Annotated in this window: 46 protein-coding genes and 1 tRNA gene (1 of these 47 running past the window's edge); 12 read left to right on the forward strand and 35 right to left on the reverse strand. The window is 46.6% G+C overall.

All coding sequences use genetic code 11. From position 1 onward, the window contains the following. Positions 1–27 precede the first annotated feature (27 nt). From QUA57_RS15865 to QUA57_RS15875, 3 genes are all read right to left on the reverse strand, one after another. On the reverse strand, positions 28–906 hold the full coding sequence (locus QUA57_RS15865) for an RNA-binding domain-containing protein (protein WP_333062082.1): 879 nt from the start codon (positions 904–906) through the stop codon (positions 28–30). Between the two features lie 233 nt (positions 907–1,139). Beyond that, positions 1,140–1,511, reverse strand: coding sequence for a DUF4278 domain-containing protein (locus QUA57_RS15870; protein ID WP_333062084.1), 372 nt, complete (start codon positions 1,509–1,511; stop codon positions 1,140–1,142). Between the two features lie 242 nt (positions 1,512–1,753). Beyond that, a complete protein-coding gene (locus QUA57_RS15875; RefSeq protein WP_333041213.1) occupies positions 1,754–2,098 on the reverse strand; it encodes a BON domain-containing protein in 345 nt (114 codons plus the stop codon). A gap of 143 nt (positions 2,099–2,241) precedes the next feature. On the opposite strand from QUA57_RS15875, the gene QUA57_RS15880 reads away from it, so the two are divergent. Further along, entirely contained in the window at positions 2,242–2,442 is a 201-nt protein-coding gene (locus QUA57_RS15880; protein WP_333041214.1) for a chemotaxis protein CheW, read from the forward strand. A gap of 194 nt (positions 2,443–2,636) precedes the next feature. Here the strand turns inward: QUA57_RS15880 and QUA57_RS15885 are convergent, their stop codons facing one another. From QUA57_RS15885 to purC, 8 genes are all read right to left on the reverse strand, one after another. Further along, the gene (locus QUA57_RS15885; RefSeq protein WP_333062086.1) at positions 2,637–3,899 is read right to left on the reverse strand and encodes a DNA cytosine methyltransferase; all 1,263 of its coding nucleotides are present in this window, start codon (positions 3,897–3,899) and stop codon (positions 2,637–2,639) included. 136 nt (positions 3,900–4,035) lie between these two features. Continuing rightward, complete coding sequence (gene lpxB, locus QUA57_RS15890) at positions 4,036–5,208, reverse strand: lipid-A-disaccharide synthase (protein WP_333062089.1); 1,173 nt, start codon at positions 5,206–5,208, stop codon at positions 4,036–4,038. A 9-nt stretch (positions 5,209–5,217) separates the two neighbouring features. Further along, on the reverse strand, positions 5,218–5,820 hold the full coding sequence (locus tag QUA57_RS15895) for a Uma2 family endonuclease (RefSeq protein ID WP_333062090.1): 603 nt from the start codon (positions 5,818–5,820) through the stop codon (positions 5,218–5,220). Positions 5,821–5,861: 41 nt separating this feature from the next. After that, a complete protein-coding gene (gene lpxA / locus QUA57_RS15900; RefSeq protein ID WP_333062091.1) occupies positions 5,862–6,656 on the reverse strand; it encodes an acyl-ACP--UDP-N-acetylglucosamine O-acyltransferase in 795 nt (264 codons plus the stop codon). A gap of 214 nt (positions 6,657–6,870) precedes the next feature. Then, entirely contained in the window at positions 6,871–7,392 is a 522-nt protein-coding gene (gene fabZ / locus QUA57_RS15905; protein ID WP_333041219.1) for a 3-hydroxyacyl-ACP dehydratase FabZ, read from the reverse strand. Between the two features lie 78 nt (positions 7,393–7,470). Beyond that, positions 7,471–8,325: a UDP-3-O-acyl-N-acetylglucosamine deacetylase gene (lpxC, locus tag QUA57_RS15910; protein ID WP_333062093.1), complete on the reverse strand. Its 855-nt coding sequence runs from the start codon at positions 8,323–8,325 to the stop codon at positions 7,471–7,473. 258 nt (positions 8,326–8,583) lie between these two features. Next, positions 8,584–10,968: a BamA/TamA family outer membrane protein gene (locus tag QUA57_RS15915; protein WP_333062095.1), complete on the reverse strand. Its 2,385-nt coding sequence runs from the start codon at positions 10,966–10,968 to the stop codon at positions 8,584–8,586. Between the two features lie 185 nt (positions 10,969–11,153). Beyond that, on the reverse strand, positions 11,154–11,882 hold the full coding sequence (gene purC / locus QUA57_RS15920; protein ID WP_333062096.1) for a phosphoribosylaminoimidazolesuccinocarboxamide synthase: 729 nt from the start codon (positions 11,880–11,882) through the stop codon (positions 11,154–11,156). A gap of 257 nt (positions 11,883–12,139) precedes the next feature. Here purC and QUA57_RS15925 point away from each other — a divergent pair, with 257 nt between their 5' ends. From QUA57_RS15925 to QUA57_RS15945, 5 genes are all read left to right on the forward strand, one after another. Then, a complete protein-coding gene (locus QUA57_RS15925) occupies positions 12,140–12,571 on the forward strand; it encodes a response regulator (protein ID WP_333062099.1) in 432 nt (143 codons plus the stop codon). Positions 12,572–12,694: 123 nt separating this feature from the next. Beyond that, positions 12,695–16,111, forward strand: coding sequence for a response regulator (locus QUA57_RS15930; RefSeq protein WP_333062100.1), 3,417 nt, complete (start codon positions 12,695–12,697; stop codon positions 16,109–16,111). A gap of 205 nt (positions 16,112–16,316) precedes the next feature. Continuing rightward, positions 16,317–18,629 (forward strand): DNA phosphorothioation-associated putative methyltransferase, encoded by a 2,313-nt coding sequence (locus tag QUA57_RS15935; RefSeq protein WP_333062102.1) that lies wholly within the window; start codon positions 16,317–16,319, stop codon positions 18,627–18,629. Then, a complete protein-coding gene (locus QUA57_RS15940) occupies positions 18,626–19,282 on the forward strand; it encodes a transglutaminase family protein (protein WP_333062103.1) in 657 nt (218 codons plus the stop codon). Before QUA57_RS15935 ends, QUA57_RS15940 begins: the two co-directional genes overlap by 4 nt. Before the next feature lie 279 nt (positions 19,283–19,561). Further along, on the forward strand, positions 19,562–19,843 hold the full coding sequence (locus tag QUA57_RS15945; RefSeq protein WP_333062104.1) for a BrnT family toxin: 282 nt from the start codon (positions 19,562–19,564) through the stop codon (positions 19,841–19,843). A 114-nt stretch (positions 19,844–19,957) separates the two neighbouring features. Here QUA57_RS15945 and QUA57_RS15950 read toward each other — a convergent pair. The 18 genes from QUA57_RS15950 to QUA57_RS16035 all read right to left on the reverse strand — a co-directional run bounded on the left by QUA57_RS15950 (position 19,958) and on the right by QUA57_RS16035 (position 42,410). Then, a tRNA-Leu gene (locus QUA57_RS15950) sits at positions 19,958–20,039 on the reverse strand. A gap of 230 nt (positions 20,040–20,269) precedes the next feature. Next, positions 20,270–20,980, reverse strand: coding sequence for a peptidoglycan-binding protein (locus tag QUA57_RS15955; protein WP_333062106.1), 711 nt, complete (start codon positions 20,978–20,980; stop codon positions 20,270–20,272). Between the two features lie 612 nt (positions 20,981–21,592). Next, positions 21,593–24,013 (reverse strand): sucrose synthase, encoded by a 2,421-nt coding sequence (locus QUA57_RS15960; protein ID WP_333062107.1) that lies wholly within the window; start codon positions 24,011–24,013, stop codon positions 21,593–21,595. Between the two features lie 129 nt (positions 24,014–24,142). After that, a complete protein-coding gene (locus QUA57_RS15965) occupies positions 24,143–25,666 on the reverse strand; it encodes a carboxypeptidase M32 (RefSeq protein WP_333062109.1) in 1,524 nt (507 codons plus the stop codon). A 79-nt stretch (positions 25,667–25,745) separates the two neighbouring features. Further along, positions 25,746–26,948, reverse strand: coding sequence for a tetratricopeptide repeat protein (locus QUA57_RS15970; protein ID WP_333062111.1), 1,203 nt, complete (start codon positions 26,946–26,948; stop codon positions 25,746–25,748). A gap of 374 nt (positions 26,949–27,322) precedes the next feature. Then, a complete protein-coding gene (locus QUA57_RS15975) occupies positions 27,323–27,682 on the reverse strand; it encodes a type II toxin-antitoxin system PemK/MazF family toxin (RefSeq protein ID WP_333062144.1) in 360 nt (119 codons plus the stop codon). Next, the gene (locus tag QUA57_RS15980) at positions 27,651–28,052 is read right to left on the reverse strand and encodes a type II toxin-antitoxin system Phd/YefM family antitoxin (RefSeq protein WP_333062113.1); all 402 of its coding nucleotides are present in this window, start codon (positions 28,050–28,052) and stop codon (positions 27,651–27,653) included. The genes QUA57_RS15975 and QUA57_RS15980 overlap by 32 nt, the downstream gene beginning before the upstream one ends. Positions 28,053–28,198: 146 nt before the next feature. After that, positions 28,199–29,098, reverse strand: a complete 900-nt coding sequence (locus QUA57_RS15985; protein ID WP_333062114.1) for a tetratricopeptide repeat protein — start codon at positions 29,096–29,098, stop codon at positions 28,199–28,201. Between the two features lie 180 nt (positions 29,099–29,278). Continuing rightward, a complete protein-coding gene (locus QUA57_RS15990; RefSeq protein WP_333062116.1) occupies positions 29,279–29,428 on the reverse strand; it encodes a Uma2 family endonuclease in 150 nt (49 codons plus the stop codon). A 35-nt stretch (positions 29,429–29,463) separates the two neighbouring features. Further along, positions 29,464–29,802, reverse strand: coding sequence for a Uma2 family endonuclease (locus QUA57_RS15995; protein WP_333062117.1), 339 nt, complete (start codon positions 29,800–29,802; stop codon positions 29,464–29,466). A gap of 242 nt (positions 29,803–30,044) precedes the next feature. Next, positions 30,045–30,563 carry a Ycf51 family protein gene (locus tag QUA57_RS16000; protein ID WP_333062118.1) on the reverse strand — a complete coding sequence of 173 codons (519 nt, stop codon included), beginning with the start codon at positions 30,561–30,563 and terminating at the stop codon, positions 30,045–30,047. A gap of 98 nt (positions 30,564–30,661) precedes the next feature. Beyond that, positions 30,662–31,720, reverse strand: coding sequence for an adenylate/guanylate cyclase domain-containing protein (locus tag QUA57_RS16005; RefSeq protein WP_333062119.1), 1,059 nt, complete (start codon positions 31,718–31,720; stop codon positions 30,662–30,664). Further along, positions 31,717–32,091, reverse strand: a complete 375-nt coding sequence (locus QUA57_RS16010; RefSeq protein ID WP_015177895.1) for a response regulator — start codon at positions 32,089–32,091, stop codon at positions 31,717–31,719. Before QUA57_RS16010 ends, QUA57_RS16005 begins: the two co-directional genes overlap by 4 nt. After that, the gene (locus QUA57_RS16015; protein WP_333062121.1) at positions 32,084–35,803 is read right to left on the reverse strand and encodes a response regulator; all 3,720 of its coding nucleotides are present in this window, start codon (positions 35,801–35,803) and stop codon (positions 32,084–32,086) included. The genes QUA57_RS16010 and QUA57_RS16015 overlap by 8 nt, the downstream gene beginning before the upstream one ends. Positions 35,804–36,653: 850 nt before the next feature. Continuing rightward, positions 36,654–39,167, reverse strand: coding sequence for an MASE1 domain-containing protein (locus tag QUA57_RS16020; protein ID WP_333062122.1), 2,514 nt, complete (start codon positions 39,165–39,167; stop codon positions 36,654–36,656). A gap of 558 nt (positions 39,168–39,725) precedes the next feature. Beyond that, entirely contained in the window at positions 39,726–41,066 is a 1,341-nt protein-coding gene (locus QUA57_RS16025; protein WP_333062124.1) for an ABC transporter substrate-binding protein, read from the reverse strand. 266 nt (positions 41,067–41,332) lie between these two features. Then, positions 41,333–41,959 (reverse strand): hypothetical protein, encoded by a 627-nt coding sequence (locus QUA57_RS16030; RefSeq protein WP_333062126.1) that lies wholly within the window; start codon positions 41,957–41,959, stop codon positions 41,333–41,335. A 313-nt stretch (positions 41,960–42,272) separates the two neighbouring features. Continuing rightward, positions 42,273–42,410 carry a hypothetical protein gene (locus QUA57_RS16035; protein WP_333062128.1) on the reverse strand — a complete coding sequence of 46 codons (138 nt, stop codon included), beginning with the start codon at positions 42,408–42,410 and terminating at the stop codon, positions 42,273–42,275. 50 nt (positions 42,411–42,460) lie between these two features. Between QUA57_RS16035 and QUA57_RS16040 the strand changes: the two genes are divergently transcribed. Next, on the forward strand, positions 42,461–44,719 hold the full coding sequence (locus QUA57_RS16040) for a tetratricopeptide repeat protein (RefSeq protein ID WP_333062130.1): 2,259 nt from the start codon (positions 42,461–42,463) through the stop codon (positions 44,717–44,719). A gap of 432 nt (positions 44,720–45,151) precedes the next feature. After that, positions 45,152–46,150, forward strand: coding sequence for a methionyl-tRNA formyltransferase (fmt, locus tag QUA57_RS16045; protein ID WP_333062133.1), 999 nt, complete (start codon positions 45,152–45,154; stop codon positions 46,148–46,150). 83 nt (positions 46,151–46,233) lie between these two features. Here the strand turns inward: fmt and sbcD are convergent, their stop codons facing one another. The 4 genes from sbcD to QUA57_RS16060 form a co-directional block, all read right to left on the reverse strand. Further along, a complete protein-coding gene (gene sbcD / locus QUA57_RS16050; protein WP_333062135.1) occupies positions 46,234–47,475 on the reverse strand; it encodes an exonuclease subunit SbcD in 1,242 nt (413 codons plus the stop codon). Positions 47,476–47,491: 16 nt separating this feature from the next. After that, a complete protein-coding gene (locus QUA57_RS28710; RefSeq protein WP_445304483.1) occupies positions 47,492–47,896 on the reverse strand; it encodes an IS1 family transposase in 405 nt (134 codons plus the stop codon). 180 nt (positions 47,897–48,076) lie between these two features. Next, the gene (locus QUA57_RS28715) at positions 48,077–48,208 is read right to left on the reverse strand and encodes an IS1/IS1595 family N-terminal zinc-binding domain-containing protein (protein ID WP_445304484.1); all 132 of its coding nucleotides are present in this window, start codon (positions 48,206–48,208) and stop codon (positions 48,077–48,079) included. Between the two features lie 114 nt (positions 48,209–48,322). Beyond that, positions 48,323–48,478: a hypothetical protein gene (locus tag QUA57_RS16060; RefSeq protein ID WP_333062136.1), complete on the reverse strand. Its 156-nt coding sequence runs from the start codon at positions 48,476–48,478 to the stop codon at positions 48,323–48,325. A gap of 804 nt (positions 48,479–49,282) precedes the next feature. Here QUA57_RS16060 and QUA57_RS16065 point away from each other — a divergent pair. Further along, positions 49,283–51,193, forward strand: a complete 1,911-nt coding sequence (locus QUA57_RS16065) for an ABC transporter ATP-binding protein (RefSeq protein WP_333062137.1) — start codon at positions 49,283–49,285, stop codon at positions 51,191–51,193. Between the two features lie 236 nt (positions 51,194–51,429). Here the strand turns inward: QUA57_RS16065 and QUA57_RS16070 are convergent, their stop codons facing one another. Next, complete coding sequence (locus QUA57_RS16070) at positions 51,430–52,005, reverse strand: Uma2 family endonuclease (protein ID WP_333062138.1); 576 nt, start codon at positions 52,003–52,005, stop codon at positions 51,430–51,432. A gap of 89 nt (positions 52,006–52,094) precedes the next feature. Further along, positions 52,095–53,372, reverse strand: coding sequence for an ATP-dependent DNA ligase (locus QUA57_RS16075; protein WP_333062139.1), 1,278 nt, complete (start codon positions 53,370–53,372; stop codon positions 52,095–52,097). Between the two features lie 351 nt (positions 53,373–53,723). On the opposite strand from QUA57_RS16075, the gene QUA57_RS16080 reads away from it, so the two are divergent. From QUA57_RS16080 to QUA57_RS16090, 3 genes are all read left to right on the forward strand, one after another. After that, positions 53,724–54,029 (forward strand): glutaredoxin family protein, encoded by a 306-nt coding sequence (locus QUA57_RS16080; RefSeq protein WP_333062145.1) that lies wholly within the window; start codon positions 53,724–53,726, stop codon positions 54,027–54,029. Between the two features lie 199 nt (positions 54,030–54,228). Beyond that, on the forward strand, positions 54,229–55,752 hold the full coding sequence (locus tag QUA57_RS16085) for a UDP-N-acetylmuramoyl-L-alanyl-D-glutamate--2,6-diaminopimelate ligase (protein ID WP_333062140.1): 1,524 nt from the start codon (positions 54,229–54,231) through the stop codon (positions 55,750–55,752). A 169-nt stretch (positions 55,753–55,921) separates the two neighbouring features. Further along, on the forward strand, positions 55,922–57,671 hold the 5' end (the start) of the coding sequence (locus QUA57_RS16090) for an AAA family ATPase (RefSeq protein WP_333062142.1). Its footprint extends 3,803 nt past the window's final position; the window shows 1,750 of its 5,553 coding nt (coding positions 1–1,750); it begins with the start codon at positions 55,922–55,924; its stop codon lies beyond the right edge, outside the window.

Consider the following 57,671-nt stretch of genomic DNA (forward strand, 5'->3'; position numbering starts at 1 on the left):
CTATTCTTTCTCTGCGCTGTGCTTATCTCAATGGTCAACTTTCCACTTGATATATGTGCAAAACTGAGATGCACCCGTAAATTTTCTGTCAAATGTTGGCAAGCCTCGATTATCTCTATTTTCCACATCCGTTTCAAACCTAAGTAAACGAATAAATGAGGCAGGCAGATATCTCTGAGGATTGGATGCAAAAAAAAGTAAACCTGCGTTCGTAAAGGTATATCCTTCGCCATCTCTATTGATTGCACCAACCTGGTACAGTAACTCTTCATCGTTGTAGTCATAAGAAGAGTCCACTAAGAATACTTTACGAAATTCTTGAAAAGCTGCTCGATCCAAATCTCTAGAATCATAGGGGCAACAATCTGCTTGCTCGTACTCTATGACTTTTTTATCTCGCCGCAACTGTTCAAGCTGTGCCTGGTTAAGACAAATGTTTTGTGAACCTTGCCTGACCCATGCACGAGGGTGATTTCCCACTGTTTGGCAAATTCGCCGTGATGTGTAAGGGATATAGACTAGACAGATCGAGTCTTGTCTGCCAGAATCATTGAGGCATTCAAAGAATTGCGCTTGAGCTGCCTGATCGGATAACAACGAGTTAAAACCAGTCAATCTGCTTCTCTGGTCATCTGATAAGTGGCTAATTCCTTTAACTTCACCTTGTGAGGAAATACCAATAACCAATAAACTTCCAGATTTGTTTTTATTGGCGAATGCAGATATGCACTCAGCTACTTGGTCCAGAACGCCATCTAGTTGTTTTTTCTCAACGCAACCATTGGACCCGATTCTTCCAGCTTCTTTGCGATCGAATAACTGACCTTCAAAGTCTTTATCGACTGAGGCTGTTAGAAAATCCCAGTATTTGCTGGGATTTTGAAAAACTTCTCTGGGGTCAGGCATTTTTCTGCTATAGGGTTCCTAGTCATTTCCAAAGCCAAGGTTGGCTCTAGGTCCAGTATAGCGATTTGTTGATTTAATAGAACTGATTTCTCTTCCTGCCACCCGTGACTCAGGCAGCATAGCCTATTTGTAGAGGGAAAAAATCAATTACTTATTTGTGAAATCAGAGAGGGAAATGAAGCACTCTAAATTTCCCCCTCTTGACAAACGCTTTGTTTTCTGAAGCTTTTTCTCTAACAGACCATCTGTCTCGACTCAATTTCTAGCAAGCGCAGCAGTGTTTCGTCGCCCTTGGCCTTGGCTGCTTGCTTTCTACGATCGAGAATATTGCAAATATTCGCCTGGTGCACTTGCGCCAATTCCACAACTGTGGGGTAATATTCCACTGTCGCTGAGGTGCGCGCTGCTGCGGCATCCCGATCGCCAGCTTGAGCATCTCGCTTTTTGGTATTGTTGGTGCCACCGTATTTTTTGGGGTTGGGAATGTGTCTCGGATACCGATAGTTCCAGTTTTGGCCCCGGTATTTGCCCGCCACTTCGCCTTCGACCATATCAACTGTAGGAATGTCGTACTCGTAGTTTGAACCGCGATAAGTGAGTTTCATATTTTTTGATCCTTATATTTATGGAGATAAAAAGGGCAGTCAGGTCAGGGTTGGTTTTCTTGGCTAAAACTTTTTTAGTTTCTGTATTCAATTATACTGTTTTTTGAGATAAATCAATTTTATTTACAATAATTAATATTTTGAGGGGGAGACGGCAAGAAAAAACCCGCCGGAGCGGGTTTAATCGAGTTTTTGACTAATTCGAGCAGCATCCGGAGCGAAACTGCTTCGGTTCCGAAGAACTAGCCAACTGTCACCTGATCGGTTTGCACGCCTGCGGCACCTTCTTCAGCAGAGGCGATCGCCACCAACTTGTCGAGAATTTCCTGACTGGGAACTTGACCTTTGAGAACAACCGTGCCGCTGAGCTGAGCCACATAAACAGTCTCGATATCAGCAACTTCTGGATCGGCGTCAAAAGCTAAAGCAACCCGCTTCGCAAGGCCGCTTTCGTCAAAATTTCCGTCTGGGCCGACTTTAGCAGGAGCGATGGATTGCGCTTGGGCAGCTTGCTGTACTACTTGTGCCATCGGTTCAGCCTGGGGTGCAGGCTTTTCGAGTCCGAACAGTCTTTTAAACCAACCCATAGTATTTGAGTCTCCTGAAAATACACTTTTTCCAAGATAGCTCTAGAATTCCAAAAGACTCGTAATTGTTGCAAAACTCAGCGAAATTTATCAAAATGTTTTTCGGCAGACTTTCACAATCTCAAATCTCCCCTGATATCTAGATGTTGATTTGGCTATTTTATGTATATGACGATCGCTACGCCTTGGATTGCAGACCAGTAGTTGAAATAGTTCCCACTTTTACCTTGAAAAACCTGCACAGCGCGCCGGAATACATTCCCGGTTTGTTTAACTACTGGGGACATCTCGTGCGGGTCATCGAACTGTGTTCACTGATGCAGGGGACGCTAACCCGCGCTTAATTGGTGTAGTCCTCCATAAGTAGTGATGCAATTTGATGTAAGCCGCTGTGTGCAGATGAAAGGCAAAAATCACTACTTATTTACCAATTACCAATTCCCCATTCCCAATTCCCAATTCCCAATTACTACTCACCAATTTCCAATTCCCAATTACTACTCACCAATTCCCAATTATAGATAATTAAATCTAATTCTTAACTTTTTAGATAATATTGTTCTGCTTCCGACCAATTCAGTTTAAGCAACGAATCATCTCCCCATGTCAGCTTGAGACTCGGCTTAATTGCTGTCACGCCCAAAGCCCTAATAATTTGCGCTGCGACAGCTTTCGCCAATAGCGGCGGTACAGAATTTCCGACTTGGCGAAAACCGTGCCATTTTGTGACGTGAAATCTAAACCAGTCAGGATAGGAATGCAGTCGCGCAGCTTCTCTGACTGTAATGCACCGAGGGGCGATCGGGTGAATCGGCCTCGGCGAAGTATAAGCCCCCCTAGCCCTGTCGGTTCCGGCCCTGAGAGTGTTGCAAACTCCCTCGGGATGCAGCTTGTAAAAACGGCTGATCGGCTCTTTTTCGCCGTGTTTGGCCGCATGGAACCTTTCCATACATTCCTGAGAATGTTTAGTTCGCAAACTACAAGAGAGGATTTGTCGATCGTACTCGCGATCGTAGGAATAATCATCATCCAAACCATCAATTCCGCGCATTATACTCGCATAAGTGCTGCACTTTCCGTACTCCGCCATCACCCAATCTCGGTGCAGCAACTCGCTGTACTTTTCCACTTCCGGCAAATCTCCAATCGCATCCCAAACTGTCGGGACAGCAGGTAAATTAATTTTTTTATAGCGTTTAGGAATTTTAACTTTCGGCAATATAGTAGTTTGCTGAGGATATTTGGGTAGCTCATAACCTGCTTTGCACCCAATCAGAAACAAGCGTTTGCGAGCTTGCGGCACTCCATAGTGAACAGCGTTGAGAACTTGATAATTTTCTTCTACTTTATAGCCACGTTTCTGAAAAGAGCTAATTAAAACATTCAGGAGTTCTTTGTGTTCTCCTGATGCAATTCCCGGCACATTTTCCATTACAAAAAACTTGGGTTTTAGCTCCAAGACTAAGCGCTGAAAGTGAAAAATTAGAGAATTTCGCGGGTCGTCAACATCGCGCTTGCCCATCATGGAGAATCCTTGACAGGGCGAACCGCTGATTACTACGTCTATCTCGCGCCGCCCGATCGCCGATTTTTTCCGAATTTCCGATCCCGTAAGCTGTGTGACATCTTTGCATAGAATAGAACACAGCGGGAAATTAAACTCGTGTGTGGCGCAGTGAATAGGGTCAATTTCGACTGATGCAAGTACATCAAAACCTGCTTGTTCAAAGCCCAGGGTCATGCCGCCCGCGCCTGCAAATAAATCAACAGCGATCGGTCGCTTTTTCCGATTGCTTGGCATAACATTTCAATAACAAAGTTGCTTTAATAGAAATTAAGGAAATCAACTGCGTTTCTGGTAATATATCGTAGGTTTGTCCACGATCCAGCCACAAAGAAACCGGGTTTATACATAAGCTTTCAAGACGAAAAATGCTTTAAGAAGCTGTATTTAATTTAACATTTTTCATGATTTCCACAGCGGCCCGATCGCACACACCCACATCTCCGAGACTTTCCCGCATTTCCCGATAACCTGCCAAAGTTTGCTGGCGCCGATCGGCATTTTGCAGCAATTCCAGTGCGTGATTCACTATATTTTTCGCAGTAGCGTCGTCTTGCAGTAACTCCGGGACGATCGGCTTCATTTGCACCAAATTGGGCGGAGACATAAAAGGAATCGAAAATTTCAGGACGTGGCGAAAAATCCAAGCGGTAATTGGACTGACGCGATAGAGGACAACTTGCGGAACATCCAGCAAAGCCAACTCCAGATTAACAGTACCAGATTTAGTAATCGCCAGATCGGCAGCAGCCAAGATTTCCAGAGTTTGATTTTCTAACAATGTAGCCCGCAAACCGTAATTCTCGATCGCCTGTTCGATTTTGCTGCGAAAAGCTTGGTTAGCAAGCGGAATCCAAAAATGAACTTCCGGCAATTTAGCTTGAATAATTTGAGCTGCCTCAAATATAACCGGCATCAGGTACTTGAGTTCTTGGTGTCTGGAAGCGGGAATTAGAGCGATCGACACCTGTTCCGGCCCAATTCCCAAAGTTTTGCGGGCAACTTCCCGGCTGGGCGCAGATTGCATTCTATCCACCAAAGGATGACCAACCCAACTCACTTGGGCTCCTTTTTTTTGATAATAACTAGCTTCCTCTGGGAAAATTGCCAAAAGTTGGTCGCAAATATTGACAATCAGATCAGTATTGCGAGGAGAAATTGACCAAACCCATTCTTGAGGTGCGATGTACCAAACCACCGGCAAATCAGGCAAACAGCGGCGGATGTAGCTGCCAATACCGAGATTTGGAGTCAAATAATCAATCAATACAACAGCATCGGGGCGAAAGTTTTTGAGATATTGTTTAGCTTTTTGCTGAACTTTGATCGTGGGCCAAATATACGGCACTGATTCTATAAGGCCCATAGAACCAATGCCCACAGTATCGCCTAAAATAGTAGCACCCGCTTCCGCCATACGAGGGCCGCCCAATCCTGTTATTTCTAACTCCAAACCGGCGGCGACAGCGTGACGTTTTAAGGCTGCAATTAACAAAGATCCTTGCAAATCGCCAGAAACCTCACCAGTGCTGATAAAAATTTTCATATTCTGACTTTATACAGGTGAGATGTTTGCTAATAACTCGGTAACAGCATCATATTGAGCGGGCATATTAGCACAGCGTAGCAGTAATTCTAAGTCCAGCTCGGGAAGGAATGTACTCCGGGGCATCTCCTGATAATTTTCACCTGTTAAGTAATAGAGAGATAACTGACTATTTTGCCAAAACCAGACTTCCCGAACACCCAATCTTTTGTAGAATTCTAGAGTATTTATCCCGCCACTGGTAATTACCACTTCAATAGCAATATCTGGGACTATTTTTTGGGTTCCTATATCATAGGAATCATCTGGCTCTTTTCTACCGCCTAATTCTCTGTTACCCAAAGTCGGCCCGCCCTTGCCGTAAAATCGAATCCCATTTGCTCTCATATATGCCTCTAGCAGCATACAAAGAGTTTTATTGATTATTTCGTGTTCGGGCGAGACAGTCATAATTTGCAGTAGTCGATCGAGATAGAAAAATTTCACACCTCGAAAATCTTTAAAAGCTGCTTCTATAGCTTCAAATTGCTCCCAACTAACATCTGAGAACCTGATGCAGCCATCTGGTTCTGTTTCAGGGGATGTAGATTTGACTGAAGTATATACATTCATAGGGCAACAGTCGCTTAGTTCATAGGTTTATTCTACCTGATTCACTTTTTTCCAGGAATCAAACCGCGCCGCCCTTTGGTTATAGACTGCTGCACAAATCTCTGCAGGTGCTGCAAGTGGGAGTTTTCTGGCAACAAATCCAACTGTTCCAAAGCTTGATTGAGAGTGTAGCCAGAATGGTATAGAATACGAAAAGTTTTCTTTAAAACTAGCAAATCTTCTGGTGTAAAACCAGCGCGTTCGAGGCCTATTTTATTGATTGCTCGCACTCTCGAAGGATTCCCCTCGACTAGCATATAAGGAGGTACGTCTCGATCGATCCTGCTCAAGCCGCCAACCATAGACAAGCGGCCGATGTGGACAAACTGGTGAACGCCCAAAACCCCGCTCAAGCGCGCTTGAGACTCGATTTTAACGTGTCCGGCTAAGGCTACAGCATTGGCGATAATTACTCGATCGGCGATCGCGCAATTGTGTCCCACATGAACATAAGCCATCAATAGATTATGATTGCCAATTGTCGTGCTTTCTCCGGCTCCTGTAGCGCGGTTAATTGTCACGTATTCCCGAATGAGATTGTTGTCGCCAATTTTCACCCTAGTCAGAGAACCCTCGTATTTCAAATCTTGAGGTTCCAAACCAATCGCCGCACCGGGGAAAATTTGATTGCGAGCGCCTATTTCTGTTAGCCCGTCTATAATTGCATGGGCGCCAATCTTAGTATCCGGCCCGATTTTCACTCTTTCCCCAATTACAGCATAAGCTCCCACTTCTACAGTTGGGTGAAGTTCAGCGCGGGGATGAATCACAGCAGTTGGGTGAATCAAAGTAAGCATTTGTCAGTTGTTTTGCTGGTAAGTGGGAAGGAAGTTTGGCAACGCGCAGTGTAACGGATTAAACGAATGGATGTTGACGGAAGAAGGAAGGAAGAGGGAAGAAGGATATTTTTAAATTTTAATATTGCTTCATTCCGAGGAAGGCTTCGCGGTTTTAATTTAAATTAAAAATTCAACACTTAAAACTACCCGCAAGCACTCACCAATTCCCAACTTAATCTACCATCGAAAAAGTCAATTCTCCTTCACAAACTTTTTGTCCGTCAACTTCAGCCAGAGCCTGCATTTTTGCAAAGCGGCGGCGTTTTACCCACAGCAATTCTACAGTCATCAGCAACTGATCGCCTGGTACAACCTGACGACGGAACTTGACTTGATCAATTCCGGTAAACATCCACAATCCTTGCTTGATGTCGGGCAACTGAGCCAGAACAATACCGCCAACTTGAGCCATCGCTTCGACAATTAATACTCCCGGCATAATCGGCCGTCCGGGAAAATGCCCTTGAAAATGCGGTTCGTTAAAAGTCACATTTTTAATTCCTACAGCCTTCTCGGACGGCACGTAATCAACAATCTTGTCAACCAGTGCAAAAGGATAGCGATGAGGCAATAATTTCTGAACTTCTTCGAGAGTAAAAGTAGATTTAACCGCTGGAGAATCTTCACCGTTTTTGGTGGGTACGGATTCAGAATTAGCAGTATTGAGGGTGTTAACTTCAGTCAGCGTAGACATTGCTTGAAGACTTTTGAGTGTGGTATTGCAGAAGGCAGAAGGAAGATGCAATCTTAACAGAAGATCACTTGTTTTTTCCTAACTTTTATCTAGGGTAGCTAGAGCTTCCGATTTCAGGGCTTGGGCGAGTTGGACGTGCAGGTTGTGACTGGCTTTGTAAGCCAAGTAGTGAGCTTTTGGCCAAGTTCCGAGCAGACTGAGGTCGCCTGCTAGATCTAGGATTTTATGGCGCACTGGTTCGTTGGCAAATCTCAAAGGCGGGTTGAGCCAGCCGGATCGATCGCAAACTAGGGCGTTCTCTAGGGTACCACCTTTGATCAAACCTGCTTGTCGCAATTGGTCAACTTGGCGAGCAAGTCCAAAAGTGCGGGCTGGGGCGATCGCGCTAGCAAAAGTTTCTGCCTCTGGCGACCAACTGTACCATTGATTGCCGATCGCCTGTTCCTCAAAATCAATTCCGTAACTAAACCGAGTTTCCGCTGACGGTAAAGCTGCTGCAAAGGCATCCCCGTGGCGCACCCAAATTGGCTGTTCTAGGACGAAGGAGGAAGTGGGGTCTTGCTTCGATTCTTGAGGAACTAAGCCGGTATGGGCGATCGCCTCTACCCAAACCAGAGCCGAACCGTCCAACAGCGGCAATTCCGCCCCATCAACCTCAATTCGAGCATTATCCACTCCCATCCCCGCCAAAGCGGCTAATAAATGCTCTACAGTGCGAATTTGAGCATCGATACCAGCCAGTTCAGTGGAAAGTGCAGTCTGACAAACTGCCTCAATTTTTGCAGGAATTATCGGAGCACCAGGCAAGTCAATTCTGACAAAATAGCGGCCTTCCCCAACCGCAGCAGGCAAAACTCGGACGCGAGTTTGTTCGCCGCTGTGCAAACCGATTCCCGACAGTTCAAATTCAGATTTTAAGGTACGTTGAGTCATTAGTTATTGGGAATTGGGCATGGGGCATGGGGCATGGGGAATTGGGTCTCGGTAATTGGTTATTGGTAATTGGTTATTGGGCATCGGTAATTGGTTATTGGTTATTGGTTATTAGTTATTAGTTATTAGTTAATTACTACCAATTACCAATTCTAAATGTCCAATGCCCAAGACTTAGACTACGCTCAGTACGAGTGTCCAATGCCCAATTTCCCATGCCCCATGCCCCATGCCCAATTCCCAATGCCCAATTCCCAATTAGAATCGCTCACCAATCCCAAAGTGAATTCGATTGTCGCCAGTGTCGTTGATACCGTAATCGATCCGGATCGGTCCTAAAGGAGATTGAATCCGCACGCCGAGGCCGTAACCGTAACCGCTACCCGGCTTTCCGCGGATACCGGCAGGGTCGCCCGGGACCTCTTCGCCCGTGCCCAAGTCAGTGCCAGCATCCAAAAATAGCGCTCCGCCGATAAACGAAATAATCGGGAAACGGTACTCAACGCTGGCTTCTAGGAAGCTGCGACCTGCTCCCATGTCGCCTTCGTCGTATCCGCGCACCGAGTTGGCGCCCCCCAAGGCAAAGGCTTCGTAGGGAGGCAAATCTCCGAAGACGGTGCCGCCTCTAAAACTGAATGCCAGGGTTTGAGGGCCGGGGGTAAAGTTAGTGTACTTGACTGGTAGGTACAAGCTGTAGCTGGCCCGCAGGCGGTTTAACAGGATGCTGCCGGAACCTACAGGAATCGATTGTTCCATCCCAAACCTGAGCAGCGAACCGCTAGTGGGGCGGAGGGGGTCGTTGCGCCGATCGCGCACAACACCTGCTTGCAAAGTTGTCAAGTCATCCGAGCCCGAATCGCTAAAACTCAACAGGTTGCCGAGTTCGTCCTCGGACTCGCGCCTGCCTTTGCGATCGGTAATTGAGACTCGCTGGTACTGCAAGCCGACTGAAGCTGTCCACTCAGGATCTGCAAAAGGATTGCGCGACAGGGGACGGGTGAAATTGATGCCGGCACCGGTGCGGACGACGCGGGGTCGATCGTCGTTCGGCAATCTGACTTCCCGTTCCCCGCCGTCAAAAATCACGCTGATCGATCGTCTTCTAAACGCATTAATCGTATAAGAAGTCCGGTAAGGATCGCCCGCAATCCAGGGGTCGGTAAAACTCAGGTCAAACAACGTTTGGCGTTCCCCGATTTGTACTTCAGCCCCCAATTTCTGGTTCCTACCTCTCAAGTTTTGCTGCTGGTAACTCAGCGTACCGAACAAACCCGTAGCGGAACTCAAACCCGCACCCGCCGCCAGAGAACCGGTATTTTTCTCAATGACGTTGACAATTACCCTTGCCTTGCGGGGGTCAGTCGTTCCCGGTTCCAAGGCAAGTCGCACGTCTTCAAAAATTCCCAAACCAAACACCCGTCTCAAATCCCTTTCCGCCTTGGTGCGGTTAAAGATCTCTCCGGGCTTGAGTTCTACTTCGCGGGTGATGACAAACTGACGTGTGTTGCCTCCGATCGGCTGACCCGTGGCATCCGTTGACTCTCCCTCCTTGTTCAGGAAGCGGACATCAACGGATTCGATCTGGCCTTCTGCCACTACCAGGGTGACAGTGCCGTCGTCTGCTACTTGCGGGGCATCAGTGATTTGGCCCAAAACATAGCCGTTGTCTTGATACCACGCATTAATTTTTTTCACTCCCTCTTCAAAGCGGCGGAGGTTGAGAATTTTGCCGTATTGATCGCGGAAGCTTTCGTCAATTACGCTTTGGGGCAGCACTTGCTGACCGGTGATTGTCACTCCCCGCAGCACCGGATTTGGCTGCACAATAAAAGTCACCCGGACGCCCAACGGGGTGTCTTCCGGTACTGCCCGCACGTTTCTGAAAAAGCCCGTGGCAAAAATGGCGTTAATGTCTTGTTGCAGTTGGCTGCGGTTGGTCGTGCGTCCTGGTTGGGTGCTGATGACTCGGTAAATTTCGCTTTCCAGGTCGTCCGTCGCCCCGGTGACTGTAACTTCTGCAACTAGCACTTGCGGTTCTGCCGCCCCGGCGGGTGCGGGGGTTTGTCTGGGCTGCGGTGCTGGGCCAGGGGGTAATGGGGGAACGGTGTCCGTGGGCGGTCTGGTCGGGTCCGGTCTGGGGGTAACTTGGGCGTTTTGAGCGATCGTCCCTGATTCCTCTGGTTTCCCTAGCTCTGCTGCGATCCAGGCGGGCGTTACAGCCGCTTCCGATGGGGGGAGCGAGCTGTCCTGTTGCGCGTCTGGCAGGGCGTTTTGGCTGCTAGAGGCGGGGGAGGGGTTGGATGCTAGCTCGGGTTTGATTTCAAGGCTCAGAGGTGAAACCGGGGAGGGGGTGTCTCTGACTCGGTTTGGGGGATCATCGCGGTCGTCCTCTCCTCTGGCAGGGGCCTCCGCTATTTTTAGGGCTTCGGCTTTGCTGGTTTTAGCGGCTTTGCGGTTTTGAGGAGGGTTTTGGGTTAATTCTGGAATGGGGCGATCGGGTAATTCGATCGACGGGGCGGGCGGAAGGGCAGCCACAGCTTCCTCTGCTGATTCAGAGTAGGATGTTTGGCCACTTGCCGAATTTGATAACCCGAATGTTGCTGAGGCAGTAAAAACTGCCACCAATACAGCAGATAAACGCATTTTTGTTCACTTTTTTGGGCAATCCACACACCACATTAGTCATTATTCATTAGTCATTAGTCATTAGTTATATAAGTCGGTGGAATTTCGCGCTGACCGCTAATTGATGACTGTTGACCGCTGATTGCTGACATCGAAAACAGAAGGGTGACAAACTGTGCAATTCTAGCGCATTACCAAGGCCTCTAGACTTTCTGAGCGAGAACGCGTTGGAGAACTTGCTGGTAAGCGGTTTCTACCGATCCTAAGTCGCGGCGGAATCGGTCTTTGTCCATAACACGGGCGTCGGGGTCGGCTTCTGCGTTGTCCCAGAGGCGGCAGGTGTCGGGACTGATTTCGTCGGCGAGGATCAGATTTTGATGTTGGTCGATCCCGAATTCTAGTTTGAAGTCTACCAGGGTGATGCCACACTGGCTGAAAAATTCTTTGAGTATTTCGTTAATTTCGCGGGCGGCGATTTCTAGTTGGTCTACTTGTTTGGGGGTGGCTAGCTGCATTAGCAGCAGCCTGTCGCGGGTCAGCAGCGGGTCTCCTAAATCGTCGTTTTTGTAATAAAACTCCACCAGCGGGGGATTGACTATTGTGCCGAGGGCGAGTCCGGTTTGCTTGCAAAGACTGCCGGCGGCAATGTTTCTGACTACGACTTCCAATGGCAAGATTTGGACGCGACAGACTCGCATTTGGTTGGGGGCCGGCGTGTCGATGAAGTGGGTGGGAATGCCTTTGGCTTCTAGCATCCGAAACAGGTGGGCGGATACGGCGCAGTTGATTTCGCCTTTGCCGACGATGCTGCCGCGTTTCTGGGCGTTAAAGGCTGTAGCGTCGTCTTTGAAGTGGGTCAGCAAAATTTCGCTGTCTTCGGTGGAGTAGAGGATTTTGGCTTTGCCTTCGTAGAGTTTGCGATCGGCTGACATGGCGATTAATAATGTAGATGAGTTTTAGATTTTACCGTAGCTCGATCGGGCGTTATTGGCGAGTTTTTGGATCTCGGCTGCGCCACTCAGAGCATGAGGGGCGAGTACACCTGCAGGTAGATCCCGCGAGCGGCCCAACCATAAATGATTCTTGACAAACGACAATAGAGATTAAACCTGCTGGGTTCGCGATCCGTGCTGACTAAACCTTACCAACGAGACGGGCGCTTAAAAAACATCTATAAAATGGCTGATTTATGCAAGACAAAAAAATTCATATTCTTTTGGTAGAAGATGATGAGGTTGATGTGATGAACGTCCGGCGAGCTTTCAAAAAAAATAACATCGTCAATCCCCTCTACATTGCTGCCAATGGATTAGAAGCTCTAGCTATATTACGTGGAGAAGAAAAAATAGAGCCTCCTATGCCTCAAGAGCGCCGGTTAATTTTGCTGGACTTGAATATGCCGAGAATGAGCGGGATCGAGTTTTTGCAAGAATTGCGACAGGATGAATGTTTGAGGTCGATTCCGGTAATCGTCCTCACAACTTCTAATGAAGATAGAGATAAAGTAAAAGCTTATAATTTGAATGTAGCGGGTTATATTCTTAAACCCGTTACTTTTTCTAACTTTGTGGAAGTGATGGCTACCCTCAATAGATACTGGATGCTAAGCGAAATTCCCTAAAATGGGAAAATTTAATAAAAAATTTATTTTTTGATGTGGCTTGGTGATTTTTCAGCGCTACCGTTATTTTAATTCCTTTTTCCAGACTGCAGCTTTTTCGGAGTAATCCACAATTCGGTTGTTATGGACAAAATTCTCACAATTCTGATAGTTGATGACGATGCAGTCGATCGAATGGCGATCAAACGTTCGCTCAAGTCCGCTGGTGTTTCGGCAGAAGTTACTGAAGCAGAAGACTGCGCGGATGCCCTGGCCCAACTCTCGGTCAGCAAAAATTATATGCAGGCTACCACGAAACTCTCGAGACCAAATAAATCTCAACCTTTAAGCGAGGTTGAGGAGACCGAAAAAGGGCTGCTATTAAATCAAATATTTGAGTGCAAATTTGACTGCGTATTGCTCGACTACGGATTGCCGGACGGTGACGGACTGAGTTTAGTAAAATATCTACGAGAAGCTGGGCTGAAAGTTCCCTTAATTGTGCTCACCGGTCAAGGCGACGAACAAATTGCTGTGGAATTGATGAAGGCAGGAGCTTCTGATTATATCGCTAAAAACAAGCTTTCTCCCAAAAGTTTGTCTCGCAGTTTGTCCAATGCGATGCGCGTTTACCGCGCAGAATTTCAGGCGTTTCATACCAGTCAAAAGCTCAAGGAAAGTGAGGAACGATACAGGTTAGTTTTAGAGGGAGTGAACGACGGAATTTGGGATTGGGATTTAAGTAAAAATGAGGTTTATTGGAACGATCGCCTTTTGGAAATTATCGGTTTGTCGCGTAAGCAATTTGGCAGGACTATGGACGCTCTATACAACCGCCTGCACCCCGATGACAAGGAGGGAATTGTCGCGGCGATCGCCGCTCACTTGGAACAAGAAATAGACTATAATGTAGAATTTCGGCTGCTACACTCGAACGGTGTTTACCGCTACTGTACTTCTCAGGGAAAAGCTCAGCGGAATTCCCAAGGAAAACCGCTGCGAATGGCAGGCATGATTAGCGACATTACTGAGCGGAAACAGGCGGAAGACGCTCTGGAAAGGGAACGGCAGCAACTGAGACAAATTATTACTTGCGTGCCTGTAGCAATGGCGATGTTCGATACACAAATGCGCTATATGGCTAACTCTAAAAAATGGGTTAGTCAATTTAATCTAAACTTGCCGTCTCTGAATAATTTCAGCCATTACGAATTGTTTCCAGATACACCGAATCGCTGGAAAGTAATGTACCAAGAAGTGCTCAAAGGCAAGGTAGTTTCTGTGAGCGAAGATGCCTGGGAACGAGCCGACGGATCAGTTCTGTACCTGCGGTGGGCTGCTCACCCTTGGTACGATCCAGACGAGAAAGTCGGGGGAATCGTGATGGTTGCCGACAAGATTAATGAGTTGGTGGAAGCGCGGGAAACTGCCTTAGAAGCTAGCCGGGTGAAGTCGCAATTCTTGGCGAACATGAGTCACGAAATTCGCACTCCGATGAATGGGGTTTTGGCAATGGCTCAATTGCTGCTGCGCGCTCCTCTAGAACAGAAACAGCGGGACTGTGCTCAGACGATTTACCGCAGTGCTGAGCATTTGCTGAATGTTATTAATGATATCCTCGATTTCTCTAAAATTGAAGCTGGAGAAATGCGACTGGAAAAGGCTAATTTTGATTTGGATAGTTGCGTTGAGTCGGTGATAGAAATTATAGCACATTTGGCCGAAGAAAAAGGTATTGAATTGAATATTTTAGTTGACAGCTCAGTGCCGAGAAAGTTGGTGGGCGATTTGGGCAGATTGAAGCAAGTTTTGCTGAATTTGACGGGTAATGCGATAAAATTTACCGATCGCGGTCAAGTTCTAGTTCACGTAACTGTGAAACAGGGCAACCGACGGGCAGACGGTAGACAAGAAGCAAGATTGCTATTTTCGGTGCGGGATACTGGCATTGGAATTTCGGTCCAAGGGCAAACAAAGCTGTTCCAATCTTTTTCTCAGGTAGACGATTCTCCTACTAGGCCTTACGGCGGGACGGGCTTGGGTTTGGCTATTTGTAAGCAGTTAGTGGAGATGATGTCCGGCGAGATTGGAGTTCGCAGTTTGCTAGGCAGCGGTTCGACTTTTTGGTTTACGGTACCTTTGGAAAAACAGTTGCCAGTGGAGCCTCAAGATCCCGAACTTGCGGGCAAGAAGCTGTTAGTAGTCTCTGGAAGCGCTTTGAGGAGGGCAGCGGTGCGATCAATCGCTCAAAGTAGGGGTGCGCGCTGCGACGAGGCAGAAACTGCTGCTGAGGCTTTTAGTTGGTTTAAAAATGCCCAAGGCAGGATTTCTCAGAATTCGGGAGAGGCTGGAAAAAGCTGGGATGTGGTGCTTGTGGACTTGCAAATGCCGGAGTTGGATGCAGAGGAATTTGCTAGGAAAGTGCGATCGACCTCGACAGTTGGGTCGTTAATCGCCATGACTGGTTTGCGAGAACAGCCGAAGGCTGAATCGCTTTGCAGTCGGGGTTTTAACGGATATTTGATCGAGCCGGTGCGACCAAGCCGCCTGCTTGAGGCTTTGCAGGCGCCGGTGAAGGGAACGGGAGAGTTTGGGAGAGTGGAGGCTGCTAATACTTGCAAGTTGCCGCCAGTTAATTCTCAATATGTTACTCCCAATTCGCTGTCATCGCTGAGAATTTTGGTGGCGGAAGACCACCCGATCAATCAACAAGTTCTGGTCGAACAGTTGGCAGTTTTAGGCTATCAGGCTGACTGCGTGGTAAACGGTCAAGAAGCGCTGGATTTGCTGGCAAAAAAAAGCTATGATTTAGTGCTGATGGACTGTCAAATGCCGGTACTTGATGGTTACAAAACGGCGCAAAAGTTGAGGCAAATCGAAGGAAGCGATCGGCATACTTTTGTGATGGCTTTAACTGCTCATGCTATGCCGGGGGAACGAGAAAAGTGTCTGGCGGCGGGGATGGATGATTATCTCAGCAAACCTGTAGATTTAGATGCTTTGGCGGCGGCCCTGAAAAAGTATGAAGCCCTAAATGTTCAGGGTGAAAATAAGTATGGAGTTAAAAGTATAAATTCGGAAAATAAATCTCAATTAGCAACAAATTATACAGAAGTTATGGAAAAAGCGCAGGTTGTAGCTCTGCCGACACCAAGGGCGATCGCACTTCAAACTTGGGAACATAAAGACTACGACGGACTGTTCGACAAGAGCAGATTGGAGCAACTCGGACGAGTCAATATTAAATTGCCAGAGCGACTTTTGCAAGCTTTTGTGGCAGACGCTCAAGCTGATATGGCTGCGGCCAAACTAGCCGTAGAAGCTAAAGATTGGCAAGCTGTGGAATATCAAGCCCACCGTCTCAAAGGAACTTCTGCTAATGTGGGAGTTGCTCTGATGTCGGATTTGGCCGCACAATTGGAGCATCAAGCGCGATGCTTTCAATCTGAAACACCAGAGGGGGAATTGTTAAATATTGAGAGGATTGAGAATATATTAGTGAGTTTGTCCAGTCATTTAGCCCTGGTTCAAGAATTTGTGGAAACTCGAATGTTGGGTTAATATCTTACTCGCTCATAGTCAATCGTAGTCGGCGATAAAAATCGCCGTTACAAAAACGAAGTCCCTCTATAAAAGACTAAGAAATAAAGCGGTACGGTACGGAGTGTGCATCCTACATATAGAAATTATAGGTAAATTTTGTTGGTTTCTTCACTCCCTGTCCTCTGCGTTCTCTGCGGTTAATTAAAAAATAATTAATTTAGCTATGAATTACGATCCCAGTACAAACAATATTTTAGAGATCAATTCATTAGAAAATAATGAAGAAATGCTTACGCCTTTGAGGGTTTTTGCTCAGGAAGTTTTATTGTATGAAAACAAGGTGGTTGGTGAGCAAAAATCGGTAAATGCTGTGCCGTCCCCCCCCGAAGAAATCAATAATTTTTGTGTTGACAATCTCCTAGCAAAAGTGGCTCGCTGCTGTCGGGAAAGCAAGGTTGGAAAAAAATTACCGACGGCTTTTTACGTTCACGTTTCGGCTTTGCAGACACTCAACCCTGTCCTCGGAATCTACGAAAGTTGTGCCAGACGCACTCTGGAAAATATTGATGAAGCAACTTTAGTTAAAATTTCACTCCATCAACCTAAAATATCTTATCTTTTTTACCCAGATTTCGATACAGATGCTCATCCTGCTTTGCAAACTAGCATCCAGATTAATCTAGCAACTGGGGAAGTTAAATATTTCGATTACAGCAACAGCGAAAATCCCCCTGTTTTGCACCGTAAGGAAACTTTTGTAGCAGCAGATTATCCCCATTACGAAAAGTTTTGGAGGCTGACTCGCTGCGAGGAAAAGTGGGGGCTGCTTGACAATACTAGCGTTATCGGCACTCGCGAGGGTTGGCTCAAATATTTGGGATATTGCGGTGTGGAAATCCAAGATCATACTGTTGTCGAGCGTGTGAAACAGGAAAATAGTGAGCTATCAATTCCTAAGATAGAGCGGCACAAAGCTGCAATGGTACGCAATTCGCTTTCTAAACCTCTGCGTCTGGTTTTAGAAGCAGATTTAGCGAGGGACGGGGCTACTTTTTTTGATTACGGTTGCGGTTACGGCGGGGATATTAAATATATTGCACAAGAGGGTTATGCTATCTCTGGTTGGGACCCATACTATCAGCCGGATACTCCGCGAATTTGTGCTGATATTGTGAATATTGGTTACGTGATTAATGTCATTGAATCTTTGGCGGAACGCCGAGAAGCTTTGCTGAATGCTTGGGAATTAACTAAGAATTTATTAGTTGTAGCAGCTCAGGTTTTGATTGACGATCGCCAACAAGGTCAAATTGTTTACGGGGATGGGGTGATTACTTCTCGGAATACTTTTCAGAAGTATTACGAACAAGAAGAGTTGAAGGTTTATATCGACCAAGTTTTGAGTGTGGATGCAATTCCTGTTGCTTTGGGGATTTATTTTGTGTTTCGGGATGCTGCGGAGGGTGAAGGTTTTCGTGCTTCTCGGTTTCGATCGCACTTATCGACTCCCAGAGTGCGATCGCAAGTTAAGCGGTTTGAGGATTATGCGGAAATGTTGGCTCCTTTGATGGCTTTTGTGAGCGATCGAGGCCGGCTTCCGGTTAAAGGCGAACTAGCCGAAGAATCGGCGATTAAGGGGGAATTTCACAGTTTTAATCGCGCTTGGAGGGTGATTTTGCAAGCAACGGATGCGGATGATTGGGAGAAAATCGCCGACAAGCGCCGCCAGGATTTGCTGGTGTATCTGGCTCTGATCGGTTTGGGCGATCGGCCTTCAATGCGCCGACTCCCAGCTCAAATCCGCAACGACATCAAAGGTTTGTTCGACAATTATCAAAAAGCTTGCACTTTGGCTGATTTAATGCTGTACAGTTTGGGCAAAGCTGATATTGTTGCGGATTGCTGCGAAGATAGTGCGATCGGCTACAAACAGCCCGGTTCCCTTTCAGTTCACGTCTCTGCATTAGAAGAACTAGACCCTTTGCTGCGGCTTTACGAAGGCTGCGCCAACCGCACAATTGGCAGACTTGACGGCGCGACAATCATCAAATTTTACGCTCGCAAACCTCAGATTTCCTATTTATTTTATCCCGATTTTGACACGAACCCGCATCCCGCCCTTCACACTTCTATGCACATAGATTTGCGCGACCTTTCTGTCAGTTATCAAGATTATTCTGATGTGGACAACCCGCCAATTTTATTGAGGAAAGAAGCTTTTGTTACTGCTAGTTATCCCCATTATGACAAGTTTGCGAAACTCACCCGCCAAGAAGAAAAGTTAGGGATTATCGATCGTGGCGCAGTTAAGAAACATCGGCAGTGGGTGAAGTGTTTGGAGGAAAACTGCGTTAAAATTAAGGATCATAAGTTGTTTTGGCGATCGAATGCTGACCCAGACAAGTTGAAAATACTGCAAAAAACTGCGTCGGAACGCCAGCAGAAAAAGATTGATTTGGAGCCAGGAAAGAGTGAACCAACCCCAGAAAACGCAGAGGGAACAGAGGATGGAAAGATTAGTGGCGAACAAAGTTGAAATTTGTTGGTAAGGTGTTTACAATTCAGGCTGTAGCGTTCCTAGCGGTTGACATGGAAGAATACTTGAAAGTGAGTGAAGTTATTGATTGGCAGCATCCTGAAATTATGGAATGTGCTAAACAAATCGCATCGGCATATGACACACCAACGGCGATAGCTAAGGCTTGCTTTGAGTGGGTGCGAGATGAAATTCGTCACAGTTATGACTATCAAATGAGTCCTGTGACCTGTAGAGCTTCAGATGTACTTCAGCACCAAACAGGGTATTGCTATGCGAAAAGTCACTTGTTAGCAGCGTTACTAAGAGCAAATGAAATTCCAGCAGGTCTTTGCTACCAGCGGTTGAGTATTGATGACAAGGGTGCGCCGTATAGTTTGCACGGTTTCAATGCCATCCATTTACCTGAAGTTGGTTGGTATCGAGTTGATGCAAGAGGTAACAAAGAAGCAGTCAACGCTCAGTTCACTCCACCTCAAGAACACTTAGCGTTTAAGATTCAGTTTTCCGAAGAGGCAGATTTTCCAGGCATACTCTCAGAGCCGCTTCAAGTCGTTATAAAAGCACTGCAAGCACAGAAGGCATGGGAGGATATGCTTCGTAATCTCCCAGACATTTCGTTGGAGTCCGCGAAGAGTTATGGTCTGCTATGATACCCATCGAATCCTGCTTTGGGCAGGCGCAGCGTTTTGAATTGTTCACGGGCAAAAGAGCCGCAACATTCGTCTTTATGAGCGCCTCGGATACAAGCTATTCAATAGTGAAAAAGTAAACAAACTGCTGTCGTTCGTGTTAATGGAAAAACACAAGTGAAATGCCCCAACAAGCAGCGCAGGCTGTGGCAGTAGTTTGAAAACCATCGTTTTTTGTGAATAACGCATTGACATTGTAAATACATTTTACCTATACTAGGGAGCCTGAATGTAGACTGCGTGCTCAATGGCATTACCTTCGTATGGGAGGACTCAAAAGCGCAGATTAATCCCACAAATCATGATGGGGTTACTTTTGAAAAAACTGCTGAATCCTTCTTTGACCCATTTCTAGTTGTCGTTGATGCCAGCCGCAATGAGGAAGCGCGTGATGCTGTGATTGGGCTAGGTCGTCGGTGGAATCTACTGTATGTGGTTCACATTGAGCCTGAAGAAAATGTCATTCGGATTATTTCAGCACGTAAAGCAACTCGTCAGGAGAGGGCAGAGTATGAAGGTTGAAGCATTAATGTCGAGTGTCAAATTATTTGTCCGCGTGGACAGGTTGCTGCCCGTTTGACAAATAATTTGACACTCGACACCTGAAACTATTGATGTACAAAGCGTTAAGAGTAGTGCGGATAAAAGGACTTGAACCTTCACTCCTTTCGGAACCAGAACCTAAATCTGGCGCGTCTGCCAATTTCGCCATATCCGCATTTTGACATTTAAATACTATAGCACACAACAGAGCGATCGATCAATCTATTTTAGATTTTAGATTTTAGATTTTAGATTTTAGATTGAAGGAAGCGACCCACTGATAAATCCGCAGGGTGATGAGCAAATTGCTCGATCGCCCAACATCGAGAAACCCGGTCATTTTTGGACACCGGGTTCAATCATGAGTTATCGCCACAGCAATTTTCCGTAATTTTCACTTGTCACTTACTTTTGGCCGAGCGCCTTCCAGGTTGTTTCGTCCACCATGCCGTTAGCCATTAAACCCTTATACTCCTGAAATTTCTTGACAGCCGTAGCAGTGCGAGCGCCAAAAATGCCGTCGATGGGGCCCGGATCGTAACCCTGTATTTCCAAACGCACCTGTAGCGTCTTCACCTTGGAACCGACAGCGCCTTTATTTAGAAGAGTTGGAGGATTGCCGGGAACAGCAGCATTGCTCAGAATTGGAGGAGTGCTCTGCACAGTTTCAGAAGCTGATGCCGGATCTGCTGCTAAAGCTGTCCAAGTTTCTTTGTCCACAATGCCATCTGCGTTCAAACCCTTAGACTGCTGAAAGGCACGAACCGCCGATGTAGTGCGAGAGCCATAGGTACCGTCGATCGTCCCTACCTTGAAATTGTGCACCTGCAAGCGCTGCTGTATGGCTGCAACTTCTGGCCCGTCAGCTCCCGCCGAGATAGTTTTTTCCTTTTTCACTGGTGCCTGCTCGCCCGCGTAAAAAGGCTTGTTAAACATATCTCCTTTGGACTTTCCCTCGGGCGATGCTGACGCACCCGGATCGGCGGGAGCCGTAAAGTCTCTGCGGTACTGTTCCTGCACCAAGGGTTCGGAGTCGAAAGCAGCAGTGGCCTTTCGGGTTAAGCCGGGAACGAGCAGAGCAATCAAGCTGAAAATCGTAACAGTAGTCACACGCATAAATTTCATCCTGTTAGTGAGGTTTGACAAGGTATCGCTGTTTTCATGTTTCTAAATCTAATTGTATTACCCGGACTGCTTTCTGAGACATATAGCAAAAGGAAGAAGGAACAAGGCCATTTCACTTGGCGATCGGGTAACAAAAAGTCCGAGGGAAGGGGTAATAGACCGCATTGGTTTGAGCCATTAAGAAAGTTCTAAGCGTCTGGCGCGGTTGCTATATCTGCCCCGGTCTCTAGAATTTCAGCACTCGGGACACCAGCACTCACAAGTTACCTGTTAGAAGTAGGGGCCGGTTCGCACTATTCCTAATAAACCCGCTTGATTCCGAGATGTTTCGTTACCAAAGATCCTATTTTCGTATAAACCACGTCTTTTAGCCTCAGTCTTATGGTACAAAACCTGCCGTCATTCACAAATCTTTACAGGCGAATTTTCTACAAAGTTGATCTATGAAAAGCGAAGTTTTTTCCTTCAATCTCCCCGTAATATCAATTTCGGTTATATGGGAATTATTAAACCCCTCTTGACGCAGAGGATACAGAGAAAGAAAAGAGAGAGAGGAAGAATTCCGATACCAAGGGATTTCATGTAAAAAGCAAAACTCGCGACTTATCGATTTGCGTGTTCTGCCAATAAAGCCTTTGCTCTTGGCTTGTAAATGAGATAAAACAGCGATTCTATGTAGCGGAGCATATCTTCGCGGTTTTCTTTGGACGAGTAGTTCCAAAAACCGTAAGCCCGGGCCAGAGTCAGCAGGTTGGTAGTGTGAATTTTCCAGGTATACGTGCTGTAAACTCGGTCAATTCCTCGCGTTGAAATTTCATACCAATAGTTGGGATTGTGTTCGCATTTAGATAAAAAATCTAGAAGTTTTTGGGCAGTCTCCTGGTGGTGGGTCGGGTTGATATAAAACCCATTTACGCCATCTTGAATGATTTCCAGCGGGCCGCCAAACTGCGTCCCGAAAGTGGGAATTCCGGTAATCATTGCTTCGAGAATTGTCAACCCGAAAGCTTCAAATAATGCTGGCTGAACAAATATACCTTGGGTGTCGGCGATTACCCGGTAGATTTCGCCGGACAGGCTTTTGGAAAGCCTCACTCCCAGCCAGCGAATTTTACCGTGGAGGTTGTATTGGTCGATAATAGCGTAGAGCTTTTTAATTTCTTCTGCTTCTTCGTAGTCTTCGGTTTCTTCGACCCGCAGCTTGCCAGCTACTAGAATTAAGTTGCATTTTTCTTGCAACTCCTGGCTTTTTCCGAACAATTCTGCTAAGCCTGTCAGGTTTTTAATGCGATCGAGCCGGGCGATCGAAAATAAAGGGCGCTTTTGCGGGTCGTCGAGTTTTCCAAAGACTTGTTCCGGGTCTTCTAAAGTAAATAGCAGTTCGTTGAGCCGATCGCGATCCTCTTGCACCCGGTCTTCTATCCGGGTGTAGGGAAAGTACACACTTTCGTTAACTCCCGGCGGCACGACGTTGAATTTAGGGCTGAACAGTTCAATCCCGTTCACAACGTGGTACAAATCCGGCATCGTAAAACAATGGTAAGATTCGTACTGACCAACACTATCGGGTTTGCCGACAATCTCTTGATAGGTGCTGGTGACAATACAATTAGCTGCATTCATGGCAATTATATCGGCCGTAAATTGCAGCGCAAAATGGTATTTTTCCTCGGATTCTTGCCAATAAAGATTGCTTAACAAATATTTAGATTTTTCCAGCGCATGGGCAATGTTGCACTGAGTAGTTTTGAGTTTGCGAGACAGCAAAAACGCTACCAAGTTGCCGTCGGAATAGTTGCCGACAATTAAATCTGGTTTGCCCTGAAACTCAGCCAGCAGTTCTTTTTCTGCATCGATCCCGTAAGTTTCCAAATAAGGCCAAATCTCGAATCTAGAAATCCAATTTTGAGTCAGTTTGGGATTGAACTCCCGGAAGGGAATCCGCAAAATCCAAGCATTTTCTGTGGCGTGAACTTTTTCCAAACGTTGGTTGCAGCGCGTGCCGTCGCTGTTAGGAATTAACCGGGTGAGAATAATTACTTTAGGTTTGACTCCTAAACTATCGAGACCGGCAAGATGAATGTCTTCTTGCAGTTGTTTCTCTAAACTCTTCGCTTGATCGAGGACATAAACTACCTGACCTCCCGTATCCGGTCGCCCCAAAACTCCTTCTTGCCCGAACCAGCCGTGAGGAGAAACTAGGACGATGTTGAAAATCATCGGGAGGCGAGAAATAAATTGTTCTAGGGTTTGCGGGTCGGGGGCATCAATTAATTGGTCAAGAAGTCCTAGGGTTTCATGCACGCGGGCGGCTGTATTTCCCCAACCTGCCTCGAAACCCATCATTTGCAGAACTAATCGAAATCTCTCGTAGGGTTCTTCTTCAGAAAGTTCGCTGACAAAGGTGAGGGCTTTTTTGATTTGTTCGGAAAGTTGTTCTTGGGATTTTATGCGATCGTTAATTAGTAATTGTACGCCGTTGTAGCGGTGAATGCCCAAGAAATTAAATAGAGTTTCCTGCGATTGTCTGGGGTCTTGAAACAGTTTGCTGGAAAGGTATCGGTTGAGGAATTGCACTCCTTTGCCGATGTTTTTGGGGTCGCGAATTGTGGGGGAATAATCGTAAAAAGGGCCGAAATCTAGTTCGAGAATGTCGCTTTCTTGGGGGTGAAAGTGGTTGACGAAGCGATCGCGCACATCGAGCAATTCTTGCACTGTCATCTGCTCAACAGTCAAGTCGTCTGCAACTCGCACTATTTCCATTTTAGCAATTTTTGGCCGCAGCAAGACGCAAAGGCTGCCTTCTTCGAGAAGAATTTCCTGAACGTAGTAAATGAGTTTGCTTAAAAGAGAAGATTGATGGAACTGTTCGGGCTTTTCGTATTTGGTGCAGTAGGCGGCAAAAGCGTTAACTATGTCGTTTCGCAGTAAATATGTGTTACCCAAAGCGCGTAAATCGCTGACAAACTGACGCAACTCGGTTTTTTCGTCGCTGGCGATAACAGTCTGAAAGAGTTCAGACATACATACTCCCTTATTTAAGACTTGGGATTTCCGCTGTGGAATTAGGCGATACTCAAACAGTATCGCCCTTTGTTTTAAGCGGCTACTTTTTTTGTAATGTTAAAGTCTGCAAAGTGAAGTTGCTATCCCTCAAATGACATAAAACTCCCCGTATTTGTGGCGAATGTAACGGATAAATGGATCAATAGTTAAAGGTGAACCTGTAACCCGATCGATCAATTCAACAGCAGTGTATTTACGGCCGTGCTGGTAGATGTTTTGTTTTAGCCAGTCGTGGAGTACGGTAAAATTGCCCTGTTCTATTTCTACGGGAATTTCAGGATTGATTTTTACTGCTGTTTCGTAGAATTGGGCGCTCATCAAGTTGCCCAGGGTGTAACCTTGGAACATTCCGCCGATCGTACCAACATACCAGTGAACATCTTGCATCGCGCCTTCGCTGTCGGTAGCGGGGACAACGCCGAGGTCGGTTTTATAGCGTTCGTTCCAGGCTTCGGGGAGGTCTCGCACTGCTAGTTTTCCCTCTACCATTGCCAATTCTAGGTCAAAGCGGATGGCGACGTGGAGGTTGTAGGTTACTTCGTCGGCATCGGTGCGGATGAGCGATCGCGAGACTTTGTTAATTGCCCGGTAAAATGCGTCAGTGGATACGTGTCCCAACTGTCGCAAAAATATGCCTTGGAGTTGCGGGTAGAAACATTCCCAAAAACCGCGGCTGCGCCCGACCAGATTTTCCCAAAGTCGCGATTGACTTTCGTGAACCCCGGAGGAAATGCCACCTGCCAGAAGCGTGCCTTCAAATTCCGGGGAATTTCCGAGTTCATAGAGGGCGTGTCCGGCTTCGTGGATGCTGCTGAAGAGTGCTTGATCCAAGTGGTCTTCATAGACGCGGGTGGTAATTCGCACGTCGTCTATGGAGAAGTTGGTCATGAACGGGTGCAGGGTGGTGTCTTGCCGTCCCCGCTGGAAGTCGTACCCCATGCGTTCTACGACTTTGCGAGTGAATTCTAGTTGCTGGGATTCTGGGAAGTTTTGGTGCAAGCAGGAGTCGTCGGCCGGTGGTTGGGAGGTGATGGCTTCAACTATCGGCACTAATTCTTGACGCAGTTGGGCGAAAAGCGGGCGCAGCAGCGCTACTTTCATGCCGTAGTCGCTACGATCAATCAAAGGATCGGCGATGTGTTCGTAGCCGGGGAAAAAGTCGGCGTATTGCCTGCTTAATTCTAGGGTTTTTTCGAGATACGGCTCGACGGCTGCGAAGTTGTTGGCTGCTCTGGCAGTGGCCCAAGCTTCGTAGCAGTCGGCTTGGTGGCGGCAGAGTGCTGACATGAAGGTTGCGGGGACTCTGGCGGCGCGATCGTAGTCTCTGCGCGCTATGCGGATCAGGCTGGCTGCGGTGGAGTCGTAGGGGAGGGTTTGTTCGTAGAAACGCAAGTCTTCTAGGAGTTCACCTATTTTTGGATCTGTAAATTTTTCGTGGGATATTTGTTTGAGAGTAGCCAACTGGCGGCCTCTGGCACTTGCACCTTTGGGGGGCATATAAGTTGATTGATCCCAATGCAGCAGCGACGAGGCTGATTCGATGTCGTTAACTTCTCTGAGGTGGGCTGCCAGTTGAGCGAATTTTGCTTGAGTTTTGTCTAGGGTTTGCATGATTGGGGTTTATGGTGCTGTTTTGCCTACAAAGGTTGCAGTGCGGCATCCGTATCCATCAATCATAGCTACCCTGAAATCAAGCTAAAAACCGCACTTCTTCCCGTATTGTAAGCAATTTAGAGTCATTTTTGCACAATTTCCGGTATTTCTGGGGATTAAGTTCGATCGCCTTTGATAAGTTTTCGATCGCCAGCCGGATGCTGGTAGCTACAAGTTCGGGGCTGTTTGTGAGCTCGCCTGCTTGTTTTTCCAGGGCGTACACGCAAGCTTTTTGATAGTACAGGTTGGGATCGTCGGGTTTGAGTGCGATGATTTTATCGTAGGAGGCGATCGCTTCGGTCAATCGTTGAATTTTTTTGAGTGCTATGGCGCGGTTGTACCAGGCTTCGGTGTTGTCTGGCTGCAACTCTAGGGTTTTGTCCCAAGAGGCAATTGCTTCTTCAAAGCGCTGTAAGTTGGCGAAGGCTAAGCCGCGGTTGTAAAAGGTTTCGCTGTCGTTGGGCTTGAGTGCGAGGGCTTTGTCCCAGGATGCGATCGCTTCTTCAAATTCTCCCATTTGGGCGATCGCCGTGCCGCGTTTGTTCCAGGCTTCGGCGGAATTCGGCCGCAGTTGCAGGGTTTTGTCGTAGGAGGCGACGGCTTCCGGGTAGAGTTTTTCATCGGCTAGGGCTAAGCCGCGGTTGTACCAGGCTTGATGCAAGTCTGGCTTGAGTTCGATCGCTTTGTCGAAGGAGGCGATCGCGGCTGTATTTTGGTCGGATTTTCTCAGGGCAAATGCTTTGTTGTACCAAGCTTCGCAGTAGTCTGGTTTGATGGCTATGGCTTTGTCGTAGGAGTCGATCGCTTCTGACAATTTTTCTAAGCTGACGAGGGTGTTGCCGCGGTTCGTCCAAGCTTCGGGGTAGCTGGGGTTGAGTGCGATCGCCTTTTCGTAGGATGCGATCGCTTCTGAGAGTCTGTTGAGCTTCCGCAAAACGTTGGCGCGATTATACCACGCTTCGGGATTGTTGGGTTTGATTTTTAGGGAGTTGTTGTATGCTGCGATCGCTTCTTCTAGCTGCCCCATTTTTTTCAGGGCTACGCCTTGGTTGTACCAGGCTTCATAAAATTTTGGTTCAAGTTCGATCGCTTCTTCCCAAGATTCGATCGCAGCTTGGAATCGTCCCATTGCTTCTAGGGCGTTGCCGCGATCGTAAAATGTTTGAGCCTTTTGGGTGTTGACTGCTATGGATTTTTCCCCTGAGTCGATCGGCTTTTCTATGCTGGCTAATTTTTGCAAGGGGTTTCACCTCTTTATTTTCTGTCTAATTGATTCTTTTCTTTTTTATATGCGATCTTTTTCGCCTTTGAGTGCTTTCGATCGCGACTATTTGGTTATTTATGGCAATTTTACAGGAATTTGGGAGCTTTTTCAATTTTTTTCATTATAATTCTAGAGCTTGGATTTGTAGGTATAGATTAATACTATTTTTTTATATGACTGCGTAGAAAAGAGGAAAGGGCGATCGTACTGAGGTGTGACAAACCTCACCCAATATCTAACAGCACTTACACATCCACCCTATTTGTAGTGCATTGCGGCCCTTATTACTACGGGTAGTGTAAAAATTTAAAAGTTGCGTAAGTCCTGATATAATTTTCACCTATCGGCGATCACTGACTTAGCAAATTGTATAGCTTTTCAGCAATTTGAGCCTGTGTATCTGATGACAATTCACCTAACTCACGCTGAATAACCACTGTAGAAACCGTTACCAGTTGATGCAGCCTGATAGTAGATGGCACCTGCAGCCCTGAAGCCTGAAAGTCGAGATGAGAAGCATCTAATACGATATCTGTTTCCAGTAGATTTGTTGGCAAGCGACTTGTAATATAAGCAAGAATAACATGACGCCGCGCTCCCAAAGGGTTAGTCAAACAAGCTGCTGGACGCAGTTTGTTGGCCGATAAATCATCATAGGGAAACGGTACTAGGAAAATCTTACCCTTGGTCAGGGAATGGTTTACCGTCAGCTATGGTATAAATGTCTTCTTCGGGGTCTAGGATCGAACCAAAATGAGGCTCGATTGCTACTGTTTTAATCCATTCAGAGTCGTGGAATGGCACGCCATCACCTAAAGTGTAGATATCTTCTGCTGAGTCTCTCAGAGAATCAAAAGCTGGATTGCGGATCGCAGCTTTTAGCCATTCATATTCTTCTAGTTTTGCTTTGTTAATTAGGGCAGCTTCTAGGGCTTCCAGTCGCTTCAGGTCTGCATAAGTAATGATAGCAGCGATCGCTCTTCCTCCCTGTTCTATGACAATTCGTTCTCCAGTATCCTCGACATGGGCGATGAGTTCGGGAAATCTGTCATTTGTTAGATTAACCTTTAGCTGAGTCATCTTTTAACTCGGTATTAATTATCCTATTATATCGGGTTCATTAGCTTCGTTGAAAAGTGTTTTTGATGCTGTAAGGGCGGGTTTCACCAACAATAATTTCCTCAAACCGACAATCTCATAAACCCGCACCCCCCAAGGGCAAATCCCTATTCTTGAATCAAAGCTTGAAACCGAGTCTGCGATCGAATGCTGTCAAAAACTGAATCAGTTTTTGCCAGTTCTCGGTATTCGTCAGGATTCATATTGATGGCTTGCTGCAAATTCTGAATCGCTTGGTCAATTTGACTCTGTAACGCATAGCAGCAAGCTTTATTATAAAATGCTGCGTGATAATCTGGTTTGATTTCTAAGGCTTTGTCGTAGTCGGCGATCGCTTCTGACAATCTGCCTAAATTACTCAGTGCAACGCCCCGATTGTGCCAGGATTCGTGATAATTTGGTTGGTTTTCTAAGGCTTGGTCGTAGTCGGCGATCGCTTCTGACAATCTGCCTAAATTAACCAGTGCATTGCCCCGATTGTTCCATGCTTCGTGATAATTTGGCTTGAACTCTAAGGCTTTGTCATAGGAGGCTATCTCCTCTTCAAATCTGCCTAAATCATCCAGTGCAATGCCCCGATTGTACCAGGATTCGTGTTTATCTGGTTTGAATTCTAAGGCTTTGTCGTAGTCGCAAATCGCTTCTGAAAATCTGCCTAAATTAACCAGTGCATTGCCACGATTGTGCCAGGTTTCGTGATAATTGGGTTTAAATTCTAAGGCTTTGTCGTAGTCGCAAATCGCTTCTGACAATCTGCCTAAATTAACCAGTGCAACGCCCCGATAGTTCCAGGATTCGTGATAATCTGGTTTGATTTCTAAGGCTTTGTCGTAGGAGGATATCGCCTCTGTATATTCTTGAGCAGATTCATACAATACACCTTGTAAAAAAAACAATTCGGCTTTTTGTTCTGGCGTTTGTCCATCTAGATTAATCAAAATTTGAATTATCGCTAATTCCTGTTTTTGTTGGGAATTTAAAGTTTGTTTGTTTTCTATATTCATCATTTATTCCTCTTCATCAAACTCTTATTTTTCCAAGTATAACCGTAGGGTGCATCAGGGAGAAAGCCTTGAGTAAGTGGTTGAAATCTTCGGACCTGACGCACCTTACAATCACTATTTTATCAGGTGCTATGAGATTGTCGAAATTTAGTTAATAATTTTTCCGGGCGACACACCCTACCACTAAGCTAATAATACCCGATCCGCCGTCAACGCTAATTCTGGAAAAGTAGGCGAAACAATTTGTTCGTCACCTTGAAACAGAGTGCGCTGATATTTGCCTTCAGCATTTAGCGAAAACACAAATACCGTCGGAATTTTCGGGTTTCCCAAATACTCTCTTTTTCCAATTGCTAAATAATCAATAATCAGTATTCAGCAATGCCCAAGTATTCATATTCATATAGCTTGTCAACATAATCATCTTCCCAATTAGTTGATATTACCTCAACAGCTACCTGAATCGGCGATTCCAGTGCGGCATAAGCTTTGCGTTCACCACGCCACAAAGTGCGATCGATAACACTGACATCAGGAACTCGTCCTTGCTCCGTACCTTCTTTTGTGGTAGTTTTAATCGTGATACCTCGTTTTACTACATAGTTGAGTTTCAGCCTATCGCTCTCTTGATAAAAGTGTCGGTCTGTAAATTCACCAATATCATCATGATTTCGGGTAATTGCTATTTTGACAATTTCTCGTTTCACCAATTCTTAAAGACTATCTTCCGGGCAAATTGCAATAAATTCGTTAAAATTCAATAGGTGTTTGGTAGTTGCAATCATATTATTTAATTCTCTCCCAACGTGACTTTCTTAAATCGCCAAATAATTAATAATTTGTAGGTTAGCATTGCACACCTTACTGATAATTATTTGGTGGGGGCGGGTTTTTGAGATTGTCGGTTTGAGGCAATTCTTGTTTGTAAAACCCGCCCCTACAGCATTTATCAGGCTTGGTATTTTTTCAGTGTTGCGACTTTTTCGGGGAAGATTTCGATCGCCATTTTGTCATCATAACGAGTCGCGAGCGATCGCCTCACTTCGCCCAAAAACAGCGGCTGCGACAGCCCAGGTTCAGGATGTACAACTGTACGAACCCGGATGGTCATGTAGTCTCTGCCCCGCCCAGAGCGCCCTGGAGAGTACAAATCCGCAGCAGCTTGCCGCATCGTTGCTTCTAATTCTGATTCGGTGATCGTAGGTGGCACAGTAACTACTGTTTGAGCGCCACCAGTATCGTAAACTAAAGAATAGCGAACTGCACCCGGAATTTCTGTGCGGGAAAACAGTCCCAAACCCAGACCAAATATACTCGCAGCAATCACGCCCATAAAGCTTGTCACTCCTACCAATCGGAAGCGAAAACCCCATTTGAAGATAAATGCTATAACTGTCACAACAGCCAAGACTGCTGTCAGAATTCCCGCCCATTGGGCGTATATTAAAAGGTTAGAATTTACGCTCATTTGATGATTTGTTGACTGTTGACTGTTGACTGTTGACTGTTGATATTAGTTACCGATACCCGATGCCCAATGCCCAATGCCCAATGCCCAATGATTAATTAAGCGTTTCGGGCCACAAGCAGATAAGTCATCATATCGCCTTTCCCCTTCACTGGAATCACGCCGCGCTCCTCAAAAACGTACTTACCCCGCAGACGCTCGTAGGTAGCAACTGTCACCTGAATGCTGCCGGGGACGCCTTGAGATTCCATCCGGGAAGCTGTATTTACCGTATCTCCCCACAAATCGTAAGTAAATTTTTTAGTACCGATTACCCCAGCTTCTACCGGGCCTGTGTGGATGCCGATGCGAATGCTGAGCGGCTGACCTCCCTTGGTATGTATCTTAGTCATTGCTGCTTGAATTTCCAGCGCCATTTCCGCGATCGACTCGGCGTGGTCGTCGCTGGGCGTCGGCAAACCGCCAACCACCATATAAGCATCGCCGATCGTCTTAATTTTCTCAAGTCCGTAGCGCTCGGCCAACTCGTCAAAAGCCGAAAAAATCTCGTTGAGCAATTCCACCAATTGGGCCGGCGATAAATGAGCCGAAAGCTTGGTAAAACCGACCAAATCGGCAAACATCACTGTCACCTCAGCGAAACTGTCTGCGATCGTAATTTCCCCGTGTTTCAGGCGCTGCGCGATCGCCTTGGGTAAAATATTTAACAGCAAACGCTCGGACTTTTCCTTTTCCTGCGCCAACTCATGTAAATATGCCTGTTCCTTATCCCGCAGCCGCTTCTTTTCCAGACAAGCGCTAATCCGAGCCTTAAGCAATACCGGATTGAACGGTTTAGAAAGATAATCCTCCGCCCCCAACTCTATACACCGGACAATACTGTCGATATCGTCCACCGCCGAAATCATAATCACCGGGATGTAGCGCAAATTCTCGTCCGCCTTCAGACTTTCGAGCACCTGATAGCCGTTCATTTGCGGCATCATAATGTCTAGGAGCACCAAATCAAAAGGCTCTGTTCGCAACATTTCCAGAGCTTGGAGACCATCTTCAGCAACAGTCACCACATGGCCTTGACGCTGAAGTCGGCGGGCCAGCAAATCGCGGTTTACCTCATTGTCGTCAACAACCAGCACGCTGCCCTCGTCACCTTTCATGTCAGGGCCTCTTTCAGAAGCGTTTCAATTTTACCCAATAGTCGGGGAAACTCGACCGGTTTAGTGTCGTAGTCATTGCAGCCGGCGGCAAGACACTTTTCACGATCGCCCGCCATTGCGTGAGCCGTCAGCGCAATCACCGGAATCCTGCTAGTTTCAGGAGCCGCCTTAATTTGCTGCGTTGCTTGCCAGCCGTCGAGAACCGGCAGACTCATATCCATCAGAATCAAATCGGGTACTTTCGCGAGCGCCATCGACACTCCCTCAGCACCGTCAACAGCAATAAAGACCTCGTGTCCCTTGCGGGCCAGACGCCTGGAAAGCATATCTCTGTTCATTTCGTTATCTTCGACCAACAGGATTTTAGCCATTGGTGTTCTCCTTGCCTTTCGAGTCGTACCTGCGATCGAACCTGTCATTGACTATAGAGCGAACATCGCGCAACAAACTATCGCAACTGTAGACTCCCTTTTGTAGCACCCGCTCGACGTAGCCGTTTAGCTGCTGGCTTTCGGCCGGTGTCAAGTTTTTCCCCGTGATCACAACAATCGGTATAGGATCTCCTGAATGGGATTTGCGAATTTCCCCGATCAACTCAAAACCATCCATTTGTGGCAACATCAAATCCAGTAATATCAGGTGCGGGCGAGCAACTTTTAGTCGATCGAGAGCAGCGCGTCCGCTGTCAGCTTCTGTTACTGCCCAGCCTTGTGTTTCTAGTACGCATCGCAGTATTTCGCGCGTGGCAACGTCATCTTCCACAATTAGAATCTGACAAGTCAAATTGTTACTTGCAACGCCGTCTTGGTCGCGTCGGTACTTGTTCAACAAGGCAGCCAGCCGTTTGCCGTCCACTGGTTTGGTGAGGTAGTCCGAGGCACCCAATGCAAAGCCGAGGCTTTTGTTGCCCACAAAGGATAGCAGGATTACGGGAATTTCGGCAAGGTCAGGATCGGCCTTCAGCGCTGAGAGTACCGCCCAGCCGTCCATTCCGGGCATAATCACGTCCAGGGTAATGGCGTCTGGTCGTAGTTGCTTAGCGAGCCGGAGAGCTTGCTCGCCACTGCCGGCGACTTCTATGTGCAGTCCTTGGCGACTGAGGGTGCGCTGAATTAAATCCCGCGAGATCGGGTCGTCGTCCACTACCAGCACCGTGCCCACAGCGGGGGCGTGCGGAGGGCTAGTGCTGTCGTGGACTTTGTTGGGGAGTTCCGGCTGTTTGATGGCGCTGGGCAAGAGTACGGTGAAAGTGGTGCCTGCGCCCAAGGTGCTGCTGACCTCAATGCTGCCACCCATCATCTGACAGAAGCGCTGGCTGATTGCTAGTCCCAAACCGGTGCCACCGTACTCGCGGGTAGTCGAGGCATCAGCTTGGGTGAAAGGTTGAAAAACTCGCTGCAATTGCTCTTGTGTCATGCCGATGCCGGTGTCGGCGACGCGGAAACTTAAAAATTCGGAGTTGGAAATTAAAATTTGGGAAGATTCCTCTTGATTTTTCATTTTTAATTGTTCATTTTTAATTCTTTCCACTCCGATCGCAATTCTCCCGTTTTGTGTGAACTTGGCAGCGTTGCTGAGCAAGTTAAGCAGCACTTGCCGCACTTTTGTCATGTCCGCGTGCATGGTGTCGAGGTTGTCTGGACAGTACACTTCTAGGGTATTACCGTTTTTCTCGACCAGTGGCCTGGCCGTGGCAACAGCACTTTCAATTAAGGTATGGATGTCGAAGCTTTCTAGGTAGAGATCCATTCGGCCTGCTTCAATTTTAGAAATATCTAGGATGTCGTCAATCAGGGACAGCAGATGTTTGCCGGCGCTGCAGATTTTTTCGAGGTCGGGGACGGATTCGCAACTACCCAATTCTTCGGCTTCTTCTTGAAGCATTTCGCTGTAGCCGATGATGGCGTTGAGGGGTGTGCGAAGTTCGTGGCTCATGTTGGCGAGAAATGTGCTTTTTGCCCGGTTGGCTGATTCTGCTGCTTCTAGGGCTAACTGCATGGCGGATTCTGCCTGTTTGCGATCGGTGATGTCTTGGACTGTGCCTTCGTAGTACAAAACGCTGCCGTTTTCGTCGCAGATGCTGCGCGCGTTTTCGGAAATCCAGATCTTGCTACCGTCTCGGCGGTATATTTGGGATTCAAATTTTGACACTTGGCGGCGCGCGCCCAATTGGGCCATAAACTCGGCGCGCCGATTGGGGTTAACGTAAAATTGACGGTTGATCTCGGTGAGTTCAGCGAGCATTTGGGTACAGGATTCGTAGCCGTAAATTCGGGCTAGTGCGCTATTGCCGCTGAGGTAGTGCCCGGTCGGCGTTGTCTGGAATATGCCTTCGACTGCGTTTTCAAAGATGCTGCGGTATTTTGTTTCGGATTGTCTCAAGGCTGCTTCTGCTCGCTTACGCTCTAGGACATTGGCGAGCATTTCTCCTACGATTTTTAGCTGTGTGGATATTTCGGTTGCTCGACCTGCTGTTTGCTGTAAGCCATCGAATCCGAGAAATCCTACTAGGTTTTTACTACAAATTAGGGGAATAATTATCAGGGATTTAATATTTTTTAGCTGTTTTTTTAATTCTAAATTATTTAGGGAAGCGCCAATCGAAGGTATTGAGGCGGTTGCTGTTTGATTGACTGTTTGGGATGGGGAGTCTGTCTGGAATTCGGTTAAATTTTGACCCATAAAATAGGCTATTTCGGCTTTGGCTGGGGGCAGGAGTTCACCGATTTCTGGAATATAGAGGCATTCGGCGCGATCGAGTTTTTCTGCGATCCAAGGGATTTGTGCAATGTCTATTTGTTTGTCGGTGCTGTCTTTGACTGCCGGAATGCTTTCGCCGCACCACTCGTAGGTTTTGTCGGCGCGGGTTTTGTCTTCTGATAACAGGTAGATGTAACTGCGGTTAAAGCCGGTGAAGGTGGCGATCGCTTCCAGGGTTTGAGCGATGCCTTTGTCTATTTCGGATAAGGGCTGGCTGATGAAATGAGTTGACAAACGGGCAATCAACTGAGCGAATTCAATTCTATACTGCAAAGATTGTTCTAGTCTTTTGAGTTCGGTAACGTCTCGAAAGCTCCAGACTCTACCGACTGTTTTCGCTCCGACTTTTGATGGCAACGAATTTAATTCCAGAATTTTTCCGTCTTTAAATTCTAATAATTCGCTGATTTGAGTATCTGAATCTACCGACACTTTGATCACGTTTTCGAGAAATCTTTGCGGGTATTTTAATTGTTCCCTGTGGAAGGGGAATCCTGTTTTGAGCGTGTTTTTGAGTGTACCCAAGGTCGATGGGCTCAACTTTCCTTGGCTGGCGGACAAACCCCACATCTCTAGAAATTTCTGATTATATTTACATATATTGCCGTTTCTGTCAACCGCCAGAATTCCTGCATCTGTAGATTTTAGAACTGCTTGCAGTATCGAGAGCGATTGCTTGTGTTCTCTAATCTCAAAAATGTCAAAAAACACCAAGACTGATATTTCGCTGCCCTCAACTGCGGGATGGAAAAAATAGGAAACGGGTAAAATCTTGCCGTCGCGACACAAAAACTCGTCGTCCCAATTGCTGCAAGGTTGACTGGAAGCGATCGCCTCTTGTAAATCTAGTGTAGGTGCGATCGTCGCATCTTCAGTTTTACTTAGCGAGTGTTTCGGAACTGTCAAAAGTGGGGATTTCTTCCCTTTCTTTGCCTTCCCGATGCGCTCTAGCAGGGAAACGCCTGCAAGTTCCGACTCTCCCCACCCCAGCAAGCGTTCTGCCTCTGGATTCACTGAAATTACACAGCCCTTCGCGTCAAGGATACACAATCCCGCCCCCAAACTGTTGACACTCGCCCGCAGGCGATCGAATTCTGAAGCTGTTGGAGAGTCTTGAGGGGACTGGGGCGAGTCAGTTAAATCCTTTAATGCCACCGTCTCCGAGTTCAAGCAATCCTGCTGCTGAAGTTCTTGCTGACTCTGAGCTCCGTCATAGCTACAACTTACCTGCTCTAATAAAAGCTGCCACTGCTCAGCAGTGGGAGGGGGAGACTCGCCGACTAAACCGAGCTGTTCGAGTTGGCGCTGGAGGTGGGGGTGCATATTTTCTGGCGCTTTGTAAGCAACTTTCTACAGTATATCTTTTTAATTAATAGTATATATACGTAGGTATACCGTTAGGGGACAAGTACGGGATCGAAGTCTATCACAGGTTTTATTGAGAAGCCGAGGGATCATGTCTCCTCTCCCAAATCTTTCAAACTGCGCTAATTATAAATTCTCCGAACTTTTAAGGTTGGTCAACCAACCAATCCTCTGAATGTCGGCAGCACGCTCAAAAATAATAATATCATCTTATTAAGTCAATACTCAGGAAACTTTGGGTAACGATACTACAAGCTTACGCGGGGCAAGGCTCCTAAAAAAGTCGAATTAAATTCAAGATTAGGGTGGAGATGACCTTGATTGAATTATCCACAGTCAATCAATGTCAAGCGAGAATCAGTTCTTGGGCTATAGAAAAACTGTTCGGAGTATTAATCAAGTGAACTTAGCCTCAAAAACTAGGTTGCCGCTAAAAAAAGATCGGGGGCGCGGGTACTGGACAGGAAAATTTATTATTCCCATGCCAGCGGAAACGATTTCAGCACTTTTCCTATTTACTCATAAATTAATTAGGGTGATCTAACCCGCCCTAATCTTCTACCTCTATAGCAATTCTAAATTATTTGGGAATTTATTATCCCCTCATAAGGATGCGGCGAGGGTTGGGGTGGGTAAAATTTTTACGAATAACATAAAATTACTATATTTTAAAAAAACTTCTAAAAAACTAAGTTTATAATGTGAGGAATTATGTGCAAATTCTGCAGATCTGCTAGCGAAATAATCAGCCAATTGCAGAGGTAAACAAAAGTTGCAGGCATCGAAAAAAATAACTGTCAAAAAAATATTAGTCGTCAGACTTTTCGGTTGAGATCGAAAGGTCTGTGAAAATAGCTGGCAGCCGAATGGTAAAAGTAGAACCTTTATCCAACTCGCTTAATGCAGTAATGTCTCCTCCCATCATTTCGCAGAATTTCTTAGTAATCGTCAGCCCCAAACCAGTGCCACCGTACTTCTTAGTAGTTGAGGAATCTGCTTGGGTGAAAGGCTCAAAGATTCTGGCTAACTGTTCGGGACTCATGCCAATACCGGTATCTTTGACCGTAAAAATGATCCAATCTTGAGCGGAAGATAACAGAGACAAGCTATTTTCAGCTTGGCCACCTCCTCTATACGCTCCCAGTTTTTTGCCTTTGTTTGCAGCGTCGGCGGGGGTTTCGACGGATCGGGTAATGGCGAAGGTAATTGCGCCGGAGCAAGTAAATTTCGCGGCATTGCTGAGGAGATTGAGCACAGACTGCCGGAGTTTAGTTTTGTCGGTGTGCATCGATCCAATATCCTCGGGGCATTGTATTTCTAGGATATTGCTATTTTTTTGTGCCATCGGGGCGATCGTGGCAACTACTTCCTCAACCAGAGTTGAAATGGTGAAGGTTTCAAGGTGGAAGTCGATGTGGCCTGCTTCAATTTTGGTCAAGTCGAGAATATCTCTAATCAGTGTGAGTAGGTGCTGGCCAGCCTTGTTAATTCTCTGGAGGTCGTCGATGAACTCTTCGGCACCAAGGTCTCGGGCGTCTTCTTGCAGGAGCTCGCTGTAGCCGATGATGGCGTTGAGGGGGGTTCTGAGTTCGTGACTCATGTTGGCGAGAAAAATGCTTTTGGATCTATTTGCAGCTTCGGCGGCTAATGCGGCCCGGCGGAATTCTTCGGAACGCAAGCGTTCGGTGATGTCGGTGGTCATGATTAAAACGCACTGAGTGCTGCCGAGGTGGATGAGTTCCACTGACAGCAGCCAGTCGCGCACTTCGCCGGCTTTGGTGCGAATTTTGATTTCTTGGTTGCTGAGCGAATTTTGTGATTGCAAAATCTGGGCGAGCCGCCCCCCGTCTTCTGAATTGACCAACATTCCTAAGTCGCTGGGAGTGCGGCCGATAAATTCGTGCCGCAGCCAGCCTAATGAGCGCAAAAAGCTTTCGTTGGCATCGAGGAAGCATCCATCTGTGAGGGTGCAGATGCTGATCCCGACTGGGGAGGCGTGAAAGGCCTTGGAAAATCTTTCTTCTGAAGAACGCAGGGCGGCTTCGGCTTGCTTTCTCTCTGTGATGTCTTGGACGGTGCTGGTGATGTAGAGGGAGGTGACGGCAGCTTGTTCGTAGACTGTGCGGTTACTGCCGTCGGGGAGTATGAGCCTGTAGTCGATGCTGTAAGGCTGTTGCTGAAATAAAGCGGCTTCGATCGAGGTTTTGACTAATTCTCTGTCTTCAGGGTGCACGTATTCCAAGAAGGCTTCCAGGCTGGGTTCAAAAGTTCCCGGTTGCTCTCCCAGAATGCGGTAAATTTCCTCTGACCACCGCAATTGCTGGGCGTTGCGGTCTAAGTCCCAGTTGCCTAGCTGGGCGATGCGTTGGGCGTTAGCGAGGCTGGCTTCGCTGGCGCGCAGGGAGGCTTCTGCTTGGTGGCGTTCGGCGACGGTGGCAGCTAAGACTAAGCCGGTGACGGCGATGACGGCGATGAAGGCTTGCAGGGATAAGAGTGCTTGGGGGATACTGCTGGCGTGTTTGAGGAAGGGGCCGCTGCCTCGGGCGATACCCCAGATTGCGAAGCCGCAGAGGATGAGGTTGGAGAGGGCCGTGTAGCGCTGACCGAATCGAAAGGCAGCCCAAACTACTAGCGGAAATGGTAAGTATTCGAGGGGATAGCGGGCGTAGGCGGCGCGGGTGCGGGAGCAGAAGACGAGCCAGCCGAGTGCTAGTAGCAGCAGCAGCCAAATCGCTCGTTCAGCTATCTGTTTACGATGGGTGGGGACTTTGGGCAATTGTTGCCACGTCAGTAGCAGCGGGGCAACGAGCACAATTCCCATAGCGTCTCCCACCCACCAAGTCCCCCAAATCGTGCCAAAATTGCTCCAGCTAGATAAACCGGTCAGGCATACGACGATGCTGCCGATGGTGGAGTTGATCAGGGTAGATCCCAAGGCTGCTAGTCCGACTATTCCTAAAACGTCTTTGAGCCGATCGAGCCTGGCGCTAAAGTTAATGCCCTGGAGTAGATAAGTTCCCGTCCACGCTTGCAGGGTCCTGGCGCCTGCCGAGATCAATGCCGTGCCGATATTCGCCGACGGTACGCTCATGCTGAACAGGAAGCCTCCGATCGCGATTCCCGGCCACAGTTGTCGCCCAAACAGCAGCAGGGCGACTTGGGCAATTCCTGCGGCTGGCCACATCGGGTAAATTTCTGAACTGAGGGTGAGGGTGGAAATGGCGAATTGGGACGCCCAATAGTAGACCAGGGCGATCGCGCCTACTGCGAGGAAGTACCGCCAGGAATGTCCTTTGATTGCATTAAGGAACTTTGTCTGCATGGTCGTTTGGGGAAAAGGTGGACGGTTGTTGGGGTCTCAGTAGGTGGCACGGGACAGGCACAGGGTAGAGAAAATGTTTCTATTAGGTGATGGTAGGTCATGGGTGGTAGGTACTGGGAAAAGCTTTTGAGCTAACTTTTTGTGGTGCCTTGAGGGAGCGGTTTTTTTGTTCCATCAAATCTACCCATGAATTTCGGGAGTATCGCTTTTTTGTAAATATATCTCTAATGGCTAAGCAATTGGTTTGTAAATTTTTGGTTTTTGTTAAAAATTTATTACCGAGCGACAGCGGGTGTCTTTTTGTGTCTGGCGATCGTAACTCAATTCACCCTAACATCTGGCACCATACTCAATAATACCTAAAATACCTAAAATACCAATAACAGCGACGTAAAATCTCTGTTTTTAGGTAAGTTTGGGGCAAGAAACACGGTTTCTGATTAGAAGTGCAGACGGTAGTGATTTTCACTAGATTTTTAACCAATCGAGGCTTCAAGTCTTTCGATCGAATACAGTGAAAGCAGATAATTTACAGGTAAGAAAAATATTTTTTATGGTCTATTTCTCTTTGGCTGTCGCAATATCTAAGGTGAGTGTCAAACGCTCTTGAGATTCTTTAAGGGCGTCTTGGGGGTTGCGGCCCAGAAGGGTTGCCTCTATGGCGCGACCGAGGTTTTCTGATAGGCGGGAGTAACCTGATATAATGGGTCGCGCTCTGGCTGAGTTCATTTGTTCTAAAAATACTCGCAAAACAGGGTTTTTTTCCACAAAGCTTTGATAAGCTTGGCTCTGTCTCGATTTTAAGTTAATGGGTAAATAACCTGTTCCTAATGCCCATGCTGTTTGGAATTCTTCACCTATAACGTATTCTAAGAATACTAGGGCTGCTCGCTCTCGGTCTGGCGAGGTTTTCATTAAAAATAGGTTTTCACCCCCTACGACGGCGGCAGGGCGTTTGAGGATCGGTAAAGGCATTGCTCCGTAGTCGATCGCGCTTTGCTGCAACTGTGCTAGCGTCCACGGCCCGGTGATTTGCATGGCGACTTTGCCGGCGATGAAGTTGTCGAGTTCGTAACCGCGTTCGGGTGCTGACAATATTGCTGAACCTTCTTTTAACAAGTCGCTCCACAATTCTAAGGCGGCGTGAGAACCGGGATTATCTATTTGGGGTACAGGACTTTGAGGTATGTCGCCTTTTAGTTCGCCGCCTGCGCTGAACATGAATGGCAGCCAGGTAAATACTGTCCATTCTCCTTTGCCTAGGGGGAGCACTATGCCGTGTTGGTCTGTGCGGCCGTCTCCGTTGGTGTCTTGCGTGAGCGATCGGGCTACTTGCTTTAATTGCGCCCAATTCTTCGGCACTTCTTTGATTCCTGCTGCTGCAAATAAGCTGGGACGGTAAAAGATGGCGACGTTGTTTGTCGCTAGGGGAACTGACCAAGTGTGTCCGCCGAGTTCCATTGACTCGAAGAGTGCCGGGTAGATTTCGGCTTTCCGGGGCGATTTGTCTAGCCAGTTTTCTAAGGGTTCAATTGCGTTGAGTTCTGCTAGTTTTCCTGAAATTGTGGCAGCATTCCACAGCAAATCCGGCGGTGCGTTTCCAACTATTGCTGTTAGTATTTTTGGCAGTTGTTGGTCGGGCTGACCGATGTAAACTGGTTTGATCTGGATGTTGGGATGCGTTTTATTGAATTGGTTTGTGAGGGTTTGAAATACGTCGCGATTTGGTGGAGGATTGATGCCGTGCCACAGTGTGAGTTCGATCGGTTCGCCGTTTTTTGAGGCTGGGGTTGTGCTGTTTTGACAGCCGCTTAATATTAGCAGATTTAAGGTAATTAAAATTCCGATCGCTATTTTGAGTGGTCTTTTAATTGCTTCGGATAATTTGGATAATATCATTTTTTAGTTAGATTCAGGGAAGAATATTTTTTTAACCGTAGATGAACGGGGATGGACGCGGATAGTTAGATGTTGGTAAAACGAGCTAAATCTAGAAAATCTGCTGGTAGCTGATTTCTCTCTCCATCCGAGGTGTTTTGAAACCAAACGGTGAAAGCTCCTGCTCCTAGTCTATCTTGCGGCCACATCCGATAGCAAGGAATTTCTGTCAGCTGCGAGCGATATTTTTCTAAAAGAGGAACAGTGACTGGCCCAAATTCGGGGAATTAGCTTAACAGCCATTCGCTGACTTGTTCATTTTCTGCGGTTGAATAAGGGCAGGTCATGTATACAAGATAACCTTGGGGCGCTACAATTTTAGCAGAATTGGCTAAAATTCTTTTTTGGCGGTTGGCATTGCTATTGATGGTGACATGATGAAAGCAGCCGGGTGCTTTGTCTCCTTTTGCTAAGAGTGATTGACCAGTACAAGGAGCATCTACTATTACTAAATTAGCCGTTTGTGGCATCTTTTCGGCAAGTATTTTTGAATCGGCATTGGTGGCGGCGGATGAGTTAATTTGGCAGCGTCTTAAATTAGAGTTCAGCCTTCCCATGCGTTTGCCTATGGCTTCGTTGCACAACAGAAATTCTAGCTTTAAGGTTTTCCAGGCAAATATACTTTTTCCTCCGGGGGGCGCGCACATATCTAAAATTAGTTTTATTGACTGGGATATTGTTAACAATGTGGAGGCGGCGAAGATTGAGAAAAAGTCGAGACAGTAGTAATGTCCAGCTTGATGTAAGGAATGTTTTCCCAGTTGGTATTCTAAGGCTAGTCTATCTACAAAGTGCGGTTGCCCAAAAACGGAAATTTCGAGATCAAATGGGTTTTTTGATGGTTTTGGTTGCACCCACAAGATCGCAGGATTAAAGGCTTGGGGATTGGTGACGGCATGAATAAACTTTTCTTGTTCGGCGGTGTCGGCAAATAAGCTGCGGCTGAGTTTAAGCAGGAGATTTTACTGTTTTTCCATGTTCGAGGAGATACGATCGCAATTTTGACAACTTTACCACCTATAGATTGTAGGCGATCGTCCTTCGGAACACCCCTCTCTCACTTTAATCAAGCAGTCCTAGGGTGCGTCGCCATTAAAAGTCCCAAAGAGGGGTGGGGGGTTTTTGATCGTTTGTCGATGGGTAGCAAATATGTGGATGAACCCGCCCCTACATGGTAAAATTATTGGTATAATCTTCAATAAAATCCGTAGGGACGGCTTCACCGCTCAATTGTGCCACCCACCCATCATCTGAATAAACCCGCCCCCACCCCAGCAACATCCCCAAATAACGCTTAGATTCCATCAATATCTGGTTGATCAAACCTTAACCATACAAAATAGGAGCAATTTTTTATGACGAAATCATTACCAGGAAAAAAAAGTGTTTTGGTTCAGATTAAAAATGATGCTAATGCGAAACTTTTTTCGACAGAATATCAAGCAGATATTCAAGCTGGAGCCGCCCTCTCTATTGCTAATATCAATGCAGACACTGCGATCTCTATTGCCAAGATTAATTCAGAAAACGCTAACAAACAAATAAAACTACAAGAAAATATTTCTATTCTCCAAGCCTTGCAACATCAAGCCACCCTCGATGTCACAAGGGAAGAAGGCGAATTAAACCGAGATTTACAGCAATACCTCGCAGAAATGAATAGTGCTTGTCAACGCAATGAAGGTATGCTAAACCGCGAGTTACAATATAAATTAGCGGATTTAAATTGGGCTTTTCAAGCCAATGAAGGCCAACTCAACCGCGAACACAGCGCCCAACTAGAAGTATTGCGCGCCGAATTGCAAAAATTTTGCCTCGCTGAACAGCGTCAGCTCCAACTAGAATTAAAACAGTTAGATGCTCTCTTAGCACGAGAGATTGCTCAGGCAAATCGCGAAACAGCAATTGCCACCATTGTCAAACAAAAAAACTTAGAAAATTCCCCAATTTTCGTCACCGCCGAAAACATTATTGCCAACATCAACCCTGAAGATACACCCATTTTACGAGTTTTCTTATCACCACCAGTCTTGACTCACGATGCTGCTAAACCAAATCAAAACTTTCCGGTATCTGAGGAATTTTTAAGCAATTATCTGCGAAACTTCCTAGACAAGTATATCACCGAGGGCCGGCCAGTGCAATTTATGGGCGGTTATTGGCGGAGTAATGTTTTTCGGGAAGAAGCGGCGGCGGAAAACTTATTTGCAGGTTTGCGGGTAATTCCCACACTCATTTTGGACTCATCTGCCACGCCGGATGACTTTTATTTGCGCTTTGGCTTTTGGCATATTAATTTTAAGAAATATCGCTACCAAACCCCAATTTATAAGTTACCTTGGGTTGAGGTATTGTATGATTGTGCTAAACAACGGGCTGTGAATTGGCAAGGGAAACGACAAGCGTATATTGACTCTGGTAAGCCTGTGGCTGATTTTGATAGCCGTTATGATGAAGAAACAGTTAAACGCTATCAGCAAAATTTACAAATTTCGGAAATTGAACGCCGTGCCCTAGAGGAAGGAGAAGATTTAAACGAAATTGATCGCCCTTATCATTTGCACAAAAATGATTACAATGATTTGGCAGAATTCATTGGAATATTCCATGCTTTAATCGCGGGGTTAATTGTTGATGAATATTGTCTGATGTTTCTGCCTCCAGATGAGCGAAAAACACCTTTACTGCCCCAGTTACTCCCGGAAATGTTGGCAAAAATGCCTCCAGAAGAACAGCAGACTATCATAGAAATTGCCGTGGGTTATTATCAGGCATTATATGACAACTTAGCTGAAAAAGAGTCGGCATTAATTCCTGATTTACGTTTGGATTTAGCTGTATCTCTGTTGAATTTAGCTGACAAGCAGTGGGCCGCAGCACAGTTATATTTGTCTGTCGAAGATTGGTTAAAGCTGCATGGTTTGCCGATTCCCGAACAAAGTCAGTTATTAAATGCTTTGGCTGGGGCTTTAACCTTTGATGATTTGCCCTATGTAACCAAGCTAAATAACTGTTTGCAAGGTTTGGGGGTCAATTTACAACTAAGCGTCATTGAGTGTTGTTGGCAACGGGGTTTACAACGAGCAAACAATGGGGAATATTCCTCGGCAATTACAGATTTTTATCAAGTTTTACAGTTAGATAGTTCTCGCTTAGACGCGAATATTCAGCGGGGTTTGGCTTATTATCAAGTTGGCGATTATGAGGGCGCTATCGCAGATTTTGACCTGGTACTGCGATTAAATCCTAATGATGCTCATACTTACCATCATCGCGGGCTAGTTTATCATAAATTAGGACAGTTAGAACAGGCAATTGAAGATTTTAATCGCGCTTTGCAAATTGATCCGAGTTTACCGGGTGTACTGCATATTCGCGATGTGGCTTTGGGTACATTAGAGGAGAGAAAACGGGAAGCAGAAGCGGAACGTCAGCGCCAGGAGGAAGAAAAAAGGGCACGTCAACGCCGGGAAGCAGAAGCAATAGTACCTCAACGTAAACCAGCAGCCACGCAACCTGTGCAGGAGGAGTTTGGAGCTAACGACGGGCTGTCTTGCCTGGGTCTACTCTTCGTTGCTTTTTTGCTCTATTACACTTTCTCTCAAGGGCATTAGCACTTTAAAAATTTAAGGAGTGATAGCAAACCGGGTTAAATAGACATAATTTCGGTAGGGGCTGGTTCACCGAAATATTTGCCACCAATCGACAAATTATCAAACCCGCCCCCACCCCACCGAGATGTTAAATAATTGATGGAATTTAAGGGTTGTTTGGGGTTATTGGTTGGGTGGGGGCGGGTTTATAGATATTTGGGGTGTCAATTAAAGATTGTTGATGAACCCGCCCCTACAAGTTTTATTGAAGATTTTACCAAGAATTTGACCATGTATGTAGGGGGGTTCACGCCTGATACTTACAACCCATAGACAAACGATCAAAACCCCCTCCCACCTCACTATAAACTGCCGGCTTGTATAGATTTTTGCTAAATACGCCTCTATAATATGTTAGGGTTTTTTCGGGCAGTTCTACTTAACTAAAAGTATATGAAAATTGTTTTTTTTGGCACTCCCGATTTTGCTGTTCCTACTTTATCCAGTTTGCTGAGTCACCCAGAATTTGAGGTGGTGGGTGTGGTGACTCAGCCGGACAAACGCCGGGGAAGAGGAAATCAATTAATGCCTTCACCTGTAAAAGATGTGGCTTTAAATCATAGTCTCCCGGTTTGGCAGCCGCGCCGAATTAAGAAGGATGCGGAAACAATTGCCAAATTGCGGGAAGCGGAGGCGGATATGTTTGTGGTGGTGGCTTATGGCCAAATTCTTTCTCCAGAAATTCTGGATATTCCTAGTTTGGCTTGCGTTAACGTTCACGGTTCAATTTTGCCGAAGTATCGCGGTGCAGCACCGATTCAGCGCTGTCTTTTTGACGGGGAAAAGACAACAGGAATTACTACTATGCTGATGGATGCTGGGATGGATACTGGGGCGATTCTATTGAAGGCTTTTGCTGGTATTTCGCTCTTGGATAATGCTGATTCTTTGGCGGATAGGTTGGCAGAAGTTGGGGCGGATTTGTTGGTGGAAACTTTGGTGAAATTGAGGGACAACCAAATTGAAGCTGTTGTTCAAAATGATGCTGAGGCGACTTACGCACCGATGATTAAGAGTGCGGATTATGTGCTGGATTGGTCGAAAAGTGCGATCGCCCTTCACAATCAAGTTAGGGGCTTTTTCCCGGATTGCACGACGACTTTTCGTGGCAATTCTCTGAAGGTGATAGCTACTGTGCCCGTCGGGCCGGAATATTGGCTGCAAATGCCAGCGGATTTGAGAGTTTTGGAACGCGAATGGCCTGTTTTAGCCCAGTTGTCGGGCGCGAATGGGGAAGTTGTTAAGGTTGTGAAGGGGTTGGGGGCGATCGTGCAAACGGGTGATGGTTTATTATTGTTGCGGGAGGTGCAGTTGGCGGGGAAAAAGGTGCAGTCTGGGGTGGATTTTGCGAATGGAACTCGGTTGGCGGTGGGTGAGATTTTTGGGAGTTAAATAGTATATTTAGGGCGGGCAGGATGCCCACCCTACAATATTGGGCAGCAAAATCATTTTGTAATTAGATGGGCGATTCTTGACTAAAATTCAACCAAAACTTCCTCCGCGCTGCCCAATAAACCCTGTGCCGCCTCTAACATACTCTCCGCAACATCTTTCAAATCGTCGCGACTTGCCAGATAAGTTTTCAAAGCTTCTAAGGGTTCTATACTATTATTAGCATTCAATTCTGGCAACCGCGGCCTTGCTAACTGACTGACTAATTCCGGCTGGATTGTGTAGCTGTGCGCTTCGCCCAGAAGTGTGTGCAATTCTCCGTTGTCGATTAAATCTAATTGTTCCGATCGCAATTGGTAAATTAATCTCACAACCGCGTCTTGTATCTCTTTCTTGCCAATAGCTTTAACTAACTCGGCTTGCGGGTTTTCAGATTCGGAAACATTTACTTTAATAGTCTGAAACACCCGCACTGGCAAAGTGCAAAATTCCCACTCTGCTTTTCCCCGTTCCAAATTAACTAACACAAAACCTTTATCTTCTTTCTCTTCGCTAAAATCAACTCGTTCGATACTTCCCGGATAAATGACGGGCGGATTGTTGGAAGCATTGAGATTTTGGTGTTTGTGAACGTGGCCGAGAGCAACATAATCAAAACAAGGGCGAGTTAGCATGGAAACGGGAATGTTAAAACCTTTACCAACTGCTAAAAAACGCTCGGCGCCCAGACTTGCTTTATCTGCCATTAAGTGCGCTAAAAGTACGGTTGGTATGTCGGGATTGAGGCGGCGGATTTCGCCTTCCATTGCGATCGTCAGTTTTTCGGTTAATAATTGGTTAACATCGCCCATAGACAGGCTTTCAGTCTCGGAACGTGTCATTAAGGTCGATCGAGTCAACCAAGGTAATGTTACCACCTGTACGGGCCCGCTGCGGGTTTGAATGAGGTGAGTATCCAGGCGATCGCCTACAATAAACTTAGGTATTCCCAAAGTCCGATATATCCCCAAACTCGCGCCACCCTGTCCCTGAGAATGTTGGTCGTGATTTCCTACTAGCAAAACAGTTGGAATTTGCGCGTCTACCAAACGGCTGAATTGGCAAGCAAAAGCCTCTTTTACAAACGGTGGAGGCGTCGAATCCGGGAAAGCATCGCCACCGAATATGACTAAATCTACGGGTTCAGAAATTGCTCTATCCATACATTTACTCAGCGTCGTCGCGAAGTCTTCCAGCCGCGTATTTAAACCGGTTTCTGGATTAATCCGGCCGTGAGAAAAGCCGCTGCCCATGTGAATGTCTGAAAGGTGTAAGATTTTAATCATTGTTTTTTAGGTAGTGCTAAACAAGTAATGATGTGTTGTAGTGATGGATGAAATACCAAATGGCACCAATGTGATTTTCCAAGGACTTAGAAAAGGATAAGGTTTTTTGCACTAACCGAGACACCCGTGGTCTAAGGGTGTTGTTTAATCGTTCAATGTAAGTGGTGAGAGCCCGTTTCCTTGCCGACTGCTCGATGTCGTTAGCTCCCGGCAGCACTGCGGCTCCATCTGCCCAAAAATCGGTGTACGCAACGGCGCATTGGCAATAGAGTGGGGGTAAGGAATTCCACAACCCACGAACAGCGACGGAGTTACGTGCGCCAATGTAGACACCCACAATTTCACTCTTTGTCTGGATCAAGGGCGAGCCACACCCATTGTTTATTGGCCAAGTTGTCCACGAACGACAACAGCTCGTCACCTTGCATCGTTAGTCTCCCCTTTTTTTTTGTGCCACCTGAACTTTGCCAGACACCAGGGCATATTTCTGATTGACGTAGCGAAAGCAACCACTGCTCAGACACCTGTGTGGCACGAGCAATTCCAGCTAGGGAAATCCGTTCTAGCAACAATCGATCAATCAGTTCACGCGCAAGCTGAATCAATTACTTTTTTCTGCGGATGCAAGGGCGAACTGTCGCCCACATTTATGGCATTTAAACCCTTGTTTACCGTTGTGGATGCGACCATTTTTGACCGTTTGGCATGACGCATAGGTTGGGCAAGCAGGCATGATTAGAAAATACCAACAAGAAACTCTACTTTCCTATCATTACATCTTTGGCACTACCCACCCGCACTCTGGTCAACTTTCTGGCGCCCCGTCCTGGCTGCCAACATCGACAGTTTACGGTACTCTCCCGACGGACATATCCACCGTAAACCTAATTGTCGCTTCTTTATCCGCTGCTTGCAGCTTGCTCATCAGGCTAGGCTCCTTTGATTGAATGGAAACTGGTTCTGATGCTAATGCTTCCGGCTCCGGTGGTGTTGCAGTTGGCAATGGAGTTTCCTGTGTTGGTTGTGTGGGTAGTGTTTCCCCTATTAGTGATGCTGTGGGTCTTGTTGCGAACGATACAACGAATGGTGGTACTTGCACACCTGTTTTTATGTGTGTTAGCTTATTACTTAGAAGAGCATATGTGTCAACGATTACCGTCCGTCATCGTTGTTCGAGGATGAGGAGTGGTTGAATGCTTCTGATTCAGGGTCAGTGCTTGTTCCAGTTAAGTCATCCACTCCCGCAAAACGGAAAGCTTCAACAAAATGTACTTCTGAGAGTTTTCCACTTTACATTTTTCGGACGTTAATAACAAATTTATCGACAATCGCTCAAAATCGAGTATAGCCTAAATTGCGTCTGGTTTCAGTTAGTTTCGACAAGCTGACGATGCCGGCTCCTTTGCAACAGAGAGCTTTGGATTTACTGAAGGTTTCCTAATATTGTAGTTATCTATTGGGCGAGGGCGTTAGCCCTATTGCCTGACTGATGGGGTTTTTGCTTGGATGCGATCGACCACAGGGGGGAAGTTCCGCTAGAACAGTTGAGAAAATCTCAACTTTGCGACCGTTTTCGGCAAAGCAACGCGGACGCATCACACCAGGAAGTATGCGCGCTTTCGCTTTCTATCTAGCTACGCTTAAACAACGAAACTATACTTACATCTTGCACCAGTCAATAATCTCACATTCCATCTGCCCTGTTTGACAACACGAGTTAAAACTCAAAGTTAATTTCTAGCTTCTCTGACTGGGGTGAAACTTGCTAATTGGTGCATTGTCTTACTTAGAGGCATCCAGCACATCCATGAATTTTCCATTCAAAGCACGTTTGAAGAGCCAGAAGAATTCACCAAAAATGGTGATGCCGTTAATTAACCAACATTGGTTGGTGCGGATCGTCCTGCGCTCTATTTCCTACTTCCGCAAAGACTTATGGCTGATCGTCACGCTCTTGCTTTTGATCGGAGCATCGGTGCTTTTCAACCTTCTCAACGCCTGGCCGATAGCGATTCTAGTCGATACGGTTTTGTCACCAACTCCGAAATCCAACTGGATTCATACGCTGTTTCTTGCTCCGTTCGGTGAAGGCACACTGAACCGAATTTTCGGAATGGCATTCGTCGCGATGATTATTAAAATCCTGAGCGAGACCGTTTTTATGCTCCGTAGGATGTTGAACTACCGCATCCAGTACAACGGAACCTTGCGGGTTCGCACCGAACTCTACGACAAAATGCAGGCGCTGAGTCTCGGCTGGCACGGCTCCCGATCGCAGGGTGACGCAATCTATCGGTTGAGCTACGACAGCCTCGGCCCCTGGGGGGTGATCGATACGCTCATCGGTTCCACCGCCGCATCGGTGACGCTGACGGCGATGATCTGGATCATGCTGTCGCGCCACGTCCTTCTCACGGTGTTTGCGCTTTCGTTTACTCCGCTTCTAATACTGGCGAATTGGTACTTCGAGGGAAGGATTAGAAGTCGAGCCCTCGAATCGAAGCAGACCGATGCGGTGATGACCTCAACCATGCAGCAAGCTATAGAGTCGATCGGGCTAATCCAATCCTTCGGTCGAGAAGCAACCGAGTCGCGGCGCTTCGGGCAGGCGGTAGAACGCAGTGTCAAGGCCTCGATGCGACTCAATTGGCAAGAGAACCTCTATCCGCTAGCGGTTCAGGTAGTCTTCGCCCTGGGAAGCGGGGTAATCTTAGGCTACGGCGGATACTTAGTTTATCGCGACCAGTTCTTGCGTCCGGTGCCGAACGGCGTGAGCATCGGCGATTTGCTCGTATTCATGGCGTACCTGGGGCAGTTCTGGGACCCGATAGGTTGGGTGTTGGGGTTCACTACTAAGATCCAGACATTTGTAGCTTCATGCGATCGCGTCTTTACTGTTATTGACGAGCCGCCTGCCATAAAAGATGAGCCTGATGCGCGATCACTTCCCGTTTATCCCCGCACACTCGCATTTGCCGACGTGAGTTTTGAGTACAACGCTGGGCAACCTGTCTTACGGAACATCAGTGCTAGTATCGAGCCTGGTCAGATGGTGGCGTTTTTGGGCCCTAGCGGGACGGGAAAGAGTACGCTGCTCAATCTTTTGCCGCGCTTCTACGACCCGACATCGGGCAGCGTCCTCCTCGACGGCTTCGACCTCCGTACCCTTAAAATTGCCGATGTCCGCAAACACATGGCGATCGTCTCGCAAGGCAGCCCACTTTTCCCCGGAACGATCGCAGAGAATATCGCCTACGGCCGCCCGGACGCTCTGCTCTCCGATATTCGGGAGGCTGCAGTTGAATCTGGGGCAGCCGAGTTCATCGAAACCTTGCCGGAGCAATATGATACTTTAATCGCTGAGGGCGGGCAGAACCTCTCCGGTGGACAGCGACAGCGGCTAGCTATTGCGCGGGCGATCGTCACTAAGGCTCCCATACTGATCCTCGACGAACCAACGAATGCGCTGGACTTGAAGCACGAGCAGTGGGTACTAGAGACTCTGCAACGTCTACGTCGCAAAAGAACCATTATCTTGGTCACGCACCGACTCGAAACTGCCGTAGATTGCGATCTGATTTTTGTGATGCAAGAGGGCGAGATTAAGGAGTCTGGCACTCACGCCGAACTCCTTACCCAGCAGGGGTTCTATTACCGAATGTTGGGCTACAACCCAGTCAGGTCAATAGGGCTTACTGATAAACCCTGCATCGAGTAGGAGTACGACATGGCGAACTTATTTCTTATCCTTTTGCTTCAATATGTTGCCTGTCTGGCTAGTAAATTATCTTTTGGGTTAGTAGTGAGGACTTCAGCCCTCATCTTTCGTAGTGAGGACTTCAGCCCTCGTTTAGCTTCGGCAGAAAAACTAAAGTCTTTACTAAGAACTAGGTTTAAGGTTTTTATCAAAGTACAGACGAGAGGAGATTACTACTCAAAATTTAGTTTCATACATCACAATACCATGCCGGGGACTTTTTGATAAACTTGTGCGATCGGGCAGCGAAAATCTATACTCATTAACTCTAACTCATCTCCTTGTCGGTAAGTCTGAGAAACCCAATTTCCCTCAGCGTTGACGCGAAAACACTCTATTTTGATTTCTGATTGAGTTATGAGCACGTATTCCTGCAAAATCCGAGAAGTTTGGTAATCTGCAAATTTATCACCTCTGTCAAAAGCTGCCGTTGAGGGCGACAAGACCTCAACTACTAAAGATGGATATAAAATGAAATCTTCAGTATTTGAGGTATCTCTTTCGTCGCAAGTCACTGCTACGTCAGGATAGTAATAGCAATTTGCCTCTTCCAGTCGGACTTTTATATCTGATGATAAAACTAAGCAGTCGGTGTTATCTAAGTGATTTCCCAGTCGCCTTACTAAGTTGCTAGCAATAATAATGTGAGGCTTTTTTGCCCCCGTCATTGCATAAACGTGTCCGCGTCTGTATTCGTGTTTGATCGGGCTTACTCGCTCGCCTTCTAGGTACTCTTCTGGAGAGATGTAGAAATTGTTTTTGCTGATAACCATTGATTTTTACTCCGCTGATTTTATCTGATACTATGTATTGGAACTCCCATATTTGGGGAAGGAAACGGCACTGCCGTTTCCCTACAAATTTAACAAAACTCCAGAAATCGTGCGTGCCAAAGTTTGCCACTTTCAGTCAAACCCTGCGATCGCACTTTAATTTTGACACTTTTGGGGTTAGCCTCGTAGAGTCGGGCAATTTCCTGCATTTCCTCCCCGCTAAACCCGGTTCCCACGCTTCCTACTGGGACTAATTTGCCCTCAATTTCTTGCGCTACTTTGACGGCGCTAAACGGCCGCCCCGCAACTTTGGTGGCCGTCAAACCCACAATAAACAAATCGTGTTCTTGACAGTATTTAGTCCTCACCATCGGATATTTTTTAACATCTTTTCCGCCGACATAGTGACAGTTGTGCAACACCCAAACTTCGCCTTCTTTATTTCCCGATTCCTGCTGATTTGCCAGGACGAGTTTTTCGGCTGTGGTGCGAAATGTCGGTACAACTTCAAAGGCTGGGGATAAATTCGCCAGCATTTCGCCAACTTCAACTCCCGCTGCAATCCGTTCGGATTCTGCCACGGTAGTTAAATCATTGCCTTTGAAAAACAAACTTTTAAAAATAGCATAAATTGCGTTAGGCTGAGTAGTCCGAAAACCGCTTTCAATATTAACAGTAGCAGCTTGCGCCCCCGTGCGGTGTTCGCTGCCGGTACAGCTTTTGTAATACAGTTCGCCGTCTAAAACAAAGGTGCCAATTTTAGCGGCTGTGTCGATTAATGTGCGATCGCTCTCAACCGATGCCTGTTGCCGCAGGTTAGTCGATCGCGATTGGTAGTATACTTTATCTGGCGTCGCAATGACCACTACTCGATTGCCGTCGCGTTTTGGCTGTCCCCAATAATCGGGATTTTCGATGTAGTAAGAACGTTCACTCGGCGCGTCCACTGGCTGCATCGTGACAATCCTTCCCGGCTGCAAATGCGGTGGTAATTCGGGAACAATCAGATTGTAAACAGTCTCTATTTTGGCAGCGGTAGTTGATTTTGCCGCAGGAGCAAGATTGGTGCTAGATTTGTTTGGAGTATTGAGGGCGAGCGCCTTTTCTCCGGTTTCCAATTCAAACGCTCTTTTCCAAAAGCCGAACCCCATTGCCGGGTATCCTTCCGACTCGGCGCACAGTGCAAAACCAATAATTTTTGCCGTACCAATTCCGCGCCCGTAATCAGCCAAATACTGCACTGCCCCCGCTTCTCCCATCAAATGCAATCCTCGCGTAACGATGCGATTGTTCCAGCGTTCTCGAATGTCGGCGCTAATTTTTTTAGCTGCTTTTCGCTTGGCTTCTGCGTATTCGGTGCAGTCCATACTGCCTCCTTTATGTAGGGCTATTTATATATTATACTCATAATTGATTTATTAGTCAAGTTTGATTTGACAATGAGGTGGTGTGAATAAATTTAACTCTTTCATTTGTGAACTAGATTTATTTTTTAACCGCAGAAGCGCAGAGAGCACAGAGGAAGAGAAGAAAGAGAGGGATGGGGTTGTAGTGTTTTGATTGTCAAGCGCGGTAATCTGTTAGCTGCCAATGCTAAGATAACTTCGATCGCGCATTGCGACCAATAAAGCCGTGAGTTGCGTCTTACTCGCGTTGAGTTCGCTCACTGGCGATCGCAGGTTTGAGAATTTAAGATCGAGTTTAATCTTACTGTTATGATGCGATTGATTTTGTACAGCAAACCCGGATGCCACTTGTGCCAAGGGTTGCAAGAAAAACTCGAACAGATTGAAAGCCTCAAGTTTCAACTCGAAGTCAGAGATATTACCGAACGCGATGACTGGTTTCAAGCTTATCAGTACGAAGTTCCAGTTTTGTTTAAAGTGCAGCCTCAGCCAAAAAATTCTACTGGCGAGGCTGCATTCTCCGCTGAAGAACTGTTACCCCGTCCTTCTCCCCGCTGTAGTGTCGCCCAATTGGAGCAAATGTTACAGAAATATTTGCAAATCGATCCGTCACAATAATACGATTTACCCAAAAACTCAGGTTTTAATCCTGACCTCGCGGTGCTCGGTGTGCAGCTTACTCTAGGCCGAGAGATTTTACACCGCGCATAAAAAAAACTTAGGGTTTGCACTGCGCACAGCAAAAACCTGTAGATAGTGGCTCAAACAATGTGTTCCGCCAGTCATATTCAAGACATTCAAGCGAGGAGTTTTTCAGATGAAATTGAGAGAATTATTAGCAGCAGTTCCCAGCATTTCCTTTGACGCGCAACATCCCGCCCTCGATGCCGAAGTCAAGGGTTTATCCACTAATTCCCACGCTTGTCAGGCGGGAGATTTATTTTTGGGAATGCCGGGAACTCGGGTTGATGGGGGAGATTTTTGGCAAAGTGCGATCGAATCTGGTGCAGTTGCCGCCATAATTTCCACCCAAGCAGCCGAGAAGACACCCCCCCAACCCACCCTTAGCAAGGGGCGACAAGAGGGTCCCTGCGTCATCGCAGCAGCGGATATGGCTCAAGTTTGCGGTCAAATAGCCACTGCTTTTTACGGAAATCCAGCTAGCAAATTAAAACTTGTCGGCGTTACCGGGACTAACGGCAAAACTACAACCACTCATTTAATCGAATTTTTGCTCAATGAAGTGCAGTTGCCGACGGCGATTTTTGGCACACTTTACACTCGCTGGCCGGGCTTCCAACAAACTGCACTTTACACTACACCTTTTGCAGTTGACCTGCAAAAGCAATTAGCAGAAGCTGTAGCAGCCGGATGCAAACACGGGGTGATGGAAGTCAGTTCCCACGCATTAGCACAGCAGCGAGTTTTGGGGTGTAGTTTTGAAGTTGCTGTCTTTACAAACTTGACTCAAGATCATCTCGATTATCACCGTGATATGGAAGATTATTTTGAGGCTAAATCCCTTTTGTTTGGTTCGGATTACCTCGCAAACCGCGCTGTAATTAATATTGACGATCCCTACGGGCAGCGGATATTTGAAACCCTCAAATCTGACCAAGTTTGGAGTTACAGCACTGTTCTGAAAACGGCAGATTTGTATGCTTTTGATTTGGAGTATCAGCCAAACGGAGTTAAGGGAATGCTGCACACTCCGAAGGGTGAAACTGCTTTTTCTTTGCCTTTAGTCGGTCAGTTCAATTTATCAAATATGTTGGCTGCTGTCGGTGCTGTTTTAGAATTGGGTTTAGATTTGTCTACGATTGTGGAGAAATTATCTCAGTTTTCGGGAGTACCGGGACGGATGGAACGGGTGCAAATTAGTCCCGACCAAGATATTAGCGTTATTGTCGATTACGCGCACACTCCCGACAGTTTGGAGAACTTGTTGAAGGCGTCGCGGCCGTTTATTCCGGGGCAGATGATTTGCGTGTTTGGCTGCGGTGGCGATCGCGATCGCACTAAGCGGCCGATCATGGGTAAAATTGTGGCAGAATTAGCCGATTTAGCGGTTGTTACTTCCGACAATCCGCGCACGGAAAATCCCGATCGCATTTTGGACGATATTTTAGCAGGAATTCCCGCCGCAGTAAAGCCGAGCGTTTTGTGCGATCGAGCCGCTGCAATTCGCACTGCTATTATGGACGCTAAACCCGGAGATGGCGTGCTGATTGCAGGAAAGGGACACGAAGATTATCAGATTTTGGGCACAGAAAAAGTCCATTTTGACGATCGAGAACAAGCGCGAAATGCCTTGAAAGCCAGAATGAATTCGGTTAAGTGAATGAGGTGAACAGTTAACGGTTAAGTGAATTCACTTAACCGTTAACTGTTAGCTGTTCGCTGGCTGTAAAATTTATTGTATTTTTAAGTATGGATACGAAGGTATAATCTGATTTGGAGTAGATTATAATAGTAAAATAAAATATTTTAATAGCAAAATAATTTTTGTTATGATAGAACTAACTGGCTATCAAATTCTCGCTCGAATTTATTCAGGCACTCGCACCCTAGTTTATCGCGGAACTCGCCTCTGCGACAAAAAACCGGTGGCCATCAAAGTCTTGCGAAACGAGTATCCCAGCTTCAGCGAACTCTTGCATTTTCGCAATCAATACACGATCGCCAAAAACCTGAATTTGCCCGGAATCATCCAAACCTACAGCTTGGAACCCTACCGCAACGGCTATGCCCTGATTGTGGAAGACTTCGGGGGAATTTCTCTGAAGGAATGGACGGGGAAAGGAAAAACCGTGCAATCTCTGGTTGATTTTTTCCAAATTGCGATCGACCTAAGCAATACATTAGATATACTTTACCGCCACCGCATCATTCACAAAGATATTAAACCCGCCAATATTTTAATAAATCCTGAGACTAAACAAGTCAAACTCATTGACTTTAGTATTGCATCTTTGCTGCCGCGAGAAACTCAAATGCTGATGAGTGCCAACGTAATTGAAGGAACACTCAGCTATCTATCTCCCGAACAAACAGGAAGGATGAATCGTGGCCTTGACTACCGCACAGATTTTTATTCATTAGGTGTAACTTTTTACGAGTTACTGACAGGAAAATTGCCATTTCAATCCAGCGATGCGATGGAATTGATCCACTGCCATATTGCCCAGCACCCGCCATCTGTACGTGAAATTAATCCCGAAATACCCCTTGTTCTCTCGGAGATGGTCAGCAAATTAATGGCCAAAAATGCCGAATGTCGCTATCAGAGTGCATTAGGGCTGAAAGCAGATTTAAAAACTTGTTGGCAACAACTCAATGAGACAGGTAAAATTGAGAGTTTTGCCATTGGGCGGCGAGATTTTTGCGATCGCTTTATCATACCAGAAAAACTCTACGGCCGAGCAACCGAAGTCGCTGCATTATTAGCCGCATTCGAGCGAGTAGCAAACCCCTCTAAATCTCGTCCCCCAGAACAGCCTGGGATCGATAGAAACGATCTAAAAGAAGACCTCGCCTTGATTAAGGAGGACTGGCGTGACTTGAACTTATCCCGCAGCGAAATGATGCTAGTAGCCGGATTTTCCGGCATTGGGAAAACCGCTGTAGTCAACGAAATTCACAAACCCATAGTTCGCCAGCGCGGTTATTTTATCACAGGCAAATACGACCAATTTCAACGTAACATTCCCTTTAGTGCTTTTGTGCAAGCCTTCCGAGATTTGATGGAGCAATTACTCTCAGAAAGCGACGCTCAGCTAGAACGATGGCAAAGGAAAATTATCAATGCTCTTGGCGAAAATGGTCAAGTTATTGTAGAAGTAATTCCTGAATTGGAACGAATTATTGGCAAACAACAGCCTGTCTCGGAACTTTCGGGAAGTGCCGCCGAAAATCGTTTCAATTTACTATTTCAAAAATTTATCTCTGTTTTTGCCACAAAAGAACATCCCTTAGTGATTTTTTTGGATGATTTGCAATGGTCAGATTCAGCATCCCTGAAGCTTTTGCAAGTGTTGATGAGTGAAAAAGATAGTCAGAATTTGCTGGTAATTGGGGCATATCGAGATAACGAAGTCTCTCCGGCTCATCCATTTATGTTGGCAGTAGCAGAGATGGAAAAATCCCAAGTAACGGTAAATACTATTACCTTGGAACCTCTGAGTCAAGTCGATATTAATGATTTGATAGCAGATACTCTCTCGTGCGAGATCCTTCTTGCTCAGCCATTAACCGAGTTAG

It is taken from the genome of Microcoleus sp. Pol7_B2 (genome assembly GCF_036701035.1).
Taxonomy (GTDB): domain Bacteria; phylum Cyanobacteriota; class Cyanobacteriia; order Cyanobacteriales; family Microcoleaceae; genus Microcoleus.

What these genes read in the sequence shown, in the direction of transcription:
- QUA57_RS15870 (WP_333062084.1), bottom strand. Translation starts at nt 1,511, where the DNA reads ATGAAACTCACTTATCGCGGTTCAAACTACGAGTACGACATTCCTACA.
- QUA57_RS15930 (WP_333062100.1), top strand. Translation starts at nt 12,695, where the DNA reads ATGGACAAAATTCTCACAATTCTGATAGTTGATGACGATGCAGTCGAT.
- QUA57_RS16020 (WP_333062122.1), bottom strand. Translation starts at nt 39,167, where the DNA reads ATGCAGACAAAGTTCCTTAATGCAATCAAAGGACATTCCTGGCGGTAC.
- QUA57_RS16065 (WP_333062137.1), top strand. Translation starts at nt 49,283, where the DNA reads ATGAATTTTCCATTCAAAGCACGTTTGAAGAGCCAGAAGAATTCACCA.
- lpxC (WP_333062093.1), bottom strand. Translation starts at nt 8,325, where the DNA reads ATGACTCAACGTACCTTAAAATCTGAATTTGAACTGTCGGGAATCGGT.
- QUA57_RS15925 (WP_333062099.1), top strand. Translation starts at nt 12,140, where the DNA reads ATGCAAGACAAAAAAATTCATATTCTTTTGGTAGAAGATGATGAGGTT.
- QUA57_RS16040 (WP_333062130.1), top strand. Translation starts at nt 42,461, where the DNA reads ATGACGAAATCATTACCAGGAAAAAAAAGTGTTTTGGTTCAGATTAAA.
- QUA57_RS16070 (WP_333062138.1), bottom strand. Translation starts at nt 52,005, where the DNA reads ATGGTTATCAGCAAAAACAATTTCTACATCTCTCCAGAAGAGTACCTA.
- fmt (WP_333062133.1), top strand. Translation starts at nt 45,152, where the DNA reads ATGAAAATTGTTTTTTTTGGCACTCCCGATTTTGCTGTTCCTACTTTA.
- QUA57_RS16075 (WP_333062139.1), bottom strand. Translation starts at nt 53,372, where the DNA reads ATGGACTGCACCGAATACGCAGAAGCCAAGCGAAAAGCAGCTAAAAAA.
- QUA57_RS15880 (WP_333041214.1), top strand. Translation starts at nt 2,242, where the DNA reads ATGTTGATTTGGCTATTTTATGTATATGACGATCGCTACGCCTTGGAT.
- QUA57_RS15935 (WP_333062102.1), top strand. Translation starts at nt 16,317, where the DNA reads ATGAATTACGATCCCAGTACAAACAATATTTTAGAGATCAATTCATTA.
- sbcD (WP_333062135.1), bottom strand. Translation starts at nt 47,475, where the DNA reads ATGATTAAAATCTTACACCTTTCAGACATTCACATGGGCAGCGGCTTT.
- lpxB (WP_333062089.1), bottom strand. Translation starts at nt 5,208, where the DNA reads ATGAAAATTTTTATCAGCACTGGTGAGGTTTCTGGCGATTTGCAAGGA.
- lpxA (WP_333062091.1), bottom strand. Translation starts at nt 6,656, where the DNA reads ATGCTTACTTTGATTCACCCAACTGCTGTGATTCATCCCCGCGCTGAA.
- QUA57_RS16035 (WP_333062128.1), bottom strand. Translation starts at nt 42,410, where the DNA reads ATGGAATCTAAGCGTTATTTGGGGATGTTGCTGGGGTGGGGGCGGGTT.
- QUA57_RS28715 (WP_445304484.1), bottom strand. Translation starts at nt 48,208, where the DNA reads ATGCCTGCTTGCCCAACCTATGCGTCATGCCAAACGGTCAAAAATGGT.
- QUA57_RS16080 (WP_333062145.1), top strand. Translation starts at nt 53,724, where the DNA reads ATGCGATTGATTTTGTACAGCAAACCCGGATGCCACTTGTGCCAAGGG.
- fabZ (WP_333041219.1), bottom strand. Translation starts at nt 7,392, where the DNA reads ATGTCTACGCTGACTGAAGTTAACACCCTCAATACTGCTAATTCTGAA.
- QUA57_RS16025 (WP_333062124.1), bottom strand. Translation starts at nt 41,066, where the DNA reads ATGATATTATCCAAATTATCCGAAGCAATTAAAAGACCACTCAAAATA.
- QUA57_RS15865 (WP_333062082.1), bottom strand. Translation starts at nt 906, where the DNA reads ATGCCTGACCCCAGAGAAGTTTTTCAAAATCCCAGCAAATACTGGGAT.
- QUA57_RS15960 (WP_333062107.1), bottom strand. Translation starts at nt 24,013, where the DNA reads ATGTCTGAACTCTTTCAGACTGTTATCGCCAGCGACGAAAAAACCGAG.
- QUA57_RS15915 (WP_333062095.1), bottom strand. Translation starts at nt 10,968, where the DNA reads ATGCGTTTATCTGCTGTATTGGTGGCAGTTTTTACTGCCTCAGCAACA.
- QUA57_RS15965 (WP_333062109.1), bottom strand. Translation starts at nt 25,666, where the DNA reads ATGCAAACCCTAGACAAAACTCAAGCAAAATTCGCTCAACTGGCAGCC.
- purC (WP_333062096.1), bottom strand. Translation starts at nt 11,882, where the DNA reads ATGTCAGCCGATCGCAAACTCTACGAAGGCAAAGCCAAAATCCTCTAC.
- QUA57_RS15885 (WP_333062086.1), bottom strand. Translation starts at nt 3,899, where the DNA reads ATGCCAAGCAATCGGAAAAAGCGACCGATCGCTGTTGATTTATTTGCA.
- QUA57_RS15895 (WP_333062090.1), bottom strand. Translation starts at nt 5,820, where the DNA reads ATGAATGTATATACTTCAGTCAAATCTACATCCCCTGAAACAGAACCA.
- QUA57_RS15955 (WP_333062106.1), bottom strand. Translation starts at nt 20,980, where the DNA reads ATGCGTGTGACTACTGTTACGATTTTCAGCTTGATTGCTCTGCTCGTT.
- QUA57_RS15985 (WP_333062114.1), bottom strand. Translation starts at nt 29,098, where the DNA reads ATGATGAATATAGAAAACAAACAAACTTTAAATTCCCAACAAAAACAG.
- QUA57_RS16015 (WP_333062121.1), bottom strand. Translation starts at nt 35,803, where the DNA reads ATGCACCCCCACCTCCAGCGCCAACTCGAACAGCTCGGTTTAGTCGGC.
- QUA57_RS16085 (WP_333062140.1), top strand. Translation starts at nt 54,229, where the DNA reads ATGAAATTGAGAGAATTATTAGCAGCAGTTCCCAGCATTTCCTTTGAC.
- QUA57_RS16005 (WP_333062119.1), bottom strand. Translation starts at nt 31,720, where the DNA reads ATGAAAGGTGACGAGGGCAGCGTGCTGGTTGTTGACGACAATGAGGTA.
- QUA57_RS15875 (WP_333041213.1), bottom strand. Translation starts at nt 2,098, where the DNA reads ATGGGTTGGTTTAAAAGACTGTTCGGACTCGAAAAGCCTGCACCCCAG.
- QUA57_RS15980 (WP_333062113.1), bottom strand. Translation starts at nt 28,052, where the DNA reads ATGACTCAGCTAAAGGTTAATCTAACAAATGACAGATTTCCCGAACTC.
- QUA57_RS16010 (WP_015177895.1), bottom strand. Translation starts at nt 32,091, where the DNA reads ATGGCTAAAATCCTGTTGGTCGAAGATAACGAAATGAACAGAGATATG.
- QUA57_RS16000 (WP_333062118.1), bottom strand. Translation starts at nt 30,563, where the DNA reads ATGAGCGTAAATTCTAACCTTTTAATATACGCCCAATGGGCGGGAATT.